This is a genomic window from Rhodococcus sp. NPDC057529, from assembly GCF_042802055.1.
Classification (GTDB): Bacteria; Actinomycetota; Actinomycetes; order Mycobacteriales; family Mycobacteriaceae; genus Rhodococcus_F.
On record NZ_JBHVEY010000036.1, the window covers coordinates 1 to 57,671 of the forward strand.

Below are 57,671 nucleotides of genomic sequence, written 5' to 3' on the forward strand. Positions count from 1 at the left end.
TCACCAGCGGAGGATCGTGCAGGTTCGTGATGCACGGTGCATCACCAGCGGAGGATCGTGCAGGTTCGTGATGCACGGTGCATCACCAGCGGAGGGCCGTGCAGGTTCGTGATGCATGGTGCATCACCACCAGTTTCGACTCACCCCCTAGTCAGACGGCGCGGCAGCTGAGATGGAAGCCACCACGACACTATGCTGCGGGCGCATCGGTAGAAGTGTCCGCGTTCACGTCTTTGCCGTCGGCGCCGGCTCAGCCGCCAACGTCATCGCCCTCGCGGTCAGACCCAGGGCCCCGACCCCCGTGTCGTGATGCACCGTGCATCACGCGGAAGTTGGGTGATGCACCGTGCATCACGCGGGAGTTGGGTGATGCACCGTGCATCACGCGGAAGTTGATGATGCACTGCACGGTAGGGAGGTTGGCGGATTCGAGCAGCCTCTCCGGCGAGCTGTTGCCCTTTCGTTGGCGTGAAGATACATATACCCTGTGGGAAGTGCTCTGACCTGCACACTCTCTGCCGTGTTGAATTCGAGGATGTTATTAGCGTGGGTCTAGTAACGAACCGAGGAAGCGACTGGGCGCGGGTCAGGTTGTTCTCGGAGTAACTGCAGTAGGTCGGCCTGCGCCCGTCCTCGATCGACGAGGCGCAACCGGTGCAGGCCCGGATGCGATCACTACAGCACCCTCCTGACCTGCCATTTTAGGTCCGTGGGAACTCAACTTCCTTGCTAGAACGCTCCGCGAGACGTTTCCATGCCCCTCCCCCGGCGAGTGAGTAGCCCCTCGATTGCCGGCCGAACACTGCTCACCTGCACCTTTGGCCCGTTGCCCCTGGAGAACCCCGTTCCGCAGGCTTCGACCCGACCAAAGGAACGCCAACGCAGCTCGTCGGGACTCGAAGGTCGTCCAGTCTTGGAGCCGAATACCCGTCCATAGTTACGTCAAGTGACGAAATTAGCTTAAGGTGCAAGGAAGGATAATAGCTCGGTCCTCGCCTTCCTCATCGGGCATGAAGTTGCGGTCGCAATGCACCTCACCGCGACCTCCTTCGAACAGCACCACCTCCATCACCTCTTTTGGAATGACCGTCTGTATGGCCTTGCGTATGGCCTTAAGCAAGGTGTTGAAAGTGTTATCGTGGAAGTCGGACGCAGAAGGCAATCGTGAATCGGGGTTGCCTCTTTCCGGCGAAAGTGAAACGGTCATCAACTGCCAGCCAGGCCCTCCCCCAGCCTGAGATCTCCGGCCTCCAGCCCCGAATGCATTCTCTGAGACGGAAGTTCACCCCAGTGAGGACGCAGAGCAGGAACCGACCTGACGCCTAACCGCCGTGCGACAGAGCCTGCACAACTGCTGTCACGAGAACGCTTCCGCAACTGCCTCACCACGGTCCGGCCCCTGCTTGGAACCGCAAACTCGCCTCCCCTGCAGCAGATCTGCGCTCGTCAGCGAACCCAACTCACCCGTCCACGGCCCACTTTCAGTCCAATCGGTAAGCACCGAATATGACTTTGACATGCACGTATGTCTACGACACTAGGTATGGCCTTACCAACGCCCGTAACTGCCGCAGTATGACAGATCGTCGCATGGATCTACGTATAGATCGGTGCTACTACCTTTTCGATTGCCAGCTCTAGCACCGTGATCAGACTCATCGCGATGACCCTCACATTGCCCGTGTGCACGATCATCGCCTCGACCAAGCACACAACAGTTGGCAAGGTCTGCAACATGAACCATTCCCAGGGGCGGGAACACGGCCGGTGACATAGCCTTCTCAACCGCTCTTGAACAGGCCCGCTGTATCGCCTTAGCACAGGCTGGACTCACGACGTCTTACACCCCCATAGACAAGGGTGTGTCGTTGGCAATCTGACCGACTACGCAGCCGTACCGTGCTAAACATGTCGCCAACGCAGCCCACGCGCAGTCTGCTTGTCGCCAATCAAAAGGGCGGTGTCGGCAAGAGTTCGATCGTCGCCGCCCTCGCAGCCATGGTCGCGGCGGCGGGACTCCGAGTTCTCGTCATGGACGCGGACCAGCAGGCCAACGTCACATCGTCCGATCTAGGCGTTGAGGGGGACCGCGGGAGGGGCCTCAGCATGAGCCTCCAGTTCGCGCACCCCTTAGAACCCATCCGAGAGGTCCGGCCGAACCTCGATCTCATCCCCGGCGGTGCGGCGCTTGCAGTCATCGGCGCCATCGCCGCTGCCGCGGCCCAAACCGGGATGGATCTGACGGGCAACCTCGTCTCCACCCTGAACGACTTGCAGTCGGCCGAACACTACGACCTGATTCTGATCGATTCAGGCCCAGGCGATGCCCCACTCCTCGACGCACTCCTGGGCACCGCGCGCTATCTTCTCGTACCGACCAGGGATGACGATGCAAGCCTGATCGGCGTGGAGTATCTCGCTGCCCGCTATCTGCGAGCGCGTGAGAATGGTTCCGTCATCCAACTGCTCGGTGTTGTGCTGTTCGACCTGAACCCGACCGCGACAGCGCGGAACCCTGAGGTGTTCAAGCAGGTTGAGGACCTGCTCGAAGGCAGCGGCGCCGCCCCCTTCGAGACGTTCATCCGGAACGATCGTGCCGCCGCGGTGGATCTCCGAAGCCGTCATCTAACTCCAAATGAGCTCGTCACCGTATCCGCTGAACAGGCAAAGACCCGTATCCAGCGACTCCGCGACAAGGACAAGAAACTCCTCGGACGCCGCCTCTGGTCCCGCGACCCCAACGGGCTCGCAAACGACTACCAAGCCCTCACCCGCGAGGTTCTCAGCCGCATAGCGGCGGCGGAAAAGAACGAAATCTCCGGGGGAGTGGCATGAGTGCGAGACGCAGGAAGGCAGCTTTCGATCCGGGCGCCCTCGGGAATCTCGACGAACTACTCCCCACCCTGAGCATCGTCACTGAACGCGACGCGCCGGCGCAAGAACCGCCACCCCCAAAACCCACCGACGAACAAGGCGACGCCGCACCCGAACCCACCACGAAACCCTCACCCGAGGTGACGCCGAAGGTGTCGCCCGAGCCCGCCGAGACAGACAATGCGTCACCAGACACCGAAGACCCGGCTCCGGAACCCACTCACCCCGCCCCCGAGACAACAAGATTCGTCGCCGCGCCCCGCAGAAAGCCCAAAACACGCAGCGACAGCAATCCCGCGCCGATACGGATCGCGCCGCCGGAGGTCTACTTACCCCCCGCCGTGTACGCAGCATTACGCCAACTCACGCTCGAGGAGCGACAGCGGGACCGCGCCACCGCACGCCCCTACGGCCAAGTGGTTCTCGATGCCGTTGAGACGCACGCTGGCGAACTGCAGCGCCACTGGAACACCCCGGAACCCCAGACAAGTACCGGACTCTTCAAGCGTCGCGAGACCAGGGCACAGCCGCGTCGCCGTCGGCATAGCGAGATACAGGCGCGTGTGCCCCTGGGAGGCATCATCTCCTCCGATACCGCAACGCTCGATGCCCTCGTCGAAGAGTGGTCCGCCGGTAGCCGCAGCGCGCTGGTCGAACACGCGCTTCGCCTGTATCTCAATGTGCGACCAGACTGAGCACAACCGCACAATGTCAGGCCGCAGGCGGCGACGGTCCATGCAGGTGTCGAACCCGAATAGCGGACACAGCCGGAGCGACGACAACGGCCCTGGTCAGGCCGAACCAGGTCGCCAGGGGAGGCAACGCGGCCGCGGAAGAATCCGGTGTCGGCACTTCTGCCCGATACCGTGACGCAGTGACCGACATGGAGTTCTCCCGAGACACGATCGCGGGTCTCGCACTACTTCTCGTCGTCGGTCATGCAGCGCTCACCCCCGGTGTGTCCATGTCTGGAACGGGCTACACAGCCACGACACCAAATTGGCTACCGAAATCTCGCTCCTGATCCTTCTCCTCTTCGTCGGCAGCGCAGCAACCACCTACGCGTGCCGCGGACTCTGAATCCGCTTGCGCCGATTAACACACGATTGACTGGACCGTTCGACACGATCAACCCACGCAGGCCAACGCTGCAACGATCGCGACGACGAAACCCAGTGGGAAACCCTTTGTCCGCATCGACTGACTGGCGACCCGTTGGTAGCCCACGGCTGGCTCCGACAACTTCACATCAGAACGAACCATCGCGACGACCGAGCCTGCACAAAGCCGCGCCCTCGTTCCTGCACACAACCGGCGGTTTGCCTGCACGCACCCTGCGTCACACCGCCTTACCAGGCTCCAACGGCTCAGAATCGGGCCCGATCGCGCGACCATCGTTGTAGGTCTCCGCGATCACTCTCAGTTGCGCTGCGAACGCCTCCTGAGTGAATTGCATCAGCGAATACGGCCGCCCGGTCTTGCGGCGTACAAGACGTACAGCGGCCCGGGCCAACGCGTGCAGATCATGGGTCACATTGACTGTGCTCGTCGCACGCGAAGGCCGCATATGCCGCCCAACATCGTTCACCACAGGTGGCCTCCAGCCCCTAAGCGACCACTGCCCGTTGCCCGAACAGCCCCAGCTTCTGCATATGGGTCAGCGCAGCCCGGTAGTCGCTGGTGACCGTCTTTGCCCTGTAACCGTATATCGGCACCGGAACATAGTTCGTGTACGCCTCATCCACGATGCTCGCACGACGGATCGGCGGCGTAACCCTATCCGCATACTCACTGAGCAGATCATCCATCTGCTCACGGTAGACGTCTCCAATCGGCGGCACCGCGCAAGGGACGATGGATAGCAACGGAACGTCGACTCGGTAGGTCCGCTTGATCTTCCGCAGTTCCTGCTCCAACGCCGGGATGCCTTCGTTCTCCTTGCCGGAGGGCTTCGTGCACGTGATCAGGCCCCATGAACCATGAGGCCCTTCCTCATCAACTGTGGTGGCAAGAATTCCTGCGATCACCAAAACGTTCAGGGAGCCGGGGGAGTCGATCAAGGTGACGTCGACCGGATCCGCTTCCTCGAGGGCGTCACGCAGATGAAGCACACCACCTGTCACCGCAGGCAACTCCACGATCAACTTGTCGAGTGTGTCGCGCGCGGCGGGCACAATCGTCAGGTTGGGGATCTCCTCGTATACGGGCTGGTCACCTTCGCCGTAGCCCCGCAACACCCGCGCTGGGCGCTCGACGTCCTTGATTGACGCGTTGCGCCGCAGCACGTCGGCGGCGGTCTTACCCGAAGCTTCCGGGTACCCGAGCCACGTGCTCGCGTTTGCCTGGCTATCCATGTCGAGAACTCGAACGCGGTATCCGTCCTGAGCGAGCAAAGTGGCAGTCGAGGTGACAGTCGTTGTTTTGCCGGCACTGCCGGACAGGGTTGCTACTGCATAGGTAGCCACGGGAACTCCTTGCGGTTGAATGTCGTGCATTGGATTGATGTCTGATTCGGGTGATGCACCGTGCATCACCCGGCGAAGCGATGTATGAACTTCGGTGATGCACCGTGCATCACCGATCAGCCGGCGTCACGTAACTCGCGGCGCGCTGCATCGAGACGAGCTTCCTCCCATGCGGTCGGCCGGTACCCAGCGCGCTCGGACAGCAAGTCCAAGTACGTGAGGTCCGATACCCCCCACTCCCGAGAGTCATTCGCTGCCGCAAGTTCGTAACCAGCGACCGCGCAGGCCCAGGCCATCTCAGTGCGGCGCTTCTCGTCGCCGTTCTCGGCGCTCATCCTGAACTCGGTCGCGTCAAGACCTTCCAGCCGCATATACGCCTGAGCCAGGCGCCACCCTTCCGCGCTCGTCGCTAACGCGGAAACACCGTAGGCGTATTGGTCGATGAAGTAGTTCACCAACTTCTCCCGCGGAGGAACCGAGGCTACAAGCTTCTTGCCCGCCTCGCGACGAGCCTTCTGTGCCGCCGTCCGTGCTTCCGCTTCCAATCTTGCGGCCGATTCGGTGGCATCCTCATCGGTCGGCTTGTCTTTTGCGTAGAAGACAAGCGTTCCCTGACCGGAGTCGATCGCGCCGACAACGTTTCCACTCGCAAGATCGACATCGGTGACCTCAAACAGTCGATGCTCATGAAGACTATCGCCGAACCGCTCGCGGGGATCCACAATCTCGAGACCCGCAGCCATCGCCTGCTCCCGCGACTTTCGCTCGGTCAACACACGTTCAGCCGCACGGGTCGGGCTCATTCCGCGATCGGACATTAGCGCGAACGCCGCGAGCTGCTCAGCACGACGGTCATCCGTGCCCTGAGTCGGGTCCACCTTCTTCTGCCAATTTCGAGCAGGACCGTAGGGGAGCGCCCCCGCCAGCGCCGCACCCTCGGCACCACGAATCGCATCCTCCGCAATCGCGGCCTGAATCTCAGGGGCGAGCAGTAGCATCGACAGCCGCCTCGACACCGTCGCCTGGTCGACACCGAGCTTCTCCGCGATCGCACGCTGCGACAACCCCAGCTCGGAATACCGAGCGAACATCTGAGCCTCAGCCAGTTCCGAAAGGTCTTGACGACCAAGATTCTCCAGCGTCATGGCATCGAGGTCGCCGTGATCATCCATCACGGCGTCATCGATTACTGCAGGAATCGTTGTCAAGCCGGCTGCGATGGCGGCCGCGCGACGACGGTGCCCATAGATGACCACATACTCGGCATCGTCGCCAATAGCGCGAGCGAGGTCGGGCCGCTGCGCGAGGAAGCCCGCGCGCGTTACCAGCAGCGCTGGAACCTTGATGCCATTTGCCCTGGCTCCATTGACCAGTTCATCCCATTTCGGGTCACCAGTCTGAGGCTTAGACCTGTCTGGGTCATTGAATGGGTGAGGGGCGGTTTGGAGTACCGGAACCTGCACAACGGTCTGACCGTCGGCTGCAGCCAGTCCGACCAGCGCGGCGGTAATGCCGCCCGAGTCTGCATCACCGTTCGCCTGCGTCGTAGTTACATCACCGGAGGCGGCGGCCGCGAGTTCCTCACTCTCTTCGCCGCCAGCGAACTTTCGGAACCGGCTCGCAGTCTTCCTGCCCGCCGGTTTGCGCGCGGCGGGCTTCCGCTTGGTCGCGGCAGGCCCGGTCGATGGACTGGCGGCCACAATTTCGGATGTCACTCCGGCGTTCATCATCCTCCATTCTCTGCGCATGCTTTGCATGTATTTAGATGGAGAGTACTGGGATCGAACTTTCTCCTTGGATATCTGCGGCGGCGTGTCGCATATCCGGTGATGCACGGTGCATCACCGAAGCCTCAACCCACCCGGCCGGACCACATCGATTCCGCAGGAGCGCGGCGGGTGGCACTCTGCCGGTGGTGCTGCGTGCACCACCACGATCTGTCCGATCGGTGATGCACGGTGCATCACGGAGGACGCGTCCCATTCCGGACCAGACTAAGTCAGCACCGTGCCCGTGGTGGTCTACCTCGAACCCACCGACGCCCTTGGGGCAACCCCGCCGCTGGAAAACCTGGACAGAGGGACGTCTTGAGCGCGACCTCATGCCACGCTCAGGGAGCCACGCGACACTTAGTACGCCCACATCGCGGGGGTCTGACTGTGATGCACCGTGCATCAGCCGGAGCAAGGCTGTCGGCAACCCGGCGGTGATGCACGGTGCATCACTGGGACTTGAGCTGTCCGGTGATGCACGGTGCATCACCGCAGGGGTCGCGCACCAGAGTGGAAGCAGCGGCCGCTAAGTCAGCGAAAGGGCGTCGGCGACGGGAAGGCCTTCCATTGCCTTCGGTGATGCACGGTGCATCACCGAAGCCTCAACCCACCCGGCCGGACCACATCGATTCCGCAGGAGCGCGGCGGGTGGCACTCCGCCGGTGGTGCTGCGTGCACCACCACGACCTGTCTGTCCGGTGATGCACGGTGCATCACCGGGACTTGAGCGTCGGGTGATGCACGGTGCATCACCGGACAGACAGTTAGGCGAGGTGCAGCCGCAGGTGGCTGTGACAGCCAGTGATCCGGCGCCCGCGTGAGCGTGCCACTGCCGGCCGGTGATGCACGGTGCATCACCGAGGACGCGTCCCATTCCGGACCAGACTAAGTCAGCACCGTGCCCGTGGTGGTCTACCTCGAACCCACCGACGCCCTTGGGGCAACCCCGCCGCTGGAAAACCTGGACAGAGGGACGTCTTGAGCGCGACCTCATGCCACGCTCAGGGAGCCACGCGACACTTAGTACGCCCACATCGCGGGGGTCTGACTGTGATGCACCGTGCATCAGCCGGAGCAAGGCTGTCGGCAAGACGCGGAGCTACGACAACAACGTGTGCCGTCGCCCGGGTAGGGCGTTCCTTTAGTGACCGCTTGAGGAGTTCGTTTTGAGGGGCCGTGAGCCTGTCGAGCGGATCACCGTTCACGATCTTGCCGAGGTCCGCGAAAGGACGGGACCAGTGCACATTGTGAGCCTTGTGGGACGCCTCCGGCGGGCGGCGCCAAATGAGAGTGGAGCAACATCGTCGGCTGGCTGATTCGAACCTGCCCGAGGTGCGGTGGATGGCCGAGCGAGTATGCCGGTTTCGCTCTTGCAATCGGCGAGTCATTCCCCTCGACGGTGCGTCTCTGTCGCTCCGGCATGATGACGCTCCTCCGAGTTCACTGCCTTGGTCCTGCGGGATGAGTCCGTTCTCAAGACAGCGCAATCGGACCTGAGCGGCATCCGGGGGAGTGGGCGTGTCGCGACTTGATGGTAATCAAGAAGAAGGTGGGCTTGAAGTCGACTTGCGGGCGCCCACGGAGCGTTGCCCGATCGAGCCGTGGGTGATGCACGGTGCATCACCCACGGACGCCTTGGTCGAATATGACGCGGACCAACCGAATACTGTCCATCGAGTCGGGCTCTTCTGAAGTGCTCTGTGCACTTTCCCCGCCCGGTCCGGGGCAAGATCTCGGCGATCATGTTTCGGATCGCAACGCGCCGGCCATTCGAATTCAATCCGCCCGAACCCTCGGACTAGGAGACAACCGCCACGACGCGGCCACCCACCTCACCTGTCTTACTCCCACACACTAGGCCGAATCACCAACGATGCGCGCAAACGTCTCGTGATCCGTCGAGGGTGCAGAACTTTGGCGCACTGGCCAGTCTTCCTGCTAGCCCAACCCGATGGGAAATTGGATGCTCCCTTCAGGTATGCCTCGTCCATCTCTGACTTGATCGTCCTGACCTCGCCTCGCCAACTCATTGGGGTGATGCACGGTGCATCACCCCAATGCTGTCTGCTCCTCGACTTGAGGGCATGAATCCGACACCTCACCCAGTCGCAACATGACAATCGAACATGGCCGAAGAACCGACCTCCTTTGGATTCGGCAGGTCCTTGGTGAAGGCGCCCGACGCTTGGTTTAGCAGTTCGTCGCGGTCGTCCAGCACCGTCGAATCTGCCGAGATCCGTCCCGAATCCAGCGGCCGATGACTCGACATGAATCGTCCGCCACTCTTCTTCGCGCAGGGGAGGCGGCCTCATCTCACCAACGCGCTCGAACGATTGCTGGAGACTTGACTGCCGGGTGCCATCGCCCCACAGGTTTCTCATCGATCGCGCGACGCCCGGTGTGACAGCCCAAACTGTTAGCTTGCGGACCAATCTTTTACGTCCACAACGACAGTGGACCAACCGGCAAGACAGTGCCTATCGGAATTCGACTCCCGACACAAGACATTGCTTCAACTGCTTCCAGTTCGTCCTCGGTTCGAATGAACTGCTTTCCTTTGTGTCCTAAATGAATCCGAGGGACCGACGCGTCGTCGCTCTTGACGGGATCACCCAACCGATCCCATGCCGACGACGTTTACAACCTCAACTCCCGGGAGGCGGGTGATCAGTAAGTGACTCACCCCGACCGCCCACTCTCATTCCTGCCCGCGTTCTGTTCGGCCTCGGGCATGCGAGAGAGGAACACGAAATGACGCGGCGACAGCGAAAATACACTCAGCACCGTCCCGGGCCGCGGAGTGCGCACTCCGCGGCCCGGTGAGACCAACTCTGGACTGAAGACGCGATGAGCACGACGGAGAACGGACACCGACCCGACGGCAGCGATCGCAATTCGCTAAGAGCGCCGACATTCTGAGCCATCACCTACGCCGCGTTGTACCTGCGCACTTGAACGCCGTGCGAATGTGCTCCTCTGCAGAGGCTATGGCCCTCTACCGCGTTCGATCGTCAGTGTTCAGATATGCGCATCTGCCTTTCGACGCTCAAGCAATTTCGACGCAAGGGCCTTCTTGCACCGCTCACGGTGCCCAGGAGTCGCCACAGCACGATGACGGCGGCTGAGCCGCGCGTCGCGGTCCGCAATGCGCTGACGGGCTTCCTGGGCGGCTTTTTGGGCCATCTCAGATGGTGAGGGTCGGGTCCAATCGATCTGAGTCAGCCGCCACCGGAGGTATCCGAGAGGCCTCTCGAGGTGTTGTGGCCAAATCCAGCCCCGATGTTGGGTGTCGCGCGTGAGTTCAGCGGCGATGTCACGCCCACTCCAGCGATTCCCGTCAATGCCAGCGCGTGCAAGCACCTCGCACACTGCCCCAATGTGCCCAGCCGATTCGAATACCGGGGCGTGAACGAGCAGTTCAGCGGCGGTGCGCTGCAGGTCGATCGGTCGAGGTTGCCGTGTCAGGGTCGGGGGGCTCTTCGGTTGCTCGCCCGCGCGCGCCCGCGCGCGTTTTGGTGATAAATCTCTAACAAGAGATAACAACTTAAATCCCCTGGAAGGGGATAGGGGGCCACGAGCGCGCAGCTGGGGATAACTTGACCGTGCCTCCTTCTCGGAGCGTCGGACCTTCTTCGATAGCTTCTTCACCGCGCGTCCAGCGGCGATGACCAGGGACTTCGGCGACGTCAGCGCCCAAACTGACGCCGCACGACGTTGAATCCGTCCGTGATGGCATTCAGCTGCGTACGATTCGTCAGCTCTCAGGTACCTGCCTCGGGCCATCTCGCGGGCGACTGAAAGTGCCTGGAGTGCCCTTCTTGCGCGTTTTACGACTGACACACTGACTCCGCTGCGGTGGGCGATCGTCTCCCGCGCCGCGCATACGCGACGGCCCGTTGACCGCTCCGCGAACGAGGCCATCGTCACTGCCACTGCGAAGACGAATTCTGTGCTGACCTGGAATCGCCGGCAAACGTCACGTCCGGTGGGGGAGTTCAACACTTGGCGGACCTGGGATTGCCAGGCACTACGCCCGGTCCATGCTGGTGTTGAGGCTTGTCGACCTGGATCGACGGGTAACGACCAGGACCTGCCCCGCTGCTCGCTCTCCGCGTTGAGTCGCTCGACGTGATTGACCCGTTCGACAGCGGATGAGACGAGAGCTTCCCATTCGGTGTCGCTGGTCGTCGAAACCTCGCCAGCGGGGGTGATCTGAACAGAATCGCCGGAAAACGCGGCCGTATGAGCCGCGGAATTGGGGTGCATGACGCGCCTTTCACGCGCCCTTAACCAGGTTGTTGCCGTGAGTCGCTGGCATCACCAGCAGGACATGGCTTACCCTGACAAGAGCGCACGGTATCGACACGACTGCTCGCGGGACTGCCAATCACAGGAGCGGTCGTGTTGGAACGGCCAAATATGGGCGGTGGGTCTCATCCGGAAACGGTGGGACCCACCGACGTTTTCACTAGTGGAATCGACACCCCCTCACGGCATGCGAGAACGCCGGACGAGCCGGCAACATACGGTCTGCGTACACGGAATTGTCACGTTGACGCTGAGATGAGACGTCGCGGACACCCATATCACGTCGTGTCGCGTGCGCACGACGAATCGCGCGTCCTATACTCATAGAAGGCAGACCTCCTCCCTTGCGTGGCGGTTTGTACGACGAGCGGAACCCCCGGAGCTGGCGAGCGAAGGGGGGTTTCGCCTTTTCTGGGCTCTTTCAGCCCGTCATCGGCAACTCTTCCTGCCTGGCTTGCGCCGGAATCGCTGGCTCGTTCTCGAGTGCCAGCTGAATAAGCGCGATCATCCGATCGGTGATTGTCTTGACACGACCATCGTCAACCGGTGCGAGAATCCGGTCGGCGATCTCCGCGGGGAACTCAACCCCGATGTGGCGAACGGCGACGTCGCGGGCTGGGCGCCCGCCCCGACTTTTCCGAGTTGTCATGCCTTAAATCCTGCTCTTTGGGTTTAACTAAACCGCGCAGCGACACGCCGAGTTAAATAAAACTCGAAAATGTCGCGTCGGGACTTCCTCCAGGGGTGAATCTGGCTCCGAATCGTATGCGATCACCACCCCGCCTACCGAAGAAATATCTGATCAAACGTTGCGTGGCGGCCATAGGCAATCACACCACCCAAGAAACGTCACGTGATGAATCGAAATCTGTGTGGTACAGCGATTTACGCACAAATACACAACTTCGCAGGCAACGAAAGATCGGAGTCTCCCAAACACGCCGTCCACCGCAGATATCACCTGCGCTCCCGTAGACCAAGCTCTGACCTCGCCATATCCGAAGATTGGACCTTACTGCAAGACTTCCGGACCGTCCAAGATCGGCGTGCCAGCAAACTAAGAAATACCACTTGAAGGAGATGGGGAGCCCTCGGCACAGCTCGACCACCAGGGCGTCCCCGACTAATCCAAATCGTCCTACTGCCGACGCGCAACGCAGCCACCAGTTGTTTCCGATGTAGTGGAAATGCACCGTAAACGCCGCAACTCACCGAATCCGTGCCGACCTATCCAATAATGTCGGCCAGCTCCGCAGCATCATGATCAACGAGGGTTCGCCCCTCGACCATCTTGACTTTCTGCTCTCCGCGGCCGCGGCTTGCAACGGGATAGCCCCTACTCGGAGGACAGAACTATGCGCGATGTCTCGTCCCCGACACCGTTGAGCTCCCAACACCAGAAGACACAGATTGAGTTCCACGCAAAGCAAGCAATGCCGCAAGGGGTTGAGCTCGTCGGGTTCTGCGAAATGACCATTGTCGCCCCAGTCATCTATGCACGGCACGACTTCATCACCTCACGATTCGGCTGGCCCGCCGGATTGTCCAGTCAACGATGGGAAACTCGGGCAGTCGGGCAAGGCAGCCTTCGCCCCCGACCGCCTGCAACTTGCAAGACAAATAACGCCTTTCACGTATTCGTATCGCCTCCTCCACGACCAGCCACTCTTGCCTATCGCCCCGCCAGCCAGCGGTGCAACAGCCCGCAGCCATCAGCGGCCGGTCACCTACAAACGCGACAACGTCCATGCCGCCAGATTGTCCCGCTTGGGTCGTCTTGGATCCGTTCCTCGCGTCAATATGTGCGAAACTTCGTCAGCATCCAAATCTCGAACAGCTACCTCGATTCGCCGGTTCAGCATTCTGGCTCGCTGGCGGCCGAATATTCGGACGCTGGCCCTTTGTCTGCGACGAGATGCTCGCCACACAGAATGTTGGTGCACCGACATTGGTCCCAGCGGGGAACAGATGGTGATGCACGGTGCATCACCGAAGCGCACCTCCGGCGAATGGACTGGCGTGTCGGTTTGGCTTGCAGTGAGCCGGCCAGGGTTGTGACTTCTCCGCGGTGATGCACCGTGCATCACCGCAGAGAAGCACAACAAGCGGCCGCGCATATCGGCAGATTGGCGACGAGGTGGCCGTATCCGACTTGCTGCGGTGATGCACCGTGCATCACGGGTGAGTGTGATCCTCGCATCGATCGGGCCGGATAGACCTGCCCGGGCCGGGGTGTACAGCTTCGGTGATGCACGGTGCATCACCGCAGCAAGGTCATTCCGCAGGGTGTCGTGGTGTTGCGACTTCGATGTGATGGGCAGCGGAGCGCACGCCATGCCCGAGGAGATGGCAGCACCGTCCAGGGTGCCGCCCACACCGGTCTGCCGCGAGAAGGAGGCTGGTGTGGTTCAGTACCGTTGATTCCACGACGGGGCGACGACTGGTTCGGCGGAGCAGGACCATCAGGTCAGAGCACGCGTCGTCAGGCGGGTATGTCTCAGCGTGCGGCCTCGATTTCCTCGTGTTCCAAGCCTGGACGTCCCCATTGATCTGTGGGGCTGGGCCGTCGATGGTCCACGTGCTATGCGACCCGGTGCCGTCGGAGGTGAGACCTATGGAGGGAAAGGTCGGACCTGACCGGCCTGCATCAGCCGCGACCTCCGGTGCCGCGTGCAGGAATGCTTCGCCGTGTAGTGAGCCGGGTCCGGGCGGCAATCGAAGCTTTCGGAGTGGTGTCGGCACGAAGGTGGCTCGTGTTCCTCGCCGGATCGCGTGGTGGACTGGGTGTTTAGCGAACGCCAAATGACCTCAGGAAGATAAGTAGCGTCGACATACTTTCCACAGACCGATCGAATGGCTCAGCGGTGTGCGGGAACTGGGCCCGATGAAGAGGTCGGCGCCTACTTGCACGGGGCCTTCGCGACCTACCTTAGAACCATGTTCGGGTGATGCACCGTGCATCACCCGAACATCAGGTGATGCACCGTGCATCACGTAAAGCGCGGGTTGAAAACGCATTGTGGTGAGTAAGTCAGTCAGGTGTGTTGGAGAGAGGTTCAGCACGGATCCGATCCTTCCCGCTTGGTCAGGAGCGTGCAAAAGGCGGACCGTGGTCACAACCAATGCGGGAGGCCGTCGGGGGCTGGGATCAATACCGGGCTTCGCGAGCAAACCCCAGTCAGGGCGACGATTCTTAGTCTTTGCCGACGGAGCTCGGGGGTCTTTGCGGACAGAGCTCGGGGCAGATCAGGTTTCACACGAAGTGGGATCCATATGCCCGCGTGATCGACGATTATATATGATCGTTCGAGGTTGGTGCGTAAAGACGGCTGCTTCGAGAATAGTCTAAAAATCTTCTACTGCAACGAAATTCGACAGTGAAGTAGCTCTGAGAAGGGCGACTGCGATCGCCCTGCCTCCGCAGCTTCGCGCGTCAGTGGAGTTGGCGAGAATGTACGAGCCGGCGCAGATGGGCTCGTTGGCGTCACCCGTTGTCATTGAGTCGTTTCGAGTCGCCACGGGTCAAGCCACGCGGAACCCCGCCGGAGCTGGCGGACGGCGGGGCCGCGACACCGGCAGTCGAGGATCGGTCAAGCAGCGCGAACTCCGGTGGCTGAACAAGATTCAACTCACGGCGTTGCGGCACCAGCGGCCTGCACATCGGATCAGCCGGTGCAAACCAAATCGTATGACGCCGACGACTTCGATCCCAAGAGTGTGTCGTACGCCATATACGATTTCTTGGGCACTCGCATGCGAATCATCTGGATATCGGGACCCAGCCGAGCGTGGCGCACTCGTCGGCAGCTGGCCGTGTTTGCAGGCCAAGTGGTTCCTGCAGTTCGGCAGCAATATGCTCAAGCATTTCTGCATGCCAAGACTTTTCGTGTAATCGCATCTTGAGTGCTCCCAGCCACGCGCAGAAGGAACGCGACCTCGCCTGCAGCAACGGCATCCTCGCATTCGTCTGCCCAAGCCAACCCGTGGTCGCACCATGGAAATCAACCTGATCCACCGGATATTTGCGTAGAACGCGGCCCGCCGAGCGGTGGAGGCGGGATTCGGATACCTCGCCGCCCCGGAGCGGGCGGGCCGGCACACCGAAACGGGCGCCGTTCCAATAACGCGGTGTTGAGCGTCGCAGGCCAAGTGCTGACGGGCGGGCCTTTGGATTCGGCTACCCGACGCCGGTTCTGGATACTCGCCCGACGAGTAGGTCCATCGTCGGCCGCGGCTCTGACAGCCCCGTCAAGTCGGCTCGCCCCCGCACAGAACTCAACAGACATATGACGCGGTCAGGCAGACGACCGCGACACGAGCGAGCTACGCCCGCAGCGCCACCTCGATAGCGTTACCAGAGCGTGGCGATCCCGATGATCGAGACTCACTGCGAGCGTTGGAAGGCGAGCACGTCAGAAGTCCCACAGCGTCAGCAATGCAGCGCGGAGTGTGGGGGAGCGGACGTAATGATCGGTCTGCAGTCGCGGGCCAGGATGACCGAGGTCGGCGAGCGCCGCCGCGGCATCGGAGAGGGAAAGCGGAGGCAGGTCGGCGCGGATGCGTAGGAAGTACAGCACTGCGCCGCCCGACCGCGGGATCCGAACGGCATCGGAGACCACGACGGCCGGCGCGTAGATCCATTCGTCGTCGGCAGAGACGAAAACGATGACGTCGCCGCGCCGGACAGCGCTGGGACTATCGATGCGGAGCGATTCGAGTTGGTATTTCACCACAGGCCCGGCGGTCGTTCGCTGCCGGGGACGCGGCTGTTCCATCAGGTGTTGTTCCGTAAGGCTAGGTGTGTAGTCGATGGCATGTTTGACGAACATCCGGGTGACCGGGGCGGGCAGAAAATCAGCTTCGGTGTCGCGGAATCGGCCAGTGACTCCAGGGATTGGCACCGCCCTGCCGATTTCCCACTCGCGGTTGGCGTTGTCGATGAACACCTGATCGACTTCAGTGATCTCGTCGATGCCGTCGATGAATTTCCGCACTGAGGCAACGACCTCAGGGTCATCGGTGATGATCACGGCATCATCAGCGAAGGTGGAGTTCTCGGACGCATTCGCCGAACCAACCACCGCACGCCGGTTCGTGGCGATTACCTTCGCATGCAGCGTTGGGGACGACAGAACCCGAACACCTTTGCCGAGGTAATAGGCCAGGGCAGCAGGGGAAGTGGCATGCGCACGGACCGCAGCCTTGGAGGCGTTGACGACCAAGACGTCACCGGCGCGCAGAGGAAGCAGGTTTGGCGCATCCTGACCGACATAGGCGATAGCCGCGCACCGGGCACCTCTCGTGCCGATCGCGCGGGTGATGTGCGACCACGGACTCGGCCCGTGGAACGTTGTCCCCATACGACAGACGGTAGCGGGCCGGGTGGGCGAGTGCGCAGATGATCGCATGTCGATCTCAGCCAGAGGCTCACGCTGTGCAGGATCTACGGTGCACGACACAGGGGCCGGGATGATTGGGGCGGCGAACCGCGGGCCTCAACGTGTATCGAGCACTCGTACGTACCGGCGAACTCCTGACCAGAGGACGCCTACTTCGCGCCCGGACCAAGGGTCGGGCCCTCTGCGCCTCATCGGCGACGACGACTGAACGCCCAGAAACGGCCATCTCCGAGCCCCGATGAAAACAGGCAGGTGGGCGAACTGCATTGTTAAACTGCGGTGGCACAAAGTGCCTCAGATCCAATGGCACAGGACAGTCGCGGAACCTACAAGGAACGAATATCGTCTACCTCCCTCGCGGGCTTCCCTCCGTGTCACTTATGGTTTGTGCGGAGTGAGTGCTGTAGAAAAACATTTACGCAACGTCTCGCTCAAAAGGGCTGGTGAGCACACTTTTTGCTCTGCAGTGTCCTCGCTCAGTGTTTCTGTCGGAATTCCACTCGAGTTGCTGCATTGCCCGCGACACGCTCGAGATAGTCGTCGGGTTTCGGAACTCTCGGCTTCTACGCTGGGGGGGGAGCAGCAACGCCTCCGGGACTTCCGGCGACGCTGATTCGAGGACTTACGACAACCATCGTGAACGACTGTCTCCACCGCCGCCCAGAATAGTTGTTGCACTGCAGGTCAGCGCCTTGCTCCCCTGACAACTATCTTGAGCGAGGACATGCAGGGCGCCGTTGTAGTGCTTCGGCCGTGGATTTCGTGGCAGGTGAGGGCCGAAAATGGCTGTTACCGAGCCGGCGTCGGGGAGGGCTCGGTAACAGCACGGGGAACGTCGGGCAGGGCGGTAGCAGCGGTGCTATCCGCTGCCACAGATCATCCGGAACAAGATCATCAGCCACGTGGTCACCCTGCCCGACTGCGACGACGTATACGCCACCGGGCGGCCGTCATGCGCTCCCCAGGCCCGGCCAGCGCTGCCCGGCACTGCTGGTCACGCTTGTCGATCCGACCCGTGATGTCCGATTAGGGATTGCTCTAGGGTCGGCGTAGTCAGGATCGGACCGGGATCGTTGCTGTCGGTGAAGTCGAGGAGACGCGGAATGATCTGATCCGGATTCGCCCACATCAGGTCGTGCCCAACCCCCGGGAATTCTCGACTATCTGCTCGCAGGCAGTCCTAGCCTGTCGAAGAACGCACGATTTCGTTCCGTGGCCCCGTTGACGAGACGATCGAAGCTCATGACCTCGATGTATACCCGTCGGGCATCGTTGAACCCGAAGTATGCGAGGCCGTCCTGGGTCGGACGCAGACCTGCGAGTTCGCAGCGGTCGATCATCTTGGGCGTCAGATCAGCGATTACGTAGCAGAACGCTGGCGCCTCCTCCGACTTCGGAATCGGTCTGCCATCGCTCGTCTTGGCGCCGCCTTCGCGGATCTGCTTCACGTAGCCGAGGCACTGGTCGATCGGGTTGTTGTCTTCGGAGGCGTCGGTCCGCATGGGGCGCTTGATCTCGACGACGACGATCGAACTGAGCGGAACGGTCTGGCGCTCAGCTGCGAGCACAGCGCTGCCTGCGAGCCGTGTGGCGATGATGTCCGGCTCCTTTGTCGACTTCGAGTCGGTGATGGGCATGCTGTTGAACGTCTTGTCCGACGCGAGATAGTCGTGGAAAGCCAGTCTCTCGTCGATGATCCACAGGTTTGAGGCGTCCGTACCGATCTCGTTCGAATCCTTCCGCATCGGGATCAGCAGATTGTGGACCTCGTCCTCGCGACAGTACTTACCCTCGTCGTTCGAGCGGATGAGCTTCGCCAGGACTTCAAGGATCACCCGCCGACGCGCCACATACGCCGCCAAGTCCGACTGGTTGATGTCAGTGATCTTCGCCAGGTACTCGTCGAGCCGCTCCTGGTAGTCCGCAGGCCGTTCGGCACCGTCTTCTGCGAAGATCTGCTGAGTCTCGGCGAGGGTTTCGGCTTCGAGCTTCTGGAGTTTGCGGTGAAGGACCGTTTCCAGCTCCGCGTCCTTCATCGACGGGTCGACTGTCAGCCCGAGCGATTCCATTCGCTTCAGCAGAGGCCGGTACCGAGGCGCACGATTGCTGACGTATTCGCTCACCCGCGACTTGCCCTCGTCCCGGGCCGCCGCCAGTTCGTCGGTTAGCAACACTTCTATCTCGGTGAGCACAGCCTTGCGCACGTCGTCGAGCGTGATCTCGCTCTCGAGCGTGTTGCCCTCGATGGTCTCGTCGATGTCGAACGCGGTCCTGTCGGCTCGGACGTTGGTGTCGAGGTAGTCCGAGGAGAGGTAGCAGATGTAGGTGAAGTCCGCACCGTTCTCGTCCTTGAGCCGGCCATAGAGCCCGGGGACCTTCCCGGTGATGTTCTCTTCGGTCACCACGCGGCTCGCGGCGCACCAGTAGAGCTTCGGCGTCTGGTTGCGGGTCGACGACTTCAGGCAGAGGTTAACCATGTCGAACTTCTCACCCTTGACCTCGACCGTCTGCCTCGGCATCTCCGAGTAGACGAACTCGTCCATCAGCTCCCTGAGCAAGACAGTCTCGCCATCGTCGATCACCCGGATCTCGGGCGCGCCGCCAGGCCGCAGGAAGTACCAGATGCAGTGCTCGAATACTTCTCTCGCGATTGCCGCCGCTGTCTTGGGGGCGCTCTTCTGGTAAGCGGAACCGAACCGCTCCAACTCGACGCTCGTCCCGGTCTCCTCGAGTGGTTCCGCCAGCTCGATGGGCTCGACCTCGTGCTCAACGGAGAACCGGAAATGCCGACCGCAGAGGGCACCATTGTCGTCCTTGTACGTGCTCCTCACCGCCACCTTGTTGAACGCCTTCAGCCACAGCAGGCGTCCCACGCCGCGGCAGCCGTCCGCCGACTTGTAGTCGCTGTCCAGCGTCTCGAACGACTTCATGTTCTCCGCGGTGAATCCCACGCCGTTGTCGGTGACTACGAACCCGACGATCGGCTCCAGCGGAATGCGCCCAGGGCCGGTCATGCTGAGATCGAGCCCCGTTTGCGGGCTACGCACGATCTTCACCTCAAGGCGCCCTTGGGAGCTGTCGGCGTCGAACCTCGCATCGATGGCCTGTATGCCGTTGACGACGGCCTCCAGCACGGGGAGAAGCGCGTGGCTCTTTGGCAGACCGGTGTTCTTGACTCGTCCCCGAAGGGACGTCGTCATCGCCGCCATTCCGTCCTTCTTTCCCATCTCGATGCCGCCCACCATACTGGCGACGTCAGACAATCCTAGGCAGGCGGCGCGGCCCGAGGCCGCATGACCGAGACGTCGGCGATCCGCTTGCCCGGCTTCCTCGTGTCCGTTGACAGTGTTTGGCTTCGAACCGGGCAATCACGACCGGGTCGTCGAGCCAGGTCCGCCGGAGTCGTTCAGGTATCCGGATCGGCTGTGGCTACCCGATCAGGGTGAGCTGTTCGAGCCCGGGTGGGGGAGTGGGGGAGGGCATCCCCGGCAGCGGCAGGAGATTTCCGACGACGGTGGTCATCGCCTGCCCTCCCTTCGCCCGTTTCGTGCTGTTACCGGAAAAGGGTAGGGGCGGGGTCCGGCATGCTTGCTCTGTCGTTGATTGTCAGATCGGGGCCGAGCGTGCGAACCATGTGTCATGGGAAACCATCGGTGGCCGGGCATCGCCGAACTTCAGGGCGGCGGCACCCCGATCCACGGGCGCCGCACCCTCGCCGCGCAGGAGAACGTGTCGGTGGAGTTGGTCGCGGTATTCGCGTATCCGGGTGGGTTGTCACTGCGACTGATGGTGACCGCGACCGGTGCGGTAGCTGCGGCGGCGCGTCATGAAACCCGACCTCTGACGGATCCGGCGGACACGTCGGCGCGGTGGTCGTACCTGCTGGTGCGTGTCCGGGTCGACGACCAGGATGCGGTGGCGGACCCGTTCCATCCGCTGACCCGCGCCCTGGGCACGGGCCCGGAGGCGTTGTACCGCAGCGAACCCCGGTACTGGATCCCGCTGTTCCCGGCGAGCCGGGCGATCGCCGTCACGACGGGCTGGCCGGAGATCGGACTCGACCCCACGACCACCCTGGTCGAGGTCGGGCAGTGCCCCTTCACCGAGGCGGGGTAGGCGGGGCGGTGGGGCGTCTGGGCGTCTGCGTCGGGGTCACGGTGTGCGGTGGCCAAGGATTGTCGGTTCTCCCCGGTAGTGTCCGGTTCCGTGAAGATCGAACAGGTGGAGGGAACCGGCAGAGCCGCAACCGATGTGACCACCGTCGGTGGGTGGGGTGCGGTACCGGACCTGACGGAGGAGACGGCCACCCGGATCGCCGGGGCGGTATCCTCGTCCCGGGCGCCGGGCACCCGCCGGGTCTATGCCTCGGACTGGCGGCGCTTCCGCAGCTGGTGCGAGGCCCGCGGGCACAGTGCGTTGCCGGCGCACCCCGTCACCATTGCCGCCTACCTGGTCGAGGCCGCCGACACCGTCGACGGCGAGGGGGAGCGCACCTATGCGCCGTCCACCCTGAACCGGTGGGTGTCGGTGATCGGGCACTATCACCGCACCGCGGGCCTGCCGAACCCGGCAGGAGAAGTGCTGGTGGCCTCGACCCTGTCCGGGATCCGCCGCGACTACGCATCGAACGGTGACCGGCCCCGGACCCCGCGGGCACCGCTGCTGGTCGACGACGTCGTCACCATCGTCGGATCCGCCCGGCGGGCTGTTACCGGCTGGGCCGCCGAGGTGCACGAACGCCGCGATTCGGCGTTGTTGTTGATGGGGTTCGCCGGCGCGTTCCGTCGCAGCGAACTCGTCGCCCTGCACTGCGGGGACGTGACCGTGCACCGGCTCGATGGGGTGCATGTGCGGTTGCGGCGGTCGAAGACCGATCAGGACGGCACCGGGACGGTGCGGGCGTTGCCGTTCACCACTCACCATCACAGTTGCCCACCGTGCGCGTATGTGCGGTGGGCGCAGGTCGTCGCCGCATACGATCTCGCCGCCCGACCGGGGGTGATCCGGTTGCTGCGCACCGCATCACCGTTCGAGGGCCATGTCTGCCGAACGGGGTTGCCGCGGATGCGGGCCCGGGCACCGTTGTTCCGGGCGATCGCCAAGAACGGCAAGCTCTCCGACACCGCGTTGTCGGGGGCGTCGGTGCACGCGGCGATCCGCCGCCGCGCGGCCGCGGCCGGTTACGACGAGAACGTTGTGGCGCAGCTCGGTGCGCATTCGCTGCCGGGTTCGTCACCCAGGCGTTCCGCAACGGCGCCGACGCGCACGCGATCATGCGGCAGACCGGACATGTCACGCCTGCGATGGTCGAGCTCTACGCCCGCGAACACGCGCCCCTGGTCGGAAACGCCGTCAATGAGATCGGCCTCTGAGCGTGTACGTCGACCTCGCCGCCATCACCCCATCGGTGGGTAACAGCCCGGAGCTGGTGGTGCCGCGTCGGTATCGGTACGACTGGGCGCTGTTCTCGGATTGGTGCACCGCGTGCGATCACCGATCGTTGCCCGCGCACCCGTGGGTGGTGGCGGAGTTCCTCGACGAGCACCCGGCCGCCGTCGGAACCCAGCGCCGCCGGGTCGCCGCGATCAACGCCGTCCACGTCGGGGCTGGGTTGCCGGCGCCGGGCCGGGCGGAGGCGATCCGGCAGCTGCTCAGCACCAATCGTGCCGACCGGCTGGCCCGGGTCGGGGAGCGGGTGGCGCAGGTGGTGCCACGGATTCCGGTGACCGGGTGGCCGGGCGGGTTGTTCGGTCGCCGCGACGCCCTCCTCCTCACTCTGGCCGCAGCCGGGTTGGGGTTTGAGGAGATCGCCCGGCTGCGGCGCACCGACGTCACCACCGAGCGCGACACGCTGGTCGTCAAGGCGGGGGAGGGCTGGGTGCGTGTCACCGCCGAATCCGGTGTCGAACCTATTGCCGTGTATACGAATTGGGTGGAGGTCCTCGGGTTTTTGGACCGCTATCCGAGCACCAAGCTCCTCGCCGGCCGACTCGACAAAGGTGCGAGCCTCTCGGCGTTCGCGGACAGCGCGCGCCGCGACGAACAGCCGCTGCTCACACCCATCGACCGGTGGGGACACACCCCCTACGACCCGACTGCGCTGACCGGGCACTCCATCGCCGCCCTGACCCGGGCGCATCTGGCCGGGCAGGCACCGGAACACAAGCGGCCTCCGACCTGGCAGCCCACGACGAAGTCAGACGAGGACCCGCCGGTCCCGGTCGTCGTGGACATTGAGCTGGACCAGAGCTACTACGATCGCGGCATCGCGGCCCGTCGCAACGCCCACGCCCACCTCGAAGACGTCACCGACGTCCTCGACGGCATCGAGGACGAAGCCGACAAGCTCCTCGCCGACCTCCTCTCCATCCTCGACCACACCGAAATCGACTGACGGAGTGTTGGTCCCGACGCAGGGGGTAGCTTCGATTACGGTGCGATAACGGAAATTATCGTCACCAAGTGCGTACAAACCATGAGTGAGGCGCAGTTGTAGTTGTCCTGGCTCAGTGAAGGTGGCGAGATCGCACGGTAATTGTGAAGTGACAGGCGGGTCGTCCAATTGACAACCTTTCTGTCCAATCGTGCCTACGGGCTGTCCAGCCACTGAAGACCGCCCTCATGAAAGCCCCGACCGCGCTCGCTGCCCTGTCATCGCCGACAGGTCCGGACACCTCATCCCGCACGAGGATGGCTCCGGCCGGTCTTCCATGTTGGACAACGTCACTGAGGCGACGCGCACGGAGACCGACGATTTCGATCATTGGACAGGTTATTTGGCACACCGACCCGGCATTCCAGCAGCAACGCGGTGGACAACTGCCTGGTCCGATTGGACATCTTCGGTGTCACTTCACAGTAATCAACGACTTCAACTTTGTAAATGTTGCGCCACTTTTCCTTTTGCGGCAGGCTGAGTGCACTTCAGCGGGTCGCATCCCTGGGGCCCGGCGCCGAGCTCGGTCGTCCCGCCCTCGATCTGCTCCACTGACCCCTCGACGGAAGGACTGTCATGGCCACCGATACCCGCGAAGCACCCGCGGTGGTTGATCGCGTCGGCGCGGTCGGGGTGATCACCCTCAATCGCCCGCACGCACTCAACGCTGTCGATGCCGAGATGTCGGCCGCGGTCGGTGCGGCCCTGCACCAGCTCGACGCGGACCCCGAGGTTCGTGTCTGCGTCATTACCGGAGCCGGGCGAGCGTTCTGCGCTGGCGCTGATCTCAAGGACATGGCCGCCGGGTTGTCATTCCTGGCGCCCGAGCATCCCGAGTGGGGCTTCGCCGGCGTCGTCCAGCACTTCGTCGATACACCGCTCATCGCCGCGGTCAACGGGGTTGCACTGGGCGGCGGCACCGAGATTGTTCTGGCCTGCGACATGGCCGTGATGAGCGAAGATGCCCGCCTTGGCCTACCCGAAGTCACCCGCGGCATATTCGCGGGCGCCGGAGGAGTGCTGCGATTGCCCGACCAGATACCACCCAAGATCGCCGCCGAAGCGATCCTCACCGGGGAACCCATTTCGGCGGCGACGGCATTGAGGTGGGGCCTTGTCAACACGGTCACGCCGCCGCCGGAAGTGTTCTCAACAGCGATGCAACTGGCGCAGAAAGTTGCGGCCAACGCGCCGCTCGCGGTCGCCGCCAGCAAACGCGTCATGGCACGTCGCCGCGACTTCGGTTCCGACTGGAGTTCGCCCATGTGGGCGATGAACGCCGCCGAATTCGATGCCGTGTTCGACAGCGAGGACGCCCGGGAGGGGACAGGCGCGTTCGCTCACAAGCGCATACCCGACTGGAAACGGCGATGACCATCGCCAACAACAAAAAGTGGCGCCACATTTACAAATGTCGCAGTGGAGGCTAATATTGCGACCCAGGACCCATGGTGCCGCGATCGGGTGCAACGCGTCGACCCGCGAACATGACACTGCGAAGGAGGGCGTCGTGAGCGACGAAGACCAGTCGGTGAGTCAGACCGGCGAGACGGCGCGACGACCCCCGACTCCCAAGGGCAGGGATACGCGCACACGGTTGCTCACCGCCGCGACCTCGCTGTTCGCTGAACGCGGCTATGCCGGGGTCCGGATCACTGACATCACCGAGGCCGCCGGTTTGTCCGGGGGAGCGTTCTACCGATACTTCAAGGATCGCCGTGATCTCACGCTCGTCCTGCTGCGCGATCTCACCGATGAAGCATTCGATTTCGTGCGGGTGCCCTGGGATCAGACCGACCCGATGGAGTCGGTGTTGCGGTCCACGCAGCTGTATTTCAAGTTCTATGAATCGCATCGTGCGCTGTTCGGTGTGCTGGTCGAACTCGGCCAGACCGATCCCGAGGTGACCGAACTCTGGGCGGCATCACGTCGAGCGTTCTACGCCCGCATCGCGCACGCGTTGCGTCGGGGTATCGAAGCCGATCGGATCAGGCTCGATGTCGATGTCGATGTTGCCGCCGAGATGATGGGCAGCATGACCGAGTTCTACGCGTTCCAGCGATTCGTTCTCCCCGATCAGGTGGTCAAGGACGTCTCGCACGAGGAAGCCGCGCGCACCCTGGCCGCGATCTGGACATCAGGCATCATTCGCCGAACCTGACCTCACCGTACAAAGTCTGCCCGGTCGAGCCGACCGGGCAGAGGAAGTAGTCACGACATGAGCTCTACCTTACTTTCCCGGCGGGACGTCCAATTCCTGCTCTATGAATGGCTGAACGTTGAAGAGCTGACCAAGAATCCGAGATTTGCCGAGCACTCCCGTGAGACGTTCGACGCCGCGCTGGAGTTGTCCGAAACCCTCGCCGCCCGCGAGTTTCGACCGCACAACCGCACAAGCGATCTGAACGAACCGCACTTCGACGGGCGCACCGTGCACATCATTCCCGAAGTGGCGCAGGCACTGACCGCGTTCGCCGAGACCGGGCTGCTGGCCGGTACGATGGACGAGGACCTCGGCGGGATCCAGCTTCCCCACGTCGTCCACCGCGCGTGCTTCGCCTGGTTCCAGGCCGCGAACATCGCCACCTGCGGCTACCCGATGCTCACCATGGCCAACGCCAATCTCCTTCGGGCGTATGGCACCGATGAGCAGATCCGCCGCTTTGTCACTCCGATGCTCGACGGCCGGTTCTTCGGAACGATGTGCCTGTCGGAACCGCACGCCGGGTCCTCCTTGTCGGACCTGACGACGCGGGCCGCCCCCGACGGGCCCGGTCGGTACCGGATCTTCGGGCGCAAGATGTGGATCTCCGGCGGCGACCACGAACTCAGTGAGAACATCGTCCACCTCGTCCTGGCCCGGACGCAGGGCGCACGACCCGGGGTCAAGGGACTGTCGCTGTTCGTCGTCCCCAAGTACCTGGTCGCCGAGGACGGCACCCTCGGCGAACGCAACGACGTCACCCTCGCCGGCCTGAACCACAAGATGGGCTACCGGGGCACCACCAACACGATGCTGAACTTCGGGGAAGGCGTGTTCAGCCCGGACGGCGGCCCGGGCGCGATCGGCTACCTCGTCGGGCAGGAGAACCGCGGTCTCGACTACATGTTCCACATGATGAATGAGGCCCGCATCGGCGTCGGAGCCGGCGCCGCCGCCCTCGGCTACACCGGTTACCTCGAGGCGCTCGAGTACGCCCGCACCCGCCCGCAGGGCAGACCAACCGGGCACAAGGACCCCACCTCCCCGCAGGTGTCGATCGTCGAACACCCTGACGTGCGCCGGATGCTGTTGGCATCCAAGGCCTATGCCGAGGGATCGATGGCGCTGGTGCTGTACGCGGCAAAACTCCTCGACGAGAGCACCACCGCCGAGGACGGCGTGATCCGCGCCGACGCCGAGCGCCTCCTCGACGTACTGACCCCGATCGTCAAGAGCTGGCCCTCTCAGTGGTGCCTGGTCGCCAACGACCTGGCCATCCAGATTCACGGCGGCGCCGGCTACACCCGCGATCACAACGTCGAACAGATATACCGGGACAACCGACTCAACCCGATTCACGAAGGCACCCACGGTATCCACGGCCTCGACCTGCTCGGTCGCAAAATGGTCATCGACGACCGAGCCGGTCTCGAGCTCCTCACCCGGACGATCCGCGACACCGTGCACCGGGCGCCGGCCGAGCTGGCGCCGTGGGCGCAGCAACTGTCGGACCGACTCGACCGCCTCGCCGAGGTCACGGCGCTGCTGTGGTGGGACAACCACCCCGAAACCGCGCTGGCCAACGCCACCGTCTACCTCGAGGCGGCCGGACACGTCGTGCTGGCCTGGATCTGGCTCGACCAGGCCATCGCCGCCCACGGCCGCGACGGCGCCTTCTACGACGGCAAACGCGCCGCCGCCCGCTACTTCTTCACCTACGAACTGCCCAAAGTCGACGCCCAGTTCGACCTGCTGTCCACCCGGGACATGCAGCTGGTCGAGCTCGACCCCGCCTGCCTGTAAAAGGCATGTCACCGACACTGTCTGTCCGACATCCAGCCCCGGCCGGCCGACGGCCACCACCCCATGCCCCAATGACGCAATATCCTGCGTAACCCCCTTGTTCTCCATCAGAATCGAGCAACTGTCATGAACGACGCTGTCATCGTCGCCGCCGTGCGCACTCCCGTAGGCAAGAAAAGCGGCGCCCTGTCGTCGATCCATCCCGCCGACCTGTCCGCCCACGTCCTCGACCACCTGGTCCAGCGCACCGGGATCGATCCCGCGATCGTGGACGACGTCATATGGGGGTGCGTCAGCCAGGTCGGGGAGCAGACCTTCGACATCGCCCGCACCGCGGTGCTCTCGGCGGGGTGGCCCGAATCGGTCCCCGGCACCACCGTCGACCGCCAATGCGGATCCTCGCAACAGGCCGTGCACTTCGCCGCCGCCGGGCTGATCGCCGGACAGTACGACGTCGCCGTCGCCGGCGGTGTGGAAAGCATGTCCCGCATCCCCATGGGATCCGCGCAGGCCACCGGCAACCCCTTCGGACCCCGCTACACCGCACGATACGGTCCGGACGCGCCCAACCAGGGCATCGGCGCCGAGATGATCGCCGACAAGTGGGCGCTGTCCCGCCAGCAGCTCGACGAGTTCGCGCTCGCCTCCCACGAACGCGCCGCCGCCGCCACCGACGCGGGCCTGTTCACCGACGAGATCGCCCCCATCGACGTCGACGGCGCCCTCGTCGACGTGGACGAGGGAATCCGGCGCGGCGGCACCGTCGAGAAATTGGCCGGTCTGCAGCCCGCCTTCTGTGAGGACGGACGCGTCACCGCCGCCAACGCCTCACAGATCTCTGACGGTTCGGCCGCGCTGCTGATGATGACCAGCAACGCCGCCGCCCAGGCCGGATTGACACCCCTCGCCAGAGTCCACACCGCGTCCGTGGTTGGTTCGGCCCCGATGCCGATGCTCACCGGGCCCATTCCGGCCACCCACAAGGCGCTGGCCAAGTCCGGTCTGAGCATCGACGACATCGGCGTGTTCGAGGTCAACGAGGCCTTCGCCTCCGTGACCCTGGCGTGGGCCGCGGAGTTCAATGTCGACCTGGCCAACGTCAACCCCCGCGGCGGCGCCATCGCACTCGGACACCCCCTCGGCGGCTCCGGCGCCCGATTGATGACCACCATGCTGCACCACATGCGCACCAACAACATTCGCTACGGCCTGCAAACGATGTGTGAAGGCGGCGGCCAGGCCAACGCCACCATCCTCGAACTCCTCTGACCCTTAAACACTTCGAGAAGGACACCACATGAGCAACCTGACCTTCGACTTCACCGGCCAGACCGTCATCGTCACCGGCGGAGCCCGCGGCATCGGACTCGAACTCGGCCGGTTCTTCATCCGCGCCGGCGCGGACACCTACCTTCTGGACTACGACAAGGACGAGGTCGGCAAGGCCGCCGCCGACATCGGCGCCCGCCCCCTCCACGGCGACGTCAGCAGCACCGCCGACATCGAACGCGCCGTCGAGCAGATCATCAGCGAGACCGGCCGAATCGACATCATCGTCAACAACGCCGGCATCCTTCGGGACACGGTGCTGTGGAAGCTCACCGACGAGGACTGGGAACAGGTGCTGGCCATCCACGCAGGCGGAACGTTCCGGCTCACCCGGGCCAGCGTCCCGCACTTCCGGGCACAGGGCTTCGGCCGGGTCGTCAACGTCACCTCCTACACCGGCCTGCACGGCAACACCGGCCAGGCCAACTACGCCACCGCCAAGGCCGGCATCATCGGGTTCACCAAGACCGCCGCCAAGGAACTCGCCCGCTTCGGAGTCACCGTCAACGCGATCTCGCCGAACGCCGAAACCCGCATGGTCGCTTCCATTCCCGACGGCAAGAAGGCCGAGCTTGCCGCCGGAATCCCCATGGGCCGCTTCGGTGACGCATCCGAGATGTGCGCCGCGGTAGCGTTTCTCGCTTCCCGCGAGGCAGGCTACATCACCGGAGTCGTGTTGCCGGTCGACGGTGGAATCTCGATCTGATGGCGACCTTCACCTACGTCACCCTCGCCAACGCGGCCGGTACCGACCTCGGACACAGCCGGTGGATCGAGATCGACCAGACTCGAATCGACGCGTTCGCCGAGATCACCGAAGACCGGCAGTGGATCCACGTCGATCCCGAACGCGCCGCTAGCGGTCCATTCGGCTCGACCATCGCCCACGGATACCTGACGCTCTCGCTCGTCGCCGGTTTCCTCGACGAGATCTTCCACCTCGACGGCATCGGCATGTCGGTCAACTACGGCACCGATCGGGTGCGCTTCCCCCACCCGGTCAAGGTGGACAGTCGCGTGCGAGGGCGCGGGGAAATCGTCGAGGTGACCCCGGTCTCGACCGGCCTGCAGGCCACCGTTCGAATCACGGTGGAAATCGACGGTACCGATCGCCCTGCCTGCGTCACCGACGTACTGATTCGCGTCCTCCCCGCTGACGACTTCGTACGAGTGTGAGAATCGAGAGTTGAGTGCCCGGCCCGGAACCGCTGCGGCACAACCGAATCAAGTTCCTCACGCATCCCACCCTCGTCCGCCGACCGCATGTCTTCGACCGGGCCGACTTCGGTGCGACAGGCAACACACAGGCCTATCAACCGTGGTCGGACGGGCGCACCTGCGCATCCGACGCCGCCGGCACGGGGCGATTTCACGTGGCCCGTCACCGGGGCTGTCCTCACTGCCGTCCGCACGCGGTGCCGCATGCGGCCGAGGAAGGCCGGGTGCCCATTACAGTAGCGTCGGCACCACGGATCACTACGTATCTTCGAATGTCCTGTGAACGACGAAGTGGTCGCGAGGAAGCGACGGGCACCGGAGGATCTTCATGCCCGATCGGGTGAATGCAACCGCAACCCTGGCAGATGGGTGGCACCTGCGCGCCCGCTGTAGAATCACTGTCGAGCACCTGTTCTTTGCGCCCGAGGTTGAACGTCAAGGCGCTCGGATGCGGCGTGAAAAGGCTGCCAAGAGAATCTGCGTAGACTGCCCCGTACTGCGGGAATGCCTCACATACGCCCTCCATGCCGGAGTGTCCCACGGCATTTGGGGAGGGATGTCCGAAAAGGACCGCCGCTCACTCACCTCCGCTTCTGCTGACCATCTGTGCCGAAGTAACGCGACAGTCGACTGTCGGCCCGGGGCCGATGCCCGTCGCTAATCACCTCCTGGCCAACAAAGGCCCCGGTGGGCGCCGATTTCTTGGCCAGGACCATGCACGGCCAACGTGGTTACCGCACGCATCCCGTCTCGAACCTGTTGATCGGTCACCCCTCTGAGACTGATGTGCTGGCCGCTCCACACCGGTCAGGAGCGACCACACCCAGCGGACATAGTTTTCGCAGCGTCCACGACCGCGGTCGCCGCCGACGCCTTCCAGTGCCGCAAATAATTCCCCGCCAGGTCCTCCAGCTTCGCCGCGATTCCGTCCGGCAAGTCGGGCGAGACGACCGACTACCCAGCCTTCATTTGCGGTTACGGCCGGAGAGGAGCTGAGCAGACCATGCGCGGCCAGGTCGGTCAGCCCAATCGGGGCGCACGAATTAGGGCTGGTGGACCAAGGCGTCTGTTGCACGAGTCACATCTAATGGTGTCACTGCCACGTGCATCACAACTTCGTTCGCGTTCGGACCGACGCGTCGAATTCGAGCCCTCGAGAAAGCAAAGAGAGATCATGAGCGATTTCACCACCGATGTTCTTGTTGTAGGCGCCGGCCCTGCCGGGCTGACCGCGGCGGCGTTGCTCGCACGGCAGGGAACGGCGTCGATAACGATCACCAAGTACCGGAACACGGCGAACGGGCCACGGGCCCATGTCACCAACCAGCGGACCCTGGAGGTCATGCGCGATCTGGGTCTCGAGTCGCGGGTGTACGAGGTCGGCCACAAGATGACCGACGTACCCGACCTGTTCTGGGTGACCTCGTTGGCCGACCGGGAGTTGGCGCGCCGGCGCGCATGGGGAACTCGATCCGACCGGAAAGGCGACTACGAGGCCTCGAGCCCGTGCGCGACGGCGAACATCGCGCAGCACCTGTTCGAACCGATCATTCTCCGCGGAGCGATGGACCTGGGCGCCGATATCCGTTTCAACACCGAACTCCTCGAGATCGTGCAGGACGCGGAGGGTGTCACAGCGACCGTGGTGTACCGACCCACCGGTCACACCTACACGATTCGCGCCCGCTATCTGATCGGTGCCGACGGCGGGCGGTCGACCGTAGCAGCGCAATCCGGCATCGAGTTCGACGGGCAGCCGCGACTCGGCTATGCACTCAATGCGTTCATCGAGGCTGACCTCGAGCACCTGGTCGCCGATCGGCCGGGCGTGCTCTACTTCACGAACCATCCCGGGCGCGAATATTTCTTCGGCTCCGGAACGTTCGCGTTGGTTCGTGAATGGAACGAGTGGATGGTCCAGTTCAGCTACGATCCGGAGACGGACAATCTCGACGAATCCGAAGAAGCTCTCTTGCCGCGCATCCATGCGGCAATCGGCGATGCGAGTATCGACGTCAAGATCAAGAACCTCGGCAAGTGGGAACTGAAGAGTCTCGTGGCGCAGCAGTACCGGAAGGGCCGTGTGTTCATTGCAGGCGACGCTGCCCACCGCCATACCCCCGCCAACGGTCTGGGATCGAACACCTCGATTCAGGACTCGTACAACCTGGCGTGGAAGCTCGCTACGGTCCTCCGCGGCGAGGCGGACGACGCACTGCTCGACTCGTATGAAGCCGAACGTCTGCCGGTGGGACGGCAGATCGTCGCGCGGGCGACCAAGTCCATTGAATTCGTTGCAGCAGTCCCTGCCGCGGTCGGGATCCGGGCCGGGCAATCGGAGGAGGAAGGGTTGGCTGCGATCGAAACGTACTTCTCCCCGACCCCGGATGGACGCGAGCGGCGCGCCGAGTTGCGCGAGGTCCTCGACGTGTACGACTACGGGATCAATTGCCACGGAGTGGAAATGGGGCAGCGGTACACCAGTGGTGCCCTGGTCGACGACGGAACACCCTTCCCGTCCTACCAGCAGGACAGTGAGCTGTACTACCAACCGACCACCCACCCGGGTGCCTATCTGCCGCATGCGTGGTTGACGCGGCGTGGTACCCAGATCAGCACCCTGGATCTCGTTCCGGCCGACACGTGGACTCTGATCACCGGCGTCGATGGCGACGCGTGGCTCGACGCCGCGAAGCAGGTCTCGGCCGAACTCGGGTTCGACATCGCGGCCACCGCCGTCGGGGCGGAGCTCGAGGTTTCGGACGCCTACGGCGACTGGGCAAAGACCCGGGAGATCACCGACGGGGGAGCGCTGCTGATTCGCCCGGACAAGTTCATTGCCTGGCGGGCATTCGATTCGAGCGCGGATCCGGTCGTTGATCTCCGTGATGCGTTCACCGCACTCCTGCGGCCGCAGACGAACGTTGCATCGGCAACCAGCTGATGTGACACGAGATCGAGTTTTGCAACCAGAGTTGTCGACTGTGCGCCGTCAGTGCTGCCGGCGCACAGTCGACAACTCGCCACCGGCCTCCGCCCGCTGGGCGGCATGGAACCGCACACATCGAACCTCGGTCATCGAAAACGCAGACGATCGGGGTCCCGCACTGAGGCACATTACGTGCATCTCGAATCCGACGCGGCACGTGCTGTCCTTCGGTTGTCCTGTATCTGCGCACCACTCGTCACACAGTCCAGAGTTCTCGGAGGAGAAACGATCATGACCGGATATCACGGTTTCGGCGCCCGCCCCCTCGGTCTTCCGTTGAAGGACGGCAAGGTCGACTTCACCAATGAGATCGGCGTGCAGCAGATGCTGGCTCTGCTCAAAGGCGCAGCGTTGCCCCCGGTGGAACAGACAGCCGGGAAACCCTTCGTCGGAATGACCACCGATGGCGAACCGATGCAAAGCCTCTTCGGTCTTGCGGACGAAGGCTTCGACGCCACGTCCCCTACACAGGCAGCGAAGTCATATCTGGACGGACTCGACCCGGACGAGCGCGGCCGGGCAGCCTCGCCGATCGACAGTGCGGACTGGCAGTTGTGGACCAACGCCTTCTTGACGTTTCCCGAGCACGGACTCCGTCTACAGGATCTCGACGAGCACAAACGAGACGCCGCGCTGGCAGTCATCCGCGCCTCCCTCAGCGGCGTCGGTTATCGCCGGGTCCGGGGCGCGATGCGACTCAACGGTGAACTCGGCGAGTTCCTGGGCGCGTACCTCGATACGTTGACGGAGTTTTCGTACTGGTTCACCGTGTTCGGTGACCCGTCTACAGAGGAGCCCTGGGGGTGGCAGCTGGCGGGGCATCATGTCGACGTTCACTGTTTCATCGTCGGCCGGCAGGTGGTTCTGACGCCGACGTTCCTGGGAGCGGAGTTCAGATCGGAGCAGGTGTTCGAAGAACACCGGGTGAAAGCCCTCGAATTCATGGAGTCGATGTCGAGCGCTCAACGGGCGCGGGCGGTGCTGCATCGATCGATCTTCTCCGCGGATCTGCCGGCGGAGTTGGGTGGACCCGTCGACGGTCGCCATCGGGCCGGCGCGGGGCAGGACAACGTGATTCTGCCGTACGAGGGACTGCAGGGCGACAGCCTGAGCGCCGGTCAGAAAGAACTGCTTCGCGCGTTGGTCGACCCCTACATCGACCTGCTGGCCGACGGGCCCAAACAGGCCCGGAGGGATCAGATCGCGGATCGCATCGATGACAGCTGGTTCGCCTGGATCGGTGGCTCGCAGCCGAACAGTCCCTTCTACTACAGGGTGCACAGTCCCGTAGTGCTGGTCGAATACGACAACCATCCGGGAATCTTCCTCGACAACGACGAGCCGGAGCCTTTCCACGTCCACACGATCGTGCGTACACCCAACGGTGGCGACTACGGCAAGGACCTGCTGGCGCAGCACTACGCCCAGCACCACCATCACTGACCACATGGGACTGACAGCGAACCGAAGGAACTGAGCAATAATGGAATTCGTACGCCCGTTCGATGACTCGAAGGCATTCGACACCGGGTTCACCGGGTACAAGGCACAATTCGTGTCCTCGCTCGAAAGCTCGCTGCTCATCCACAGCGTGATTCAGGAGAACGGCTGTGGGCCCGGACTGCACTACCACCACAGCGACCAACTGTACTTCCTGCTCGAGGGTGGCATGAAAATTCAACTGGGTGAGGACGTCCACTCTGTCGGTGCACGCTCGCTGGTGTTCATTCCTGCCGGTCTGCCGCATCGCAACTGGAACGACGGCCCGGGCCAGGAACGGCACTTCGAGATGATCATTCCCCGGCCCGGGCCGGGAGCACCTCTCGCGTACCCGGTCGAGTCCGCAGAAGACGTGCCGGTGGAGTGGCGGGCCACGCAGAAGGGCTACGTGCGCACCGTGGACTCGGCACACCTGGAAGAGCCCATGCCCGGCTTCCGGCTGCAGCCCCTCGCCGATCCGGCCAGCGGATCGCTGCACGCGGTCGTCAACTACGCGGAGTTGGACGCCGGGTCGGCCGGCCCGGGTATGCACATCCACCGGTTCGACCAGTTCTACCTGGTCCTGCAGGGCGAACTCACCGTCGAGGTCGCCCTGCAGAAACACACCGTCGGTCCGAACACCCTGGTGGTGCTGCCCGCCGGCGTGCCGCATCGGCAGTACAACAGTGGCAACGATGCCGAACACCACCTGGTCGTGCTGTCTCCCGCCCCGATCCAAGGGGTGCCGTGGGACGACGGCGTCGACTTCGTAGCCAACGGCGAGACACACATCGGGCCCAACGACCTCACGTCGGCGGCAGCCGCAGAAAGGGGAGCCTGAAATGAGCGAGGCACTCCGTTCCGGTGTCACCGATCGACCCTGGCTCGGTTCGTATCCGCCGGGGATGCCGAGCGAGAACCAGCCCGCCTTCACCGACATGCTGGCGCTCTTCGCTGCCACAGTCGAAGCGCACGGGAGCGACGATGCCATCCGGTACTTCGACGGCACACTGACATTCGACGAACTCCAGGCGCGGTCAGACGCGTTCGCCGTGCATCTACTGGCCCACGGCTTGTCGGCTGGTGATCGGGTTGCACTGTACCTGCAGAACAACCCCTCGTTTGTTATCGCGCTGCTTGGGGCATGGAAAGCTGGTGGTGCTGCTGTCGTCGTGAATCCCATGTACCGACAACGCGAGGTCGGTTATCTGCTGGCGGACTCGGGTGCCACGGTGCTGGTGTGCCTCGACGAACTGTACGACGTCGTCACCGATATCGTCCGCGGCGGCGAGACCCGGCTACGGCACGTTGTCGTCAGCTCTCCGCGCGACGACCAGAGGCGCGACGACGAGCGGATTCTTCCGGCCGATGCGCCGCTCGACAACATCGTGCGCTTTCGAGACGCTACCGACGCTTCCGATCGGAAGCCGCCGCTTGCGCACCCCGAACCGGATGACGTGGCGGTGCTGATGTACACCTCCGGTACAACCGGGAAACCCAAGGGTGCCATGATCACTCATCGGGGATTGGCGTTCTCGAGTCAAACCTACCGCGACTGGATCGGGATCGGTCCCGAGGACCGGATCCTCGGTGTAGCACCGCTTTTTCACATCACCGGACTGGTCGGCCATGTAGGTGCCGGTCTGCTGACCGGTGCCGCATTGATCCTCAACCACCGGTTCGATCCCACCGTGTTGCTGGAGTTGATTCGTGAACACCGTCCGACCTTCACCGTCGGATCGATCACCGTCTTCAACAACTTGGCGAGTCGCTCCGACATCTCACCGCACGACTTCTCCTCGTTCCGGGCGGTCTTTTCCGGTGGGGCACCGATCGCCCCCGCGCTACGCGACACGATTCGCGACCGCACAGGCATCTCGCTGCACAACTTCTACGGAATGACCGAGACCACGAGTCCGGCGATCGGAGTTCCGCTGGGAGATGCGGGACGGGTCGACCCGCTGTCGGGTGCTCTGTCCATCGGTATCCCGGTTTTCAACACCACGGCCCGCATCATCGACGAGAACCGTCGGGAACTCCCACCCGGGGAGATCGGCGAGATCGCGATTTCCGGACCCCAGGTCGTTCCGGCATACTGGGAGCGCCCCGAGGAGTCGGCCGAGAAGATCGCTTCCGGAGAAATCGCGACCGGCGACGTCGGATTCATGGACGAAGACGGCTGGTTCTACCTCGTCGACCGCAAGAGCGACATGATCATCGCCGCCGGCTACAAGGTGTGGCCACGTGAAGTCGAGGACGTGCTCTACACCCATCCCGCCGTACGCGAGGCCGCGGTGGTCGGTGTGCCCGACGAATACCGCGGTGAGACGGTCAAGGCCTTCATTTCGCTGAAACCTGGATCCACCTGTACAGCGGAAGAGATCATCGAGTTCTGCAAATCGCAGATGGCGGCCTACAAGTACCCCCGTCTGGTCGAGTTCAGCAACGACCTACCCAAAGCGGTGACGGGAAAAATACTGAGACGAGAGCTCCGCGCGCCCAGCAAGTGAGCGTCCGAACTTCCAGGAGATACCGTGAAACTTATCAACCTCCGTGGCCGTGCCAGCGTACTCGTCGACTCCGGGGCAATCGACGTCCACGCTGCAACCGGCGGTGCGTTCGGGCCGGAGACTGCGTCATGCCTTGCAGACTGGGATCGCTTCGTGAAGGCCGTAACGGAGTCCGAATCGACCACCGAGCCCGAGCCCTTCGACGAACGCGACCTCGGTGCACCCGTGCCGGAGCCGAGGCAGATTTTCGCTATCGGCCTCAACTATGCCGATCATGCCCGCGAGACGGGATTGTCGTCTCCGGAGTATCCGGTCGTATTCACCAAGTTCGTTACCTCCCTCGCCGGTCCGGTGACAACGGTCACCTTGCCTTCGGCCAGTGTCGACTACGAGGCGGAACTCGTCGTGGTGATGGGGCAGACCGCGCACAACGTCGATGCAACGGACGCATGGGACTACGTCGCGGGACTGATGGTTGGACAGGATCTGAGTGAGCGTGAGGTCCAGACTCGCGGCGGCGCGAGTGCCCAATGGTCGCTCGGGAAGTCGTTGCCCGGGTTCTCGCCCGTCGGTCCTGCACTGGTGACGATGGACGAGATCGAGGATCGCGATGATCTGGCTATCGGTTGCCGGGTCGGTGACGAGATCTTGCAGAGTAGTCGGACCGGGGAGTTGATTTTCACCGTTCCGGAACTCGTGTCGTACCTGTCGAGAATCCTGCCCCTGCTCCCAGGTGATCTCATCTTTACCGGTACACCGGCCGGGGTCGGAATCGGAAGGGACCCGAAGCGTTATCTCCGGGCGGGTGAGACGTTGACCACCGAGATCGCCGGTCTGGGGCGCCTCGAGACCACCTTCCGGGCGCAGCCGAAGTGACAGGTGCCTACCGGCGAGCCGTTCCGCTACGAGAAGTGCGTCTGCGTACATCGGTCGCGACAGGTGGACGAGCCCCGCACGGGAGACGGCCCGCCGACACCACGTAGTGCCCGCGCTCGCCTTCCGTGTGCTGGGCATCTGCCCGGGCGGTTTGACGAGGTGATCCGAGTAGTGGTCAGCGACCCGCGCACCCGGTGGTTCGGTCACACGACCCTGAACCTACGGAAGTACTGAAAGGAACAGTGACCGTGCATTCACGAGCAGCCGACACGGTGCCGGATCCGGTTCCGGGGAGTGAGTGGCCCCTTCGCGTCCGCGCGGCAGCAACCATGGGAACCGTAGTGGCCCTGCATGTCCTGGCCCTGGGGCTGCTGGGCCTGGGCGCCGTCGAGGGCACTGCGCCCCTTGCGGCCGGGCTGGTGACCACCGCCTACCTGACCGGGGTCCGACACAGCTACGACTGGGACCACATCGCCACCATCGACAATTCCACTCGACGGTTCGTGGCACAGGGCAAGCAACCCACCAGCGTCGGCCTGGCCTTCAGCCTGGGTCACAGCAGCGTGGTCATGGTGGCGGGCACCCTCGTCGTGGCAGGAGCAGGCTTCGTCTCTTCCCTCCTCCAGGACGGCACTGCGGCCCACACCACCCTGGGACTAGTCGGTGGAACGATGTCGGGGCTGTTTCTGCTGGTCATGGGCGGCTACAACACGGCAGCATGCCACCGCTCGTGGTCGCTGCGACGACGGGTGCAGCAGGGGCAATCACTCTCCCCTGGGGACCTGGAGACTCGAGGGCTGGTCTCCCGGGTGTTGGCCAAGCCCCTGTCCCGGGTGAGAAGTCCCCGCCACATCTACACTCTCGGTTTCTTGTTCGGGTTGGGCTTCGACACCGCCAGCACGATCTCCTTGCTCATCCTCACCGCCTCGGCCTCGATGGTCGGAGTCAGCGGGTGGACGCTGCTGTCGTTGCCGTTCTTCTTCGCTGCGGGCATGTGCCTGTGCGACACCCTCAACGGCCTCGCGGTCCTGAAGATGTACCGCTCGGCCTGGCAGGATCCGACCCGCAAACTCGGCTTCAACACCGTGATCACCGGCATCTCGGCATTCTCGGCACTGTTCATCTCGGTGATCACGATCGGCGGTGTACTCCACCATGGGCTCGATCTGCACAATCCTCTCACCAGTTGGCTGGCGACCATCGACCTGGGCCATGCCGGCCTGCTGCTGATCGGAATCATCTTCGTGGCGTGGGGACTAGCCGCCCTGGCATGGAAGCCCGGTCACCCTCTCTCGCAAAAGACTTCCTGATCGGTGCCGATCCGGTGCCGGCTGTGGGTACGACTATCCCGCGCACCGCTCGCCGGGGATCGACAACAACGACCGGGCTGGGCCGGATACCCGAGGGAAAATCGAACGCACCTCGGTGTCGCCGACCGGCTATCCTCGGCTGAGGATCCGCTACGGCGAGCGCTTCGCGAGCTTTTCTGCCAACTCGCCGCGGCTGACACGCTGGAAGAAGCTCGCCACATGAAAAATGCTCCTCGCTACTGAACCGGTAGCGATCGGTTCGATGACGAGGTTGCGATTGAGCTCAGCCGAATTGAGCGTGGGGATTCCGTCTTTAAGGAAAAGTGTTGGGCATTCCAGTTGCTCCGGCACGCCCATAGGAGCGCACGTGTACTGAAGTAGGGGCGTTACAGCTCGAAGACTGAAGCACCGAGCGCCTCGGTCATTTTAAGTGCGAGAAGAAGCTCGAAACTTCGGTCTCGGACACTGTGACCCAGCGCTGCTTCCGCGTTGTGAATCCGATAGGTGACGGTGTTCTTCGACACAAGCAGTGCCCTAGCAGCTTGCGACACGCTGCCTCTCGCTTCGAGGTAGGCCAACAAGGTCGAACGGAGTACAGCTGCATCGTCGCTCATCACGCCCTCGAGCTCCCGAAAAATGAAACGGCGGGCCAACTCCAGATTGCCGACCGTCAGTGCGCCGATCTCGACTTCCGAATAATAGGCAACTTGCCGGTCGGTGAGAACCGCAATACTTTCGGCGCTGATGGCTTGCAAATGCGTAGCGCAGAATCCGTCCTGCCCCCTCTCCGGGGACCCCAGCGACACCCGAGTACCCGTCGGGGCGGGAATCGGGTCCGTAGGCATGTCGCCGGCGATGCTTGTCCATGCCCACGCGGTCGTCGGTCCGGGCTGCACCACCAGGGTGTTTCCACCATCGCCTACGGACTGCGCCAGCACCTTCGCCAGCCGGGCAAGATTGTGTGCCTGCGCAACTTGGTGGCTCTCCGCAGTCAAGACGAGGGCTAGATGCCGCTGGCGCAAATCGTAACCGAGTGCCGCCGAGGCTTCCGCTGAATCCATCTGAACGCCTTCGAGAACGGACTCCACCAACGACAGTCTCTTCGCATCCTGACTGCCGAGCCAAGCAACCTGCTCATTGTTGTACTCCTCGGTCATCGCGGAGGAGAAATGATCGATGTATTCGAACAGAACTCGGGACACACGCGCCATCTCGTCGGCACGCGCGACCTCATCACGAATATGCGGAGAACCTTCGACTGCATTAAGCAACCGATCGGAGACGATCGAATGGCCAATGCGGAATGCCCGCAACACACTGTCGAGTCGGATTCGGCGACGAGCCCAGACTCGCCCACCGATCAACGCGCCCTCGGGGGCGGTGAACGGATGGACGCCTACAGGCGAAACGATCGCCTCCAACATCTGCATGATTCCCGATTCTGTGCCGAGACGAAGTGTCTGGAATCCATCGTCGCTTCCGCTGAGCTCGGGCTCCTTCTGCGCGACAAGTCGTGCTGTCTCGTAAGCGAGTTCGACCACCCAGGAGGTGGGTCCCCGGCCCAGTGCCCGAATCCACCCTTCGACGACGGCAGGATCCGATGCGGGCTTCAAATCGGTGTCGGCCTGCGCCTCCAACCTGTACAGCCATTCACATCGTCCCGTGAGTGAGTACTCGGGTGCTGACGCACTGAGAGGGTTGTCCGCCGATTCGCCGGGTGTCTCGGATGGACCAGTGCCCCCGGCTCGCGAACCACCTCCTGCAGTCATGGAACCAAGTGTGGGACTCGCCACTTCTAAAGTAAAGTTTCCTCGGATTGGTAAGCTCCGCGGTCATTGCACCCGGATGTCCGTGGCGAGGGTGGCGGCCAGGTTCCTGCGGGGCGCCATGTACCCGCGCCCGGTCGTGGCCGAGTAGACAGGACCACCCCATCGAACCGCACGAATTTGACTGCAGCAGAGGGTGAGGATGTGTTCGAACTCCCGCCAGCGCCGTGGAGTCGGCACGCCGGGATCGACGTATCCTCTGACCGCATGCCTTCTGGAACGATGATCCAGGTGCTTGATGGCGTTGGTGGACTTCGAGGAGGAACGTGGCGATCACGGTACGCAGACTGGCAGAACATCCCGGGCTCGGCCTTGCACTCGTCGCCGGCATCGACGGGGCGGACAGGGTGATCGAGTGGGCGCATCCCATCGAACTCGCTGACCCGACACCTTGGCTATCCGGTGGCGAACTGGTCATGACGACCGGTCTGAAGATCGGGGGAAGTGCGGAATCGCAGTTCGACTACGTCTCAGCCTTGATTCAAGCAGGCACCGTCGCCCTCGCCTTCGACACCGGTACTACCTTCGACAGGGTTCCCGACGGAATCTGCGCGGCCGGTGATGCCCTGGGATTGCCGATCCTGGCTGTCCCTCCCTCGACACCCTTCATCGCAATCTCCCGTGCGGTCATTGACGAGTTGACAGCGGACCGGATCCGAGAGGTCCAGGAGGTCGTCAGTAAGCAGGAGAAACTGGCTCGGGAAACCTTGAGCGGCGGAATTCCTGCCGTTATTTCCGCGCTTGCCCGGGCAGTATTTTCGACGGTCGCCGTCATCGATACCGACGGCCGGGTCCTTGCCGAACACGGGACCGACTCCGCCCGGGTCGTGGACCTCGCCCGTTCGGCAACGGAGTCGGCTCGCGCGGCGGTGGGCCGCCGTCGGCAGACGAGTAAGGTCGTGGCCGACGGGGACGGCTACTGCATGTTGCAGAGCATCTCGGCCGCAGAGGACTTACGTGGTTTCTTGGCGGTGCGTTCGGTGGGGTCGCTGTCCTCGTCGGATCGTCTGTTGGTCTCCCACGCAGTCTCGCTGATCTCGATCGAGCTCGGCAAGCCGGCGAAGGTGGTCGATGCAGAGCACCGTTTGCGTGCCGCGGTAACGCGCGCGTTGCTGAGTCTGAGCGCGGATCTCGACGTCGGACTCCTGCGCTATTTCGGATTTGATTCGGACTCGTCCGTCGTGGCGGTCGTGTTCGCCGACATCGGTCCGCTCCTTACGGCCGAGCGGCAGGCGGCGAACGTGCTGGGGTCTGTCGGCGTACCGTACTTGATGGCATCGATGGAGACTGGGATCGTGGTGATTTTTCCCGCGGACCGGTCGGAGATCGCGGTACGACTGCACCACCAGCTCGGCGCACAGCTTCAGCGTGCCATCGGAGCCGGCCGTGGAGTATCCGCACCGATACTTCGCGCCGCACAGAGCGTGAAGCAGGCCGGCACCGCGGCGCGAGTCAGTCGTCTGCAGTCGAAGCAATTTGTCAATTTCGCTGAGCTGGAAACATTCTCGCTGCTCTTCGGCAGTCACAGCAGCGACGAACTCCGGGCACTGGAGCAGTCCATGTTGGGAGTGCTCGACGCCTACGACAGCGCACATCCCGGGAGCACCAGCACGTTGGTCGCGACACTCGAAGCATTTCTCGAACACAACGGTCAGACGGAGGTCGCGGCTGCCGCACTCGGCGTACACCGGCACACAATGCGGAACCGCCTCAAGAAGATAGTCGAGCTCACCGATCGAGACCTGGACTCCGCGCACATTCGTGCGGAACTGTGGATCGCGCTGAAAGCACGAGAACTGCTTCGGATGCTGGACTAAAGGAATCGCAATCGTCGGTCGGCGGCGTGGCGGGTTGCGTGTCTGTTGCGACGGCCCGATGGAATACGCCGCCTCTTTGCGCGTCCCACCCCCGCGAGCCGGGCGGGCTCAGTTTTCTCGAAAATGGGCGAACGTCCGGCATGCGAAGTTAGTGCCCCGGCGCAGCGCGTCGACAGAGATGCGCTCGTTGTTCAGAACACACTTGCCTTCGTCAACACCCACATGACTCGTGCGCGCTCGGTGTCCGATGGATTGCGCCAACGGTGCTGGTCTCGAGCTGAGAAGCTCAGTGCATCACCGACTTCCAGGTTAAAGATCTGGTCCTCGACGTGCACCTCCAGGAGACCCTCCAGCACCACGACAAACTCCCCGTCTACCGGCAATCGGTAGGGATCGGGATCGCTGCCGCCGCCGGGCTCGATGCAGGTCTCCAGGACCTGCATCCTGCCATCCGTCGGTGGTGTGAGTACGTAGTCGTGCACCTTGTGTCCGCCGAACTTGGCACTTCGCCTGTCCGTCCTGCGGCTGAGGAATGTGCGGGGCGGTTCGAACAGGGCGGTGATCTGGAGCGTGAGTGCATCGCAGATCTTCATCAGGGTTGCGACCGATGCGGATGTCTTGTCACGTTCGACCAACGAGATGAACCCCTTGGTCAGGCCGGTGAACTCCGCGACCTGGCTGATGGTCAGGCCGCGCTGTTCGCGTGCGCTCCGGAGACGTTGGCCGATCTGTAGCCCGCTACCGGTCCCGTCGTCTTGGGATTCGTCGCCGTCTGTGAGATTGACCTGCATCGACCCAGTATGCGCGACGGCCACCGACCACTGGCAGTTCCCCCTCGGGTCGGCGGATTCCGGCCCATCGCACGGAGCGGGGCCGTCTCCGGGGAGCCCAGTCCACTGGCGTGGGGCACCCCGGGCGTACGGCGCCATGATCCGCGACCCGATCTTGACAGGACCCCCCATTGAGCTAAGCTATATAAAACAAAAGTTTTACATAGATAAACATCGTTCGATCGGTAGCCATCCTGTTGGTTGCTCTGACATGCCGAATCGTCGGTAGGGCGGCCCCCTGCGCGACCGGTCGACTTCGAACGATCGCCGCAGCAGTTGTTCCGATTGCGGCTTCACGCGCGCCGAGGCGCCCACGACATCCAGCAGAACCAGACACGAAGGAGTTCACGATGACAGCGACCCAAGCTGCGCCGGCTGAGGACATTGTCCCGCTGCCACGAGTACGAGTTGGATCCGTGACAGGCCAAACCGATTTCAGCATCATGCCGCGCTTCTCGTCGCCATCGACCTTTGCGGGCCTTCCGCGACCGGATGAGGTCACCGACTACGAGGTCGCGGTTTTGGGCATCCCATTCGACTCCGGCGTCACCTACCGGCCGGGCGCCCGATTCGGGCCCGGCCACATCCGCAGCGCTTCCCGCCTGCTGAGGCCCTACAACGCGGACCTCGACGTGGCACCCTTCCACTACGCACAAACCGCCGATCTCGGGGACCTCGCCGTGACCCCGTTCAGCGTCGAGGAGGCCATCGCCACCATCGAGACGACCGCCCGGCGGTGCCTCGAGCGCACCCGCCGGACGCTGGTGCTCGGCGGCGACCACACCATCGCTCTACCCATGTTGCGCGCACTGGCAGCAAAACACGGGAAGATCAGCGTCCTGCACTTCGACGCCCACCTGGACACCTGGGACGGCTATTTCGGATCCGAATACCACCACGGATCCCCATTCCGTCGAGCGTCCGAAGAGGGTCTGCTCGATCCCGAGGGATGCGTCCATGTCGGCGTCCGCGGACCCCTCTACGGGATGTCCGACATCGAGAACGACAAGGCACTGGGATTCGTTGCTGCCCGTTGTGAGCAGATCGAACGGAACGGATTGCACGACGTCATCACGGCCATGCGAACTCGTCTCGGCGATCGTCCCGTCTATGTGTCCATCGACATCGACGTTCTCGATCCCGCCTTCGCGCCCGGTACGGGAACCCCCGAACCGGGAGGTCTGACAAGTCGAGAATTGCTCTCATTCCTAAGGTCATTGGCAGGATTGAACATCGTCGGAGCCGACGTCGTCGAAGTCAGCCCCTCATACGACCACGCCGACATCACCGGGTTCGCCGCCGCCCACATCGCCTACGAACTCCTCAGCCTCTGGGCAACCACCGACCCGAAGCACACATAAGACCCCCGCCGGGCCGGCCCTGAGCAAACTTTCCATGGCCGGCCCGGCCACTGCATCTGTGAGGCACTCCCACAACGGAGTCTGTTCTGCTCCAACTGCTTTCCGCAGGCACTGCGCCGTAACCACCCCACAGCGACCGCACTATACGTCTCGTACAAGGTCCGACCGGTTCATGTACGAAATGGAAGATGCGTACGAAAAGTGATGTGCCGCACAATTACAGGGAACTGCCACCCCTCAACTGTCCATGCACACGCATCGGCGAGGCAGTGAATGCGCGAACTCGATCGTCGCCCGGGCGGATAGAGCCACAGCGACGAAAGCACAGGAGCAGACATGGAATACGCCATAATCGCCCTCTATATCGGCGGAATGCTGGGCATCGGCTGGTGGGCGAAAACTCGCGTCCGGAACCAATCGGACTTCCTCGTCGCCGGCCGCAGGCTGGGACCAATTCTCTACACCGGCACCATGGCCGCGATCTGCATCGGTGGGGCGTCCACGGTCGGCGGTGTCGGGCTCGGCTATGAGTACGGAATCTCCGGCATGTGGCTGGTCTTCTTCATCGGAACCGGCTTGCTGCTGTTGAGCCTGGTGTTCGCCGGCCGCATCAACAGGCTCGGTATCTACACCGTCAGTGAGATGATGGAGTTGAGGTTCGGCAGCAAAGCTGCAAGCTTCCTCTCCGCGCTCGTCATGCTCGGATACACGTTCATGATCGCTGTCACCTCCACCATCGCCTACGGTGCGGTTTTCAGTGTGCTGTTCGATATCGATCGCACGCTGGCAACAATCCTCGGTGGAGGAATCGTCATCCTCTACTCCTCCATCGGCGGTATGTGGTCGATCTCGCTGACAGATTTCGTGCAGTTCCTGATCAAGACAGTCGGCATCTTCGGGGTGCTGCTCCCGGCCGTGCTCATCAAGGCCGGAGGATGGGAGGGCATGCGGGCGGCCCTTCCCGAATCCTCCTTCTCGTTCGGGACGATCGGTGGCGGAACAATCACCTCGTACTTCGTCATCTACTTCTTCGGTCTGGTCATCGGACAGGACATCTGGCAACGCGTGTTCACCGCTCGCAGTGAGTCGGTCGCCAAATGGTCGGGCGCGGCCGCGGGCACGTACTGCCTGCTGTACTCGGTGGCCGGCGCACTGATCGGGATGGGCGCACGGGTGATCATGCCCGACATCGCGGACCGCGACCAGGTGTTCACCGAGATCGTCAACAACACCCTGCCCGTGGCACTCGCCGCCATTGTTGTTGCGGGGGCACTCTCGGCAATCATGTCGACCTCGAGTGGAGGCTTGATCGCCGCCGCCACCGTCGCGCGCAAGGACATCGCCGGTCCGATCCTGGCAGCGATCGGCAAGCAAACCAATGACGAGAACGACTCCCGCGCCATCCGGCACGATCGTATCTACATCATCGTCACAGGAGTACTGGTACTCGCTACCGCGTCGGTCCTCAACGACATCGTCGCCGCATTGACGATCGCGTACGACATTCTCGTTGGAGGACTCCTTGTCCCCATTCTCGGCGCGCTCGTGTGGAAACGTGCCACCGGAACGGGTGCGCTCGCGGCAACGATTGCCGGTACCGTCTCGACACTGGCTGTCATGGCCTATGTCGGAGACATCTACGCCAATGAGCCGATCTTCGTGGGAATCGCTGTCAGCGCTGCCGTCTTCGTCATTGCAAGCCTCGTCACGCGACCTACCGACGCTGCTTTGTTGCACCAGTGGAACCAACGCATCGAGAACACCCGCACGCCGTCCGACGCGGCCAGCTCGACCGCACAGACCAACGTGACTACGGCACAAGAACCGGTCACAATTCACGATTGACCGTTCCGGCCCCGACGGCACCGCTGGCGCCGGAATCGACACACCATCCCAGGACAACCCGTGACCCGGACGGCTCCCCGCGGCTTCTCTACCTCGCAGCCACACCCCGGTGACACCTGGTGAATCGATTGGCCGACGTGATTGACGCTTTCGCACATACCTCCGCCCCTGTAGGAAGGACAGAACGATGACTGCCCAGTTCGAGGCAACGACGGCCGTCGAATCCGTCGATGAGACCGAGCACTCACTGCGTGTGCAACTCGCTGCGGTATACCGCCTGCTCGCACATTTCAAGATGACCGATCTGATCTTCACCCACGTCTCGGTACGGCTTCCCGGCGAGGGCCACCATTTCCTGATCAACCCGTACGGTCTGCTGTTCCACGAGATCACGGCTTCGAGTCTGGTGAAGATCGACCTCGCGGGCGAAGCGGTCGCCGAGTCTCCGCATCCCGTCAATCCCGCCGGGTTCGTCATCCACAGCGCAATTCATGCCGCACGGGCAGACGCTCAGTGTGTCCTGCACACCCATACCCAGGCAGGCTGCGCGGTGGCAGCTCAGAGATCAGGGCTTCTGCCCCTAAACCAGATCTCGATGGAATTCCACAACCGAATCGGATACCACGACTACGAAGGTGTCGCACTCAACAAGGATGAGCAAGCGCGCCTGGTCGCCGACCTCGGGTCGAACTCAGCCATGATCCTCCGAAACCACGGACTTCTCACAGTCGGCACGACACCCGCGGAGGCATTCCTACGGATGTTCTACCTGGAGAAGGCATGTCAGATCCAAATTGCCGCGCAACAGGGCGGTTCCCTTCAGCTCCCCACCCACGAGGTGGCAGAACACACCGCACGTCAGCTCAACGGCGAAGCGCACACCGACGACTTCACCGACGAGATCGGACTGGACCTGGCTTGGGCGGCGCTGCTCCGGCTACTCGACACCGTCGACCCGTCGTTCAAGAACTGACCTAGGCGATCTCAGAACCATGAATCAGGACTGCACTTCTCCAGCATCTGAACGAACCGCCACAATCGACCATCCTGTCGCAGTCCTGGTGGATCCGGACGGTGACCCTGCCATTGTCCAACACACGCTTCGAACCATGGGCGTCGATGTTGATGTCATTGCCGCCGAGACCATCCCCCGCGGCAGCGATGTCGTCGCCGTGTTCGTCGGCCCGGCGGCCGAGTTCGGCGCGTCGCATCTCGCGGACCTGCCGAACCTCACGCTGGTCGCCGCCACCTCGACCGGGTACAACCACATCGACGTAACTGCCATTGCCGCTGCCGGAATCTGGGCAACCCACGTGGCCGACTACTGCACCGAAGAAGTTGCCGATCACACCATCGCCCACATACTCGGCCTTCTGCGGCAGATCACGCAATACGACCGGGGCGTTCATGAAGGCCGCTGGCGCGAACAACCGTCGACACCCGCACGAATTGCGGGTACCCGCGTCGGTTTGGTCGGGTACGGCAGGATCGCTCGGGCAGTAGCCGAGCGTGCGCTGGCGCTGAGGATGCAGGTATCGGTCTACAGTGCAAGCGTGGTGTCGCAGCCGGGTGAGATCCAGTTCTGCGAATCCCTCGACGCACTTCTCCGGACAGTCGATGTGGTGAGTCTGCACTCACCTGCATCATCCGAGAACACCCACATGCTCGATGCATCCGCAATCGCGCAGATGCGGCCGGGCGCTCTTGTGGTCAACACCGCGCGTCCGACGCTGATCGACCACCGCGCTCTCGTACAAGCACTCAACTCGGGACATCTGGGGGGTGCGGCGTTAGATGTTCTCCCTCAGGAACCGCCGGAACCACACGATCCCCTTCTAGCGGTGCCGAATATGGTGATCACGCCCCATGCAGCTTGGCTCTCTTCCGAATCGGTGCAACGACCGTTCCAGGTGATCGCGGAGCAGCTGGCGACCGTCCTTGCAGGGTTCGAGCCGTTCGGAGTCATCAAGGCGGGGTGAGCGGTAGGAGCCGTCCGCAAGTTGTCCTGCTGGTGGACCAATGGCGTTTCACCAGCGGGTCTGTAGTTGCTCGGTCTCAACGTAAGGCCTTGCAACACCTCACGGGTGTGTCAGTCGATCCGAACCGACATTCACAGTTGACTGACATTATGTGGCGTGCCGCCACTCCTCCGATCGGCGGCACGCCACACCCAACCTGACCACCTACCACGCAGGTCAAGAACGTCCTGAACCTGCGATCGCCTGTGGTGTGGTGGGCTTTGCGGTCGAATCCTGGTGCCTACTTTGCCACGGTTGATCGTGGCGATGGTTTCAGTACGCCACCAGAGTCCAGCAGTGCTTTGCCCCCTCGGGGAAGGGGCGGCGCTCGCCGGACTGCACTGGTCGTGCATGTCGGCCAGTGACCGCACCCAAGGACCGACGTTGACAGACTCCTCGTACGCAGTGGTCGAGCTGATCTGCTGGGCACAGCCGGCGAGCAGATCGGCCTGAACAGTCTTCGCAGTGAAATCGACCGCGCGGTACCACCCACATCCTGTTTCAGTCGTGGTCGCCGCGTCCAGGGAGCGTGAGTAAATAGCATTGACTGCAACATAATTCGATGATTCACCGCTCTGCGGCGGCGAAGGGGTATCGGATTAACCGGGAGCGGGCTTCCCGAACCGGATCCACGGCGCGGTCGAACTCAATGGCTTCTGGAGGGTGTGCACCGGGTGCGATTCTATGCAGCCGGAGTGTGCCGGGCGACGTGGTCGGCTCCGCGGTGGATCAGCAGGTGCTGCGCGGTGAGCACCCGATGATCGCTGAGCAACTGGGTGGGGCGCCTGCGCATGAAAGTGTGCGTGTCGAGTCGTGCGGCGTGCCGATCAGGTGTAGTCGTAGAAGCCGCAACCCGACTTTCGTCCCGGCTGGCCGGCATCGATCATTCGGCGCAAGTTGGCGGACGGGAGATGATCAGCCTTTCCGAATTCTTGGGTAGAGGGTCGCCGAGATGGAGGCAACGGTATCGAGACAGATCAGGTCGGCCAGTACGAGAGGACCGACCGGATGCCCGCATCCCAGCCGCATTGCGTCGTCGATGGCGGCAGGTGCGACGTCTATCTCGACCGTCCTGATTGCCTCGAGGAGGTAGGGAATTTGATGATCGGGATGGAGGAGGTGTTCGTAGCAAACAACCACGTCGCGTTTGAAGTCGATCTTGTCGAGTGTTCGAAACAGCTCAGTCTTGACATCCTCCACCTCTGCCACTGCCTCGAGGATCAGATCGCAGTCGCGGAGCTCATCCAAGTCGGTGGTTCAACGGAGCGCGGCAACCGCGTCTCGGAGATGTTCGCTTTGTCGAGAGACCGTCCGAGGCCCACGAGTACTCGATCTCGTCCTCGGTCGAGTGCTGCAGCGCTCATGTTCGCACACTGTCACCGCCGCACCTTTTGTTGCGACGACCTGCGCGATTTCGGCGTCCATGATTCCATTGCCGAGGACGGCAACGTGTTCAAACACGCTGGTTGTGATGGTCGCGTCGGGATCGTCGATGTCGGTCACCGGTGCGGAGAGCTTTCTGTGTAGGGATGGGCGTGGACTCACGCTGAGCGCGCAGTGGTCAGTTGGGCGATGAGGGCGGCGACGAAGACTGCGGTGGACGCTTTCCCGCCGAGGTCGGGGGTGCGAATCCCCGCCGCGACGGTGGCTTCGACCGAAGTGTCGATCGCGTCGGCAGCAGCGTGGAGAGTCGAGAGTTCGTCTCGCGCTCCCAACCATCGCAACAGCATTGCGGTCGAGAGGATCATCGCGGTGGGATTCGCGATTCCTGTTCCAGCAATGTCTGGGGCGGCACCGTGAGCCGCCTGGGCCATTGCTTTGGAGTCCGAGGTGTTCAGGGATGGCGCGTTTCCGATCGATCCCGCCAGTTCTCCGGTCAGGTCGGAGAGGATATCTCCGAACATGTTCTCAGCGAGGACGACATCGAACGTCTCACCCCGGCGGACCATGAGTGCTGCGAGAGCGTCGATATGTTGATCCTCGATTTCGACATCCGGGTATTGCGCGCCGACCTCGTGGCACACGTCACGGAAGAGTCCGGTGGTAAGTGCGAGCACGTTGGCCTTGTGCGCGATAGTCACACGCTTGCGGCGGCTCTGCGCGAGGCGAAAGGCGACGTGCGCGATTCTCTCGCAGGCCTGTCGGGTCACCACCGCGACCGCCATCGCGACATCAGGGGTGGGCATGAACTCTCCGGAACCGAGGTGCATGTTCCTGTCCGCGTAGAACCCTTCGGTGTTCTCGCGAACCACGACGAGGTCAATGCCCGCCGCCCGTGCCTCGACCGTCGGGAGTGTGCGCGCAGGTCGGATATTGGCAAACAGATCGAAGCGTTTTCGAATCGCACCGCCGGGTGGCAGCTGAGTGCGCCACCGGTTCGGGTAGGACGCACTGTCGTGCGGTCCGAGAACCCACGCGTCCAGTCGATCGAGACCGTCGAGGGTCTGTGTGGGTAGGGGATTGCCGTGCCGCCTGATCGCCTCGTGGCCGATCGGCAACGCCTCCCAGATGATCGCCGGATGCGATCGCGAGGCCAGAGCTGCATCGACGGTTTGGACAGCCGCAGACACCACCTCAGGTCCGATGCCGTCCCCGTGGAGGACGCCGATGCGGATCGGCGTGGGCTTATCCATGGGCGTAGCTCCCATCCCCCGATGTTCGGGTGTTGCGTACCAGCAGTGCCAGTTCGGCACTGGCGGTGCAGGCGCGGGAGACGTCGACGACGCCATCACGTCGGAGTTCGGAGGTCATGCGGGTGAAGCGACTGATTGCGGCCGCGGACCGTTCCTGCCATACCTGCACAGGATCCTCGGCTGGGTGGCAGTCGAGATCGATGATCGCGCCGACGAGAGCGTGGTGCCGCTCAGAAAGGTCGTCACGTACCGTCGCGGCCGCCATCGAGTCCCACCAGTTCGTCATGATGTGGTTCTCGAGATGCCCGCACAACCAGGTCATCCCGAGTGCCGCATCGGTGCGGCTGTGGATATCGGCGGCCATCTCCACCGAGCATCCACGGTTCTGTGCAGTTTCGATCAGGTCGAAGGCCTCACCGAGGTGGCGCAAATGGTTGTCAGTGTCGTCGATCGTCAACAATGTTGGGCGTTCGCCTAGCAGAGCAGCGACACCGAGTCGATAGCGCTCGATCTCCGCAAGAATGTTCAAAGGCGCAGTCCGCCGACGCAGGATCCACGACGCGGTGTGCTCAATGAAGTGCTGCACGGCGTGCAGCAACGCCCATCCCTCGCTGATCCCCGCGTTGGCGCGACGACGTGCGTCCTCCCAGAGTTCGTCGATGTTGAAAACGCCACGTACCACGGCATATGCGGCCGCAACGGCTGGAGTCTTCACCCCGAGCCGCTCCTCGAGCTGGTAGATCAGTCCCGGACCGACATGATTGATCAGATCATCGGCGACCTTGGTGGCGATGATTTCGCGTTTGAGGTGATGCTCCGTCGTTTCTGCCGGCAGCTGAACGCGGACCGACTCGGGGAAGTACGTCGATAACACGCCGGCGAAGGCGTCGTCTTCAGGAATGCGCGATTCGAGGAGCTCATCTCGGACGATGTTCTTCGACTGCGCCAGCAGAACAGCGATCTCCGGCCGGGTGAGCCCGAGACCAGCCTGAGTCCTCGATACGAGTTCCTTTTCCGTCGGGAGGAATTCGGATGCGCGCTTGATCCCACTGTGGTGTTCGAGGTTGCCAATTAGTCGCTCGTGACGGTTCAACAGCATGGGTGCTTGCGATGCAGCCAGGCTGATGGCCAGGACTTGACTCTCGCTGTTCCGGAGAACCGACTCGGCAACGTCGGCAGTGGCCTCGGCGAGCATCATGTTGCGCTGCGAGTGGCCGATATGGCCGCGGCGTTCGGCCACGTCGAGTGCGATCTTGAGGTTGACCTCCAAGTCCGAGGTAGCCACCCCCGCCGCGTTGTCGATGAAATCCGCGTTGATGCGGCCTCCCGCGATCGCGTACTCGATTCTCGCACGCTGGGTCAGCCCCAGGTTGCCGCCCTCTCCGATCACCGAGCACCGCAACTGACTTGCGTCCACCCGAACCGCATCGTTGACCGGATCTGCCGCATCTGCGTGACCTTCTGCGCTGGCCTTGACGTACGTGCCGATGCCGCCATTCCACAGCAGATCCACACGCGCGGTGAGGATCGCCTTGATCAGGTCGTCCGGTGATATCAGCCTTCGATCGATACCCAAAGCGGACTGCGCCTGAGAAGACAGCGAGATTCTCTTGGCCGACCGCGACCAAATCCCGGCGCCATCGGACAAGACGGTGCGATCGTAAGAGTCCCAGCTCGATCCTGTCACCTCGAACAGGCGGCGTCGCTCGGCGTACGACAGGTCCGGGTCGGGATCCGGGTCGATGAAGATGTGCCGGTGATCGAACGCCGCGACGAGTTTGATCGAACGGGACAGCAGCATCCCGTTTCCGAACACGTCGCCGGACATGTCACCGATCCCCACCACGGTGAAGGGGTCGGTGTCGATGTTCAGGCCGAGTTCCTCGAAGTGCCGGCGCACCGATACCCAGGCACCGCGAGCGGTGATCCCCATTGCCTTGTGGTCGTATCCGCTCGAGCCACCTGATGCGAACGCATCGCCGAGCCAGTAGCCAACCTCGACAGCGATCGAGTTCGCGAGGTCCGAAAACGAGGCAGTGCCCTTGTCGGCGGCAACCACAAGGTAAGTGTCTGGCCTGTCGTAGGTAATGGTCCTGGCCGGCGGGACGGAGACATCACCGATGAGGTTGTCCGTCACGTCGAGCAAACCTCGAATAAAGATTGTGTATGCTTCTGCCACAGTGATATCCGTGCTCTTGCGCACGAAGGCGCCTTTCGCGCCGACGGGCACGATCGGCGAGTTCTTCACCGTCTGTGTCTTCATGAGACTGAGCACCTCGGTGCGGTAATCCTCGGGTCGATCGGAGAACCTCAGCCCGCCTCGTGCAACCGCACCGCTGCGAACGTGAATTCCCTCCACCGCGTCGGCGTAGACATAGATCTCTCGATAAGGAACGACGGGCCCGGTCTGAACCAGTTTGCTCGAATCGAGCTTGAACGCGGCGTAGGGCTTGGTCTTCCCCTGGTCATCGAGTTGGTACCAGTTGGTTCGCACGCATGCAGTGACGAAGGACTCCAGTGACCGTAATATTCGGTCCTCGTCCACAGTGGAGGTGGCATCGAGGCGTTCTTTCACTACCATAAAGGCACCATCGACATCGCGGCCCGGTAGATCCGGGTCGAACCGGACCTCGAAGTAGCGTACGAGTGCATCCGCGAATGTGGTATTCCGCAACAGAGTCTCGATGACATAGCTCTCCGAACGCCCCAACCCCGCTTGCCGGACGAACCGGCACACCGCGCGCACGAGTACAACTTCACGCCAGGACAATCCGGCCGCGCCGATCAGTTTCGCGTAGTCGTCGATCTCGAATCCGTGCAGTGCGTGTGCTTCGAACGCCTCGGACACCAGCCCCAACGATTCACTACGCCAGACCCGTGGAGTTTGGAACGTGAATTTGTGGAGCGCGGCGCTGGCCGGAATTTGCGCCGGCAACGGCAGGTCTTCTCGATCGGCAACCCGCAGCCCGAAATGTTCGAAGATGTTGGTCACGTCCGCAAGAAGTGGGCGACCTGACGGCCATAGCATGACCGCTTCCACCAGTTCTGCGGATCCATCGCTCAAAAAGATCATTCGGGGAATCACGTCGCCCACGCGATGGGTGAGGAGCAGACGCGCAATCGCCTCGTCGACACCCGAGGCCAACGGTGTGACCATGTGATCCATTGGTGCCACCTTGGTGCTCATCACTAGTTCCTTCCAACGATTCGATGCCGCAGTAAGTGTGCGCGATCACAGCCGCAAACTAATCGTCCGGATCGGCGATGATAAGCGCTTGATATGTACAACTCGGCCATATCGGTTTGGGTGATGTGGCTCATACAGTCTTCGGTAAACCGACTGGAGGACACGACATGACTGCTGTGCACACACCCGTCGGCGGACCGCAGCTCGAGCAGGTACGCCGCATCGTCACCGAGGTACCCGGACCCCGCTCCCGGGAACTCGCTGCCCGCCGATCCGCCGCACTTCCGGCGGGGTTGACCAGTGGCGCGGGGATCTACACCGCGGCCGCCGGTGGAGGAGTCCTCGTCGACGTCGACGGCAACTCGTTCATCGACTTCGGCAGCGGTATCGCCGTGACCACCGTCGGCAATGCTGCCCCGCGGGTGGTCGAGCGGGCGTCTCGGCAGCTGGCGAAGTACACGCACACCTGTTTCCTCGCCACCCCGTACGAGCCGTACATCGCGGTGGCCGAGGTGCTCAACCGGCTCACCCCCGGCGATCACGAGAAGCGGACCGCGCTGTTCAACACCGGCAGCGAGGCGGTGGAGAACGCCGTCAAGTACGCGCGGGCCGCCACCGGCCGGCCGGCGGTGGTCGCCTTCGATCACGCCTTCCACGGACGCACGCTGATGACGATGACGATGACGGCGAAGAACCAGCCGTACAAGAGCACCTTCGGTCCCTTCGCCCCCGAGGTGTACCGCGCCCCGATGGCGTACCCGTACCGGTGGCCGAGCGGCGCCGAGAACGCGGCCGACGAGGCGTTCGCCCAGTTCGAGATGTTGGTGGATTCGCAGATCGGCGCGGACGCGGTGGCCTGCGTCGTGGTCGAACCGATCCAGGGTGAGGGCGGGTTCATCGTCCCGGCCGAGGGGTTTTTGCGGCGGATCGCCGACTTCTGCCGGGACCGGGGCATCGTGTTCGTCGCCGACGAGGTGCAGGCCGGCATCGCCCGCACCGGCAGCTGGTTCGCCTCCGAGCACGAGGGCGTCGTGCCGGATCTGATCGTGACCGCGAAGGGGCTGGCCGGCGGGATGCCGCTCGCCGCGGTCACCGGTCGCGCCGACATCATGGACACCGCGCACGCCGGCGGGATCGGCGGCACCTACAGCGGCAACCCCGCCGCCTGCGAAGCGGCGCTCGGCGTGTTCGAGACCATTGAGGACGACGGCCTGCTCGAGCGGGCACAGACCATCGGCGACATCATGTTCCGCGAACTGCGCGACATCGCCGCCACCACCGACATCATCGGAGACATCCGCGGCCGCGGCGCCATGGTGGCGATCGAACTCGTCCACCCCGGCACCAAGACCCCCAACCGCGAGGCTGTCGCCGAACTGAACCGCTACTGCCTCGCCCACGGTGTCCTGACCCTGACCGCGGGCACCTTCGGCAACGTCCTGCGCTTCCTGCCCCCGCTGTCGATCTCGGACGAACTCCTGGTGGAAGGCTTCTCGGTCCTCCGCGAAGCATTCGCCGCGCTGTAACAGCCCCACACGCGAAGAAGGACCGCCCTCATGACCACCTTGACTGCGCCCCGGAAGACCGGCCCGCTGCGTCCCCTCGAGCTGTTCGGCACCGACCACCTCCTCGACGAGGACGAACGCGACATCGCCGCCACCGTGCGCAAGTTCGTCGACACCCGTCTCAAGCCGAATGTCGAAGACTGGTACGAATCCGCCACGCTGCCGAAGGAGCTGGCCAAGGAGTTCGGGCAACTCGGTGTGCTGGGCATGCACCTGGACGGATACGGCTGCGCCGGAACCAATGCCGTCAGCTACGGTCTCGCCTGCCTCGAACTCGAAGCCGGGGACAGCGGCTTCCGCAGCTTCGTCTCGGTGCAGGGCTCGCTGTCGATGTTTTCGATCTACCGCTACGGCTCAGAGGAACAGAAGCAGGAGTGGCTACCGCGCCTGGCCGCCGGTGAGGCGATCGGGTGCTTCGGTCTGACCGAGCCCGACTTCGGCTCCAACCCCGCCGGCATGCGCACCCGGGCCCGCCGCGAGGGCGGCGACTGGGTGCTCAACGGCACCAAGATGTGGATCACCAACGGCGGCCTCGCCGACGTCGCCACGATCTGGGCGCAGACCGATGAGGGGGTGCGCGGATTTCTGGTGCCGACCGACACGAAGGGGTTCACCGCCAACACCATTCACAAGAAGCTGTCGCTGCGCGCCTCGGTGACCTCCGAACTCGTGCTTGACAACGTGCGCCTTCCCGAGTCCGCGCAGCTGCCCGAGGCCCGCGGCCTGAGGGCACCGCTGTCGTGCCTGAACGAGGCTCGCTTCGGAATCGCCTTCGGGGCCCTCGGTGCGGCCCGGGACAGCCTCGAAGCCGCGATCGACTACGCCGGATCCCGCGAGGTGTTCGACAAGCCGCTCTCGGGCTTCCAGCTCACCCAGGAGAAGTTCGCCAACATGACCCTCGAGCTCGGCAAGGGCCTGTTGCTGGCACTGCACCTGGGCCGGATGAAGGACAGCGGCGGGGTGCTGCCGGAGCAGATCAGCCTCGGCAAGCTCAACAACGTCCGCGAGTCCCTCGCCATCGCCCGCGAGTGCCGCACGGTGCTCGGCGGCAGCGGCATCACCCTCGAATACCCGCCGCTGCGGCACGCCAACAACCTCGAGTCTGTCCTCACCTACGAGGGCACCAGCGAGATGCACATGCTCTCAATCGGCAAGGCCCTCACCGGGCAAGCAGCCTTCCGCTGACCAGCCCGCCCACTCTCGTCAAGACAACCCCCCGTACCCAGAGGTGAACCCGACATGACCACACCCGCGCACCTGCGCCATCTCGTCGACGGACAATGGCTCGCCGGCGCCGGCGACATCCTCGTCAGCACCAGTCCGGCCGAGCCGGACGTCGTCGTCGCCCAGGGGCGACTGGCCGACACTGCGGCACTCGACGGCGCCGTTACGGCAGCGCAACGAGTCAAGCGAGAGTGGGCGCGCACCCCGGCGCACGAGCGGGGCGCGATCCTCGTCCGGGCCGCGGGAATCGTGGAGAACGCCGCCCAGGAGTGGGGCACCGAACTCGCCCGCGAAGAGGGCAAGACGAAACCTGAAGGCATCGGCGAGGTACTGCGCGCGGCCCAGATCCTTCGTTACTACGGCAACGACGCCGACCGTGACGCCGGCGAGGTGT

38 protein-coding genes and 2 pseudogenes (1 of these 40 running past the window's edge) are annotated in these 57,671 nt (G+C 63.2%); 26 read left to right on the top strand and 14 right to left on the bottom strand.

Annotated elements, in window-relative coordinates:
• Positions 1 to 955: 955 nt before the first annotated feature.
• Entirely contained in the window at positions 956 to 1,207 is a 252-nt protein-coding gene (locus tag ACFU5V_RS39870; RefSeq protein WP_378706514.1) for a hypothetical protein, read from the bottom strand.
• 701 nt (positions 1,208 to 1,908) lie between these two features.
• On the opposite strand from ACFU5V_RS39870, the gene ACFU5V_RS39875 reads away from it, so the two are divergent.
• Together ACFU5V_RS39875 and ACFU5V_RS39880 are read left to right on the top strand one after the other, a co-directional pair.
• Complete coding sequence (locus ACFU5V_RS39875; protein ID WP_072951031.1) at positions 1,909 to 2,835, top strand: ParA family protein; 927 nt, start codon at positions 1,909 to 1,911, stop codon at positions 2,833 to 2,835.
• Positions 2,832 to 3,569, top strand: a complete 738-nt coding sequence (locus ACFU5V_RS39880; RefSeq protein WP_378706516.1) for a hypothetical protein — start codon at positions 2,832 to 2,834, stop codon at positions 3,567 to 3,569. The genes ACFU5V_RS39875 and ACFU5V_RS39880 overlap by 4 nt, the downstream gene beginning before the upstream one ends.
• A gap of 912 nt (positions 3,570 to 4,481) precedes the next feature.
• Here the strand turns inward: ACFU5V_RS39880 and ACFU5V_RS39885 are convergent.
• The 5 genes from ACFU5V_RS39885 to ACFU5V_RS39905 all read right to left on the bottom strand — a co-directional run bounded on the left by ACFU5V_RS39885 (position 4,482) and on the right by ACFU5V_RS39905 (position 20,045).
• Positions 4,482 to 5,339 (bottom strand): ParA family protein, encoded by an 858-nt coding sequence (locus tag ACFU5V_RS39885; protein ID WP_378440754.1) that lies wholly within the window; start codon positions 5,337 to 5,339, stop codon positions 4,482 to 4,484.
• Between the two features lie 116 nt (positions 5,340 to 5,455).
• Positions 5,456 to 7,069 carry a ParB/RepB/Spo0J family partition protein gene (locus ACFU5V_RS39890; protein WP_378706518.1) on the bottom strand — a complete coding sequence of 538 codons (1,614 nt, stop codon included), beginning with the start codon at positions 7,067 to 7,069 and terminating at the stop codon, positions 5,456 to 5,458.
• 4,771 nt (positions 7,070 to 11,840) lie between these two features.
• Complete coding sequence (locus ACFU5V_RS39895) at positions 11,841 to 12,068, bottom strand: hypothetical protein (protein WP_072951631.1); 228 nt, start codon at positions 12,066 to 12,068, stop codon at positions 11,841 to 11,843.
• A gap of 3,763 nt (positions 12,069 to 15,831) precedes the next feature.
• Positions 15,832 to 16,779 (bottom strand): phospholipase D family protein, encoded by a 948-nt coding sequence (locus ACFU5V_RS39900; protein WP_378706520.1) that lies wholly within the window; start codon positions 16,777 to 16,779, stop codon positions 15,832 to 15,834.
• A gap of 1,199 nt (positions 16,780 to 17,978) precedes the next feature.
• The gene (locus ACFU5V_RS39905) at positions 17,979 to 20,045 is read right to left on the bottom strand and encodes an ATP-binding protein (protein WP_378706522.1); all 2,067 of its coding nucleotides are present in this window, start codon (positions 20,043 to 20,045) and stop codon (positions 17,979 to 17,981) included.
• Positions 20,046 to 20,457: 412 nt separating this feature from the next.
• On the opposite strand from ACFU5V_RS39905, the gene ACFU5V_RS39910 reads away from it, so the two are divergent.
• The 16 genes and pseudogenes from ACFU5V_RS39910 to ACFU5V_RS39985 all read left to right on the top strand — a co-directional run bounded on the left by ACFU5V_RS39910 (position 20,458) and on the right by ACFU5V_RS39985 (position 38,971).
• Positions 20,458 to 20,934, top strand: a complete 477-nt coding sequence (locus tag ACFU5V_RS39910) for a hypothetical protein (protein ID WP_378706524.1) — start codon at positions 20,458 to 20,460, stop codon at positions 20,932 to 20,934.
• A gap of 135 nt (positions 20,935 to 21,069) precedes the next feature.
• Positions 21,070 to 22,190, top strand: a pseudogene (locus ACFU5V_RS39915) (integrase).
• Between the two features lie 2 nt (positions 22,191 to 22,192).
• A complete protein-coding gene (locus tag ACFU5V_RS39920; protein ID WP_378706526.1) occupies positions 22,193 to 23,212 on the top strand; it encodes a hypothetical protein in 1,020 nt (339 codons plus the stop codon).
• A gap of 618 nt (positions 23,213 to 23,830) precedes the next feature.
• Entirely contained in the window at positions 23,831 to 24,628 is a 798-nt protein-coding gene (locus ACFU5V_RS39925; protein WP_378706528.1) for an enoyl-CoA hydratase-related protein, read from the top strand.
• A gap of 37 nt (positions 24,629 to 24,665) precedes the next feature.
• A complete protein-coding gene (locus ACFU5V_RS39930; protein WP_378706530.1) occupies positions 24,666 to 25,415 on the top strand; it encodes a TetR/AcrR family transcriptional regulator in 750 nt (249 codons plus the stop codon).
• Between the two features lie 57 nt (positions 25,416 to 25,472).
• A complete protein-coding gene (locus ACFU5V_RS39935) occupies positions 25,473 to 27,260 on the top strand; it encodes an acyl-CoA dehydrogenase (RefSeq protein WP_378706532.1) in 1,788 nt (595 codons plus the stop codon).
• A 126-nt stretch (positions 27,261 to 27,386) separates the two neighbouring features.
• The gene (locus tag ACFU5V_RS39940) at positions 27,387 to 28,529 is read left to right on the top strand and encodes a thiolase family protein (RefSeq protein WP_378706534.1); all 1,143 of its coding nucleotides are present in this window, start codon (positions 27,387 to 27,389) and stop codon (positions 28,527 to 28,529) included.
• 28 nt (positions 28,530 to 28,557) lie between these two features.
• Positions 28,558 to 29,295, top strand: coding sequence for an SDR family NAD(P)-dependent oxidoreductase (locus ACFU5V_RS39945; protein WP_378706536.1), 738 nt, complete (start codon positions 28,558 to 28,560; stop codon positions 29,293 to 29,295).
• Entirely contained in the window at positions 29,295 to 29,765 is a 471-nt protein-coding gene (locus tag ACFU5V_RS39950; RefSeq protein WP_378706538.1) for a MaoC family dehydratase, read from the top strand. The genes ACFU5V_RS39945 and ACFU5V_RS39950 overlap by 1 nt, the downstream gene beginning before the upstream one ends.
• Positions 29,766 to 30,135: 370 nt before the next feature.
• Positions 30,136 to 30,468: a WhiB family transcriptional regulator gene (locus ACFU5V_RS39955; protein WP_378706540.1), complete on the top strand. Its 333-nt coding sequence runs from the start codon at positions 30,136 to 30,138 to the stop codon at positions 30,466 to 30,468.
• Between the two features lie 342 nt (positions 30,469 to 30,810).
• Positions 30,811 to 32,751 (top strand): FAD-dependent monooxygenase, encoded by a 1,941-nt coding sequence (locus ACFU5V_RS39960; protein ID WP_378706542.1) that lies wholly within the window; start codon positions 30,811 to 30,813, stop codon positions 32,749 to 32,751.
• Positions 32,752 to 33,027: 276 nt separating this feature from the next.
• Entirely contained in the window at positions 33,028 to 34,239 is a 1,212-nt protein-coding gene (locus ACFU5V_RS39965) for a DUF3500 domain-containing protein (RefSeq protein ID WP_378706544.1), read from the top strand.
• A 40-nt stretch (positions 34,240 to 34,279) separates the two neighbouring features.
• Positions 34,280 to 35,116, top strand: a complete 837-nt coding sequence (locus ACFU5V_RS39970) for a cupin domain-containing protein (protein ID WP_378706546.1) — start codon at positions 34,280 to 34,282, stop codon at positions 35,114 to 35,116.
• Between the two features lies 1 nt (position 35,117).
• Entirely contained in the window at positions 35,118 to 36,785 is a 1,668-nt protein-coding gene (locus tag ACFU5V_RS39975) for a class I adenylate-forming enzyme family protein (protein WP_378706548.1), read from the top strand.
• A gap of 153 nt (positions 36,786 to 36,938) precedes the next feature.
• Positions 36,939 to 37,661 (top strand): fumarylacetoacetate hydrolase family protein, encoded by a 723-nt coding sequence (locus tag ACFU5V_RS39980; RefSeq protein ID WP_378706550.1) that lies wholly within the window; start codon positions 36,939 to 36,941, stop codon positions 37,659 to 37,661.
• A gap of 329 nt (positions 37,662 to 37,990) precedes the next feature.
• A complete protein-coding gene (locus ACFU5V_RS39985; protein ID WP_378706552.1) occupies positions 37,991 to 38,971 on the top strand; it encodes a HoxN/HupN/NixA family nickel/cobalt transporter in 981 nt (326 codons plus the stop codon).
• Positions 38,972 to 39,121: 150 nt separating this feature from the next.
• Here ACFU5V_RS39985 and ACFU5V_RS39990 read toward each other — a convergent pair whose 3' ends face one another.
• Positions 39,122 to 39,322 carry a hypothetical protein gene (locus ACFU5V_RS39990; protein ID WP_378706554.1) on the bottom strand — a complete coding sequence of 67 codons (201 nt, stop codon included), beginning with the start codon at positions 39,320 to 39,322 and terminating at the stop codon, positions 39,122 to 39,124.
• Between the two features lie 35 nt (positions 39,323 to 39,357).
• On the bottom strand, positions 39,358 to 40,608 hold the full coding sequence (locus tag ACFU5V_RS39995; protein ID WP_378706556.1) for a PucR family transcriptional regulator: 1,251 nt from the start codon (positions 40,606 to 40,608) through the stop codon (positions 39,358 to 39,360).
• 455 nt (positions 40,609 to 41,063) lie between these two features.
• Here ACFU5V_RS39995 and ACFU5V_RS40000 point away from each other — a divergent pair, with 455 nt between their 5' ends.
• Positions 41,064 to 42,614: a PucR family transcriptional regulator gene (locus tag ACFU5V_RS40000; protein ID WP_378706558.1), complete on the top strand. Its 1,551-nt coding sequence runs from the start codon at positions 41,064 to 41,066 to the stop codon at positions 42,612 to 42,614.
• A 191-nt stretch (positions 42,615 to 42,805) separates the two neighbouring features.
• On the opposite strand, the gene ACFU5V_RS40005 is transcribed toward ACFU5V_RS40000, so the two are convergent.
• Complete coding sequence (locus ACFU5V_RS40005) at positions 42,806 to 43,405, bottom strand: helix-turn-helix domain-containing protein (protein ID WP_378706560.1); 600 nt, start codon at positions 43,403 to 43,405, stop codon at positions 42,806 to 42,808.
• A 482-nt stretch (positions 43,406 to 43,887) separates the two neighbouring features.
• On the opposite strand from ACFU5V_RS40005, the gene speB reads away from it, so the two are divergent.
• The 4 genes from speB (at position 43,888) to ACFU5V_RS40025 (ending at position 48,629) form a co-directional block, all read left to right on the top strand.
• A complete protein-coding gene (speB, locus tag ACFU5V_RS40010; RefSeq protein ID WP_378706580.1) occupies positions 43,888 to 44,805 on the top strand; it encodes an agmatinase in 918 nt (305 codons plus the stop codon).
• 336 nt (positions 44,806 to 45,141) lie between these two features.
• Positions 45,142 to 46,650 (top strand): sodium:solute symporter, encoded by a 1,509-nt coding sequence (locus ACFU5V_RS40015; RefSeq protein WP_378706562.1) that lies wholly within the window; start codon positions 45,142 to 45,144, stop codon positions 46,648 to 46,650.
• 187 nt (positions 46,651 to 46,837) lie between these two features.
• Positions 46,838 to 47,623 carry a class II aldolase/adducin family protein gene (locus ACFU5V_RS40020; RefSeq protein WP_378706564.1) on the top strand — a complete coding sequence of 262 codons (786 nt, stop codon included), beginning with the start codon at positions 46,838 to 46,840 and terminating at the stop codon, positions 47,621 to 47,623.
• A 136-nt stretch (positions 47,624 to 47,759) separates the two neighbouring features.
• A complete protein-coding gene (locus ACFU5V_RS40025; RefSeq protein ID WP_378706566.1) occupies positions 47,760 to 48,629 on the top strand; it encodes an NAD(P)-dependent oxidoreductase in 870 nt (289 codons plus the stop codon).
• Positions 48,630 to 49,495: 866 nt separating this feature from the next.
• Here ACFU5V_RS40025 and ACFU5V_RS40030 read toward each other — a convergent pair.
• From ACFU5V_RS40030 to ACFU5V_RS40050, 5 genes and pseudogenes are all read right to left on the bottom strand, one after another.
• Positions 49,496 to 49,555, bottom strand: a complete 60-nt coding sequence (locus tag ACFU5V_RS40030) for a hypothetical protein (protein ID WP_378706581.1) — start codon at positions 49,553 to 49,555, stop codon at positions 49,496 to 49,498.
• A gap of 28 nt (positions 49,556 to 49,583) precedes the next feature.
• Positions 49,584 to 49,808, bottom strand: coding sequence for a 3-hydroxyacyl-CoA dehydrogenase family protein (locus ACFU5V_RS40035; protein ID WP_378706582.1), 225 nt, complete (start codon positions 49,806 to 49,808; stop codon positions 49,584 to 49,586).
• A gap of 27 nt (positions 49,809 to 49,835) precedes the next feature.
• Positions 49,836 to 50,213: pseudogene (locus tag ACFU5V_RS40040) on the bottom strand (3-hydroxyacyl-CoA dehydrogenase NAD-binding domain-containing protein); the annotation flags it as partial.
• Positions 50,210 to 51,301, bottom strand: coding sequence for an isocitrate/isopropylmalate dehydrogenase family protein (locus ACFU5V_RS40045; protein WP_378706568.1), 1,092 nt, complete (start codon positions 51,299 to 51,301; stop codon positions 50,210 to 50,212). The gene ACFU5V_RS40045 and the pseudogene ACFU5V_RS40040, both read right to left, overlap by 4 nt.
• Entirely contained in the window at positions 51,294 to 54,488 is a 3,195-nt protein-coding gene (locus ACFU5V_RS40050; RefSeq protein WP_378706570.1) for an NAD-glutamate dehydrogenase domain-containing protein, read from the bottom strand. Before ACFU5V_RS40050 ends, ACFU5V_RS40045 begins: the two co-directional genes overlap by 8 nt.
• Positions 54,489 to 54,655: 167 nt before the next feature.
• Between ACFU5V_RS40050 and gabT the strand changes: the two genes are divergently transcribed.
• The 3 genes in view from gabT to ACFU5V_RS40065 are tightly spaced (at most 54 nt apart) and all read left to right on the top strand, a layout consistent with a single transcriptional unit that may run on beyond the window.
• On the top strand, positions 54,656 to 56,014 hold the full coding sequence (gene gabT, locus ACFU5V_RS40055) for a 4-aminobutyrate--2-oxoglutarate transaminase (RefSeq protein WP_378706572.1): 1,359 nt from the start codon (positions 54,656 to 54,658) through the stop codon (positions 56,012 to 56,014).
• A 30-nt stretch (positions 56,015 to 56,044) separates the two neighbouring features.
• Positions 56,045 to 57,238: an acyl-CoA dehydrogenase family protein gene (locus ACFU5V_RS40060; protein ID WP_378706574.1), complete on the top strand. Its 1,194-nt coding sequence runs from the start codon at positions 56,045 to 56,047 to the stop codon at positions 57,236 to 57,238.
• A gap of 54 nt (positions 57,239 to 57,292) precedes the next feature.
• Positions 57,293 to 57,671 carry the 5' portion of an aldehyde dehydrogenase family protein gene (locus tag ACFU5V_RS40065; RefSeq protein WP_378706576.1) on the top strand. 1,088 nt of this gene lie beyond the right edge of the window, so 379 of the gene's 1,467 nt are visible here — the first part of the coding sequence; the start codon lies at positions 57,293 to 57,295; the stop codon falls past the right edge of the window.

Bases quoted from the DNA above. Each gene is read 5' to 3' on its own strand.
- ACFU5V_RS39955 (WP_378706540.1), top strand. From the start codon at position 30,136: ATGCCCGATCGGGTGAATGCAACCGCAACCCTGGCAGATGGGTGGCAC.
- ACFU5V_RS40015 (WP_378706562.1), top strand. From the start codon at position 45,142: ATGGAATACGCCATAATCGCCCTCTATATCGGCGGAATGCTGGGCATC.
- ACFU5V_RS39905 (WP_378706522.1), bottom strand. From the start codon at position 20,045: ATGGGAAAGAAGGACGGAATGGCGGCGATGACGACGTCCCTTCGGGGA.
- ACFU5V_RS39890 (WP_378706518.1), bottom strand. From the start codon at position 7,069: ATGATGAACGCCGGAGTGACATCCGAAATTGTGGCCGCCAGTCCATCG.
- ACFU5V_RS39970 (WP_378706546.1), top strand. From the start codon at position 34,280: ATGGAATTCGTACGCCCGTTCGATGACTCGAAGGCATTCGACACCGGG.
- speB (WP_378706580.1), top strand. From the start codon at position 43,888: ATGCCGCGCTTCTCGTCGCCATCGACCTTTGCGGGCCTTCCGCGACCG.
- ACFU5V_RS39950 (WP_378706538.1), top strand. From the start codon at position 29,295: ATGGCGACCTTCACCTACGTCACCCTCGCCAACGCGGCCGGTACCGAC.
- ACFU5V_RS39895 (WP_072951631.1), bottom strand. From the start codon at position 12,068: ATGACAACTCGGAAAAGTCGGGGCGGGCGCCCAGCCCGCGACGTCGCC.
- ACFU5V_RS39960 (WP_378706542.1), top strand. From the start codon at position 30,811: ATGCGCGGCCAGGTCGGTCAGCCCAATCGGGGCGCACGAATTAGGGCT.
- ACFU5V_RS39935 (WP_378706532.1), top strand. From the start codon at position 25,473: ATGAGCTCTACCTTACTTTCCCGGCGGGACGTCCAATTCCTGCTCTAT.
- ACFU5V_RS40005 (WP_378706560.1), bottom strand. From the start codon at position 43,405: ATGCAGGTCAATCTCACAGACGGCGACGAATCCCAAGACGACGGGACC.
- ACFU5V_RS39945 (WP_378706536.1), top strand. From the start codon at position 28,558: ATGAGCAACCTGACCTTCGACTTCACCGGCCAGACCGTCATCGTCACC.
- ACFU5V_RS39940 (WP_378706534.1), top strand. From the start codon at position 27,387: ATGAACGACGCTGTCATCGTCGCCGCCGTGCGCACTCCCGTAGGCAAG.
- ACFU5V_RS39910 (WP_378706524.1), top strand. From the start codon at position 20,458: ATGGGAAACCATCGGTGGCCGGGCATCGCCGAACTTCAGGGCGGCGGC.
- ACFU5V_RS39900 (WP_378706520.1), bottom strand. From the start codon at position 16,779: ATGGGGACAACGTTCCACGGGCCGAGTCCGTGGTCGCACATCACCCGC.
- ACFU5V_RS40020 (WP_378706564.1), top strand. From the start codon at position 46,838: ATGACTGCCCAGTTCGAGGCAACGACGGCCGTCGAATCCGTCGATGAG.
- ACFU5V_RS39925 (WP_378706528.1), top strand. From the start codon at position 23,831: ATGGCCACCGATACCCGCGAAGCACCCGCGGTGGTTGATCGCGTCGGC.
- gabT (WP_378706572.1), top strand. From the start codon at position 54,656: ATGACTGCTGTGCACACACCCGTCGGCGGACCGCAGCTCGAGCAGGTA.
- ACFU5V_RS39880 (WP_378706516.1), top strand. From the start codon at position 2,832: ATGAGTGCGAGACGCAGGAAGGCAGCTTTCGATCCGGGCGCCCTCGGG.
- ACFU5V_RS39870 (WP_378706514.1), bottom strand. From the start codon at position 1,207: ATGACCGTTTCACTTTCGCCGGAAAGAGGCAACCCCGATTCACGATTG.
- ACFU5V_RS39875 (WP_072951031.1), top strand. From the start codon at position 1,909: ATGTCGCCAACGCAGCCCACGCGCAGTCTGCTTGTCGCCAATCAAAAG.
- ACFU5V_RS39975 (WP_378706548.1), top strand. From the start codon at position 35,118: ATGAGCGAGGCACTCCGTTCCGGTGTCACCGATCGACCCTGGCTCGGT.
- ACFU5V_RS39930 (WP_378706530.1), top strand. From the start codon at position 24,666: ATGTCGCAGTGGAGGCTAATATTGCGACCCAGGACCCATGGTGCCGCG.
- ACFU5V_RS40025 (WP_378706566.1), top strand. From the start codon at position 47,760: ATGGGCGTCGATGTTGATGTCATTGCCGCCGAGACCATCCCCCGCGGC.
- ACFU5V_RS40060 (WP_378706574.1), top strand. From the start codon at position 56,045: ATGACCACCTTGACTGCGCCCCGGAAGACCGGCCCGCTGCGTCCCCTC.
- ACFU5V_RS40045 (WP_378706568.1), bottom strand. From the start codon at position 51,301: ATGGATAAGCCCACGCCGATCCGCATCGGCGTCCTCCACGGGGACGGC.
- ACFU5V_RS39985 (WP_378706552.1), top strand. From the start codon at position 37,991: ATGGGAACCGTAGTGGCCCTGCATGTCCTGGCCCTGGGGCTGCTGGGC.
- ACFU5V_RS40050 (WP_378706570.1), bottom strand. From the start codon at position 54,488: ATGAGCACCAAGGTGGCACCAATGGATCACATGGTCACACCGTTGGCC.
- ACFU5V_RS39965 (WP_378706544.1), top strand. From the start codon at position 33,028: ATGACCGGATATCACGGTTTCGGCGCCCGCCCCCTCGGTCTTCCGTTG.